This window comes from Cytobacillus oceanisediminis, from assembly GCF_003182355.1.
Classification (GTDB): Bacteria; Bacillota; Bacilli; order Bacillales; family Cytobacillaceae; genus Cytobacillus; species Cytobacillus oceanisediminis_A.
Genome location: NZ_QGTW01000001.1, coordinates 114112 through 171782 on the forward strand (window position 1 = coordinate 114112; position 57671 = coordinate 171782).

The 57671-nt window shown below is 37.2% G+C and carries 55 protein-coding genes and 2 pseudogenes (2 of these 57 only partly in view); 24 read left to right on the top strand and 33 right to left on the bottom strand.

Going from position 1 to position 57671, the window contains the following annotated elements:
• A protein-coding gene (locus tag DFO73_RS00580; RefSeq protein WP_110062854.1) for a hypothetical protein crosses the window boundary here: on the top strand, positions 1-423 show its 3' end. It extends 663 nt beyond the left edge of the window; 423 of the gene's 1086 nt are visible here — the last part of the coding sequence; its start codon lies off the left edge, out of view; it ends in the stop codon at positions 421-423.
• Between the two features lie 38 nt (positions 424-461).
• On the opposite strand, the gene DFO73_RS00585 is transcribed toward DFO73_RS00580, so the two are convergent.
• Positions 462-752 (bottom strand): hypothetical protein, encoded by a 291-nt coding sequence (locus tag DFO73_RS00585; protein WP_110062855.1) that lies wholly within the window; start codon positions 750-752, stop codon positions 462-464.
• Positions 753-905: 153 nt separating this feature from the next.
• Between DFO73_RS00585 and DFO73_RS00590 the strand changes: the two genes are divergently transcribed.
• On the top strand, positions 906-1973 hold the full coding sequence (locus DFO73_RS00590) for an AbrB family transcriptional regulator (protein ID WP_110062856.1): 1068 nt from the start codon (positions 906-908) through the stop codon (positions 1971-1973).
• Positions 1974-2039: 66 nt separating this feature from the next.
• On the opposite strand, the gene DFO73_RS00595 is transcribed toward DFO73_RS00590, so the two are convergent.
• On the bottom strand, positions 2040-2789 hold the full coding sequence (locus tag DFO73_RS00595) for a C39 family peptidase (protein ID WP_110062857.1): 750 nt from the start codon (positions 2787-2789) through the stop codon (positions 2040-2042).
• A 310-nt stretch (positions 2790-3099) separates the two neighbouring features.
• On the opposite strand from DFO73_RS00595, the gene DFO73_RS00600 reads away from it, so the two are divergent.
• Positions 3100-4035 carry a MerR family transcriptional regulator gene (locus DFO73_RS00600; RefSeq protein WP_110062858.1) on the top strand — a complete coding sequence of 312 codons (936 nt, stop codon included), beginning with the start codon at positions 3100-3102 and terminating at the stop codon, positions 4033-4035.
• 406 nt (positions 4036-4441) lie between these two features.
• On the opposite strand, the pseudogene DFO73_RS29915 reads toward DFO73_RS00600, so the two are convergent.
• A pseudogene (locus DFO73_RS29915) lies at positions 4442-4643 on the bottom strand (DUF3231 family protein); the annotation flags it as partial.
• Between the two features lie 101 nt (positions 4644-4744).
• Positions 4745-5569 (bottom strand): adenosylmethionine decarboxylase, encoded by an 825-nt coding sequence (speD, locus tag DFO73_RS00610; RefSeq protein WP_110062859.1) that lies wholly within the window; start codon positions 5567-5569, stop codon positions 4745-4747.
• 242 nt (positions 5570-5811) lie between these two features.
• Here speD and DFO73_RS00615 point away from each other — a divergent pair, with 242 nt between their 5' ends.
• Positions 5812-6954: a CAP domain-containing protein gene (locus tag DFO73_RS00615; protein ID WP_258309127.1), complete on the top strand. Its 1143-nt coding sequence runs from the start codon at positions 5812-5814 to the stop codon at positions 6952-6954.
• 148 nt (positions 6955-7102) lie between these two features.
• Positions 7103-7531 carry a cell wall hydrolase gene (locus DFO73_RS00620; protein WP_110062860.1) on the top strand — a complete coding sequence of 143 codons (429 nt, stop codon included), beginning with the start codon at positions 7103-7105 and terminating at the stop codon, positions 7529-7531.
• Between the two features lie 42 nt (positions 7532-7573).
• Here DFO73_RS00620 and DFO73_RS00625 read toward each other — a convergent pair whose 3' ends face one another.
• From DFO73_RS00625 to DFO73_RS00635, 4 genes are all read right to left on the bottom strand, one after another.
• Positions 7574-8197 (bottom strand): YdcF family protein, encoded by a 624-nt coding sequence (locus DFO73_RS00625; protein WP_258309128.1) that lies wholly within the window; start codon positions 8195-8197, stop codon positions 7574-7576.
• A 118-nt stretch (positions 8198-8315) separates the two neighbouring features.
• Entirely contained in the window at positions 8316-8951 is a 636-nt protein-coding gene (locus tag DFO73_RS00630; protein WP_110062861.1) for an FMN-dependent NADH-azoreductase, read from the bottom strand.
• 271 nt (positions 8952-9222) lie between these two features.
• Positions 9223-9372, bottom strand: coding sequence for a hypothetical protein (locus tag DFO73_RS28345; RefSeq protein ID WP_181395866.1), 150 nt, complete (start codon positions 9370-9372; stop codon positions 9223-9225).
• Between the two features lie 165 nt (positions 9373-9537).
• On the bottom strand, positions 9538-10770 hold the full coding sequence (locus DFO73_RS00635; RefSeq protein WP_110062862.1) for a CNNM domain-containing protein: 1233 nt from the start codon (positions 10768-10770) through the stop codon (positions 9538-9540).
• Between the two features lie 429 nt (positions 10771-11199).
• Here DFO73_RS00635 and DFO73_RS29065 point away from each other — a divergent pair, with 429 nt between their 5' ends.
• Both DFO73_RS29065 and DFO73_RS29070 read left to right on the top strand, forming a co-directional pair.
• Complete coding sequence (locus DFO73_RS29065) at positions 11200-11967, top strand: hypothetical protein (RefSeq protein ID WP_258309129.1); 768 nt, start codon at positions 11200-11202, stop codon at positions 11965-11967.
• The gene (locus DFO73_RS29070; RefSeq protein ID WP_258309130.1) at positions 11964-12449 is read left to right on the top strand and encodes a hypothetical protein; all 486 of its coding nucleotides are present in this window, start codon (positions 11964-11966) and stop codon (positions 12447-12449) included. Before DFO73_RS29065 ends, DFO73_RS29070 begins: the two co-directional genes overlap by 4 nt.
• A 39-nt stretch (positions 12450-12488) precedes the next feature.
• On the opposite strand, the gene DFO73_RS00650 is transcribed toward DFO73_RS29070, so the two are convergent.
• From DFO73_RS00650 to DFO73_RS00670, 4 genes are all read right to left on the bottom strand, one after another.
• Entirely contained in the window at positions 12489-13229 is a 741-nt protein-coding gene (locus DFO73_RS00650; protein ID WP_110062864.1) for an ABC transporter ATP-binding protein, read from the bottom strand.
• Between the two features lies 1 nt (position 13230).
• Positions 13231-14184, bottom strand: a complete 954-nt coding sequence (locus tag DFO73_RS00655; RefSeq protein WP_110062865.1) for an ABC transporter permease — start codon at positions 14182-14184, stop codon at positions 13231-13233.
• Positions 14185-14214: 30 nt separating this feature from the next.
• On the bottom strand, positions 14215-16035 hold the full coding sequence (locus DFO73_RS00665; protein ID WP_258309131.1) for a NosD domain-containing protein: 1821 nt from the start codon (positions 16033-16035) through the stop codon (positions 14215-14217).
• A 128-nt stretch (positions 16036-16163) separates the two neighbouring features.
• Entirely contained in the window at positions 16164-17225 is a 1062-nt protein-coding gene (locus DFO73_RS00670; RefSeq protein ID WP_110062866.1) for a multicopper oxidase domain-containing protein, read from the bottom strand.
• A 293-nt stretch (positions 17226-17518) separates the two neighbouring features.
• Between DFO73_RS00670 and DFO73_RS00675 the strand changes: the two genes are divergently transcribed.
• Positions 17519-18346, top strand: a complete 828-nt coding sequence (locus tag DFO73_RS00675; RefSeq protein WP_110063518.1) for an undecaprenyl-diphosphate phosphatase — start codon at positions 17519-17521, stop codon at positions 18344-18346.
• 31 nt (positions 18347-18377) lie between these two features.
• Here the strand turns inward: DFO73_RS00675 and DFO73_RS28350 are convergent, their stop codons facing one another.
• Complete coding sequence (locus tag DFO73_RS28350; RefSeq protein ID WP_181395867.1) at positions 18378-18545, bottom strand: hypothetical protein; 168 nt, start codon at positions 18543-18545, stop codon at positions 18378-18380.
• 329 nt (positions 18546-18874) lie between these two features.
• On the opposite strand from DFO73_RS28350, the gene DFO73_RS00680 reads away from it, so the two are divergent.
• A complete protein-coding gene (locus DFO73_RS00680; protein ID WP_110062867.1) occupies positions 18875-19873 on the top strand; it encodes an LLM class flavin-dependent oxidoreductase in 999 nt (332 codons plus the stop codon).
• 135 nt (positions 19874-20008) lie between these two features.
• Positions 20009-20260 carry a YueH family protein gene (locus DFO73_RS00685; protein ID WP_110062868.1) on the top strand — a complete coding sequence of 84 codons (252 nt, stop codon included), beginning with the start codon at positions 20009-20011 and terminating at the stop codon, positions 20258-20260.
• Positions 20261-20478: 218 nt separating this feature from the next.
• On the opposite strand, the gene DFO73_RS00690 is transcribed toward DFO73_RS00685, so the two are convergent.
• On the bottom strand, positions 20479-21045 hold the full coding sequence (locus DFO73_RS00690) for a DUF1836 domain-containing protein (protein WP_110062869.1): 567 nt from the start codon (positions 21043-21045) through the stop codon (positions 20479-20481).
• Between the two features lie 142 nt (positions 21046-21187).
• Between DFO73_RS00690 and trhA the strand changes: the two genes are divergently transcribed.
• Positions 21188-21835, top strand: a complete 648-nt coding sequence (gene trhA, locus DFO73_RS00695) for a PAQR family membrane homeostasis protein TrhA (RefSeq protein WP_110062870.1) — start codon at positions 21188-21190, stop codon at positions 21833-21835.
• A 391-nt stretch (positions 21836-22226) separates the two neighbouring features.
• Here the strand turns inward: trhA and DFO73_RS29075 are convergent, their stop codons facing one another.
• Positions 22227-22706 carry a glucosaminidase domain-containing protein gene (locus DFO73_RS29075; protein ID WP_258309220.1) on the bottom strand — a complete coding sequence of 160 codons (480 nt, stop codon included), beginning with the start codon at positions 22704-22706 and terminating at the stop codon, positions 22227-22229.
• Positions 22707-22778: 72 nt separating this feature from the next.
• Positions 22779-23570 (bottom strand): annotated as a pseudogene (locus tag DFO73_RS29080) (N-acetylmuramoyl-L-alanine amidase); the annotation flags it as partial.
• Between the two features lie 429 nt (positions 23571-23999).
• Here DFO73_RS29080 and DFO73_RS00705 point away from each other — a divergent pair.
• The gene (locus tag DFO73_RS00705; RefSeq protein WP_110062872.1) at positions 24000-24617 is read left to right on the top strand and encodes a CotY/CotZ family spore coat protein; all 618 of its coding nucleotides are present in this window, start codon (positions 24000-24002) and stop codon (positions 24615-24617) included.
• 108 nt (positions 24618-24725) lie between these two features.
• On the opposite strand, the gene DFO73_RS00710 is transcribed toward DFO73_RS00705, so the two are convergent.
• The gene (locus DFO73_RS00710; protein WP_110062873.1) at positions 24726-25097 is read right to left on the bottom strand and encodes a hypothetical protein; all 372 of its coding nucleotides are present in this window, start codon (positions 25095-25097) and stop codon (positions 24726-24728) included.
• Between the two features lie 10 nt (positions 25098-25107).
• On the bottom strand, positions 25108-26295 hold the full coding sequence (locus DFO73_RS00715; RefSeq protein ID WP_110062874.1) for a ParM/StbA family protein: 1188 nt from the start codon (positions 26293-26295) through the stop codon (positions 25108-25110).
• A 175-nt stretch (positions 26296-26470) separates the two neighbouring features.
• Between DFO73_RS00715 and DFO73_RS00720 the strand changes: the two genes are divergently transcribed.
• Together DFO73_RS00720 and DFO73_RS00725 are read left to right on the top strand one after the other, a co-directional pair.
• The gene (locus DFO73_RS00720) at positions 26471-27256 is read left to right on the top strand and encodes a CsxC family protein (protein ID WP_110062875.1); all 786 of its coding nucleotides are present in this window, start codon (positions 26471-26473) and stop codon (positions 27254-27256) included.
• A gap of 87 nt (positions 27257-27343) precedes the next feature.
• On the top strand, positions 27344-29536 hold the full coding sequence (locus tag DFO73_RS00725; RefSeq protein WP_142669497.1) for a hypothetical protein: 2193 nt from the start codon (positions 27344-27346) through the stop codon (positions 29534-29536).
• A 76-nt stretch (positions 29537-29612) separates the two neighbouring features.
• Here the strand turns inward: DFO73_RS00725 and DFO73_RS00730 are convergent, their stop codons facing one another.
• The 3 genes from DFO73_RS00730 to DFO73_RS00740 form a co-directional block, all read right to left on the bottom strand.
• Positions 29613-30326: a CsxC family protein gene (locus DFO73_RS00730; protein WP_110062877.1), complete on the bottom strand. Its 714-nt coding sequence runs from the start codon at positions 30324-30326 to the stop codon at positions 29613-29615.
• 167 nt (positions 30327-30493) lie between these two features.
• Positions 30494-30721, bottom strand: coding sequence for a hypothetical protein (locus DFO73_RS29710; RefSeq protein WP_110062878.1), 228 nt, complete (start codon positions 30719-30721; stop codon positions 30494-30496).
• Positions 30722-31097: 376 nt separating this feature from the next.
• On the bottom strand, positions 31098-31880 hold the full coding sequence (locus DFO73_RS00740) for a CsxC family protein (RefSeq protein WP_110062879.1): 783 nt from the start codon (positions 31878-31880) through the stop codon (positions 31098-31100).
• A gap of 262 nt (positions 31881-32142) precedes the next feature.
• On the opposite strand from DFO73_RS00740, the gene DFO73_RS00745 reads away from it, so the two are divergent.
• Positions 32143-32403, top strand: a complete 261-nt coding sequence (locus DFO73_RS00745; protein WP_110062880.1) for a hypothetical protein — start codon at positions 32143-32145, stop codon at positions 32401-32403.
• A 267-nt stretch (positions 32404-32670) separates the two neighbouring features.
• Here the strand turns inward: DFO73_RS00745 and DFO73_RS00750 are convergent, their stop codons facing one another.
• The 4 genes from DFO73_RS00750 to DFO73_RS28360 form a co-directional block, all read right to left on the bottom strand.
• Positions 32671-33495 (bottom strand): UTP--glucose-1-phosphate uridylyltransferase, encoded by an 825-nt coding sequence (locus DFO73_RS00750; RefSeq protein ID WP_110062881.1) that lies wholly within the window; start codon positions 33493-33495, stop codon positions 32671-32673.
• A 78-nt stretch (positions 33496-33573) separates the two neighbouring features.
• A complete protein-coding gene (locus tag DFO73_RS00755; RefSeq protein WP_110062882.1) occupies positions 33574-33762 on the bottom strand; it encodes a hypothetical protein in 189 nt (62 codons plus the stop codon).
• Positions 33763-33929: 167 nt separating this feature from the next.
• The gene (locus DFO73_RS28355; RefSeq protein WP_181395868.1) at positions 33930-34382 is read right to left on the bottom strand and encodes a M67 family metallopeptidase; all 453 of its coding nucleotides are present in this window, start codon (positions 34380-34382) and stop codon (positions 33930-33932) included.
• Positions 34360-37176: a hypothetical protein gene (locus DFO73_RS28360; protein ID WP_181395869.1), complete on the bottom strand. Its 2817-nt coding sequence runs from the start codon at positions 37174-37176 to the stop codon at positions 34360-34362. The genes DFO73_RS28355 and DFO73_RS28360 overlap by 23 nt, the downstream gene beginning before the upstream one ends.
• A gap of 404 nt (positions 37177-37580) precedes the next feature.
• Between DFO73_RS28360 and DFO73_RS00765 the strand changes: the two genes are divergently transcribed.
• From DFO73_RS00765 to DFO73_RS00775, 3 genes are all read left to right on the top strand, one after another.
• A complete protein-coding gene (locus DFO73_RS00765; protein WP_110062884.1) occupies positions 37581-38339 on the top strand; it encodes a hypothetical protein in 759 nt (252 codons plus the stop codon).
• A 166-nt stretch (positions 38340-38505) separates the two neighbouring features.
• Entirely contained in the window at positions 38506-38997 is a 492-nt protein-coding gene (locus tag DFO73_RS00770; protein ID WP_110062885.1) for a hypothetical protein, read from the top strand.
• An 11-nt stretch (positions 38998-39008) separates the two neighbouring features.
• Positions 39009-39980, top strand: coding sequence for a CgeB family protein (locus DFO73_RS00775; RefSeq protein WP_110062886.1), 972 nt, complete (start codon positions 39009-39011; stop codon positions 39978-39980).
• Positions 39981-40049: 69 nt separating this feature from the next.
• On the opposite strand, the gene DFO73_RS00780 is transcribed toward DFO73_RS00775, so the two are convergent.
• Both DFO73_RS00780 and DFO73_RS00785 read right to left on the bottom strand, forming a co-directional pair.
• Positions 40050-40937: a sulfotransferase family protein gene (locus DFO73_RS00780; RefSeq protein ID WP_110062887.1), complete on the bottom strand. Its 888-nt coding sequence runs from the start codon at positions 40935-40937 to the stop codon at positions 40050-40052.
• Complete coding sequence (locus DFO73_RS00785; RefSeq protein ID WP_110062888.1) at positions 40934-42505, bottom strand: methyltransferase domain-containing protein; 1572 nt, start codon at positions 42503-42505, stop codon at positions 40934-40936. The genes DFO73_RS00780 and DFO73_RS00785 overlap by 4 nt, the downstream gene beginning before the upstream one ends.
• Before the next feature lie 1373 nt (positions 42506-43878).
• On the opposite strand from DFO73_RS00785, the gene DFO73_RS00795 reads away from it, so the two are divergent.
• Positions 43879-45087, top strand: coding sequence for a glycosyltransferase family 4 protein (locus DFO73_RS00795; protein WP_258309134.1), 1209 nt, complete (start codon positions 43879-43881; stop codon positions 45085-45087).
• Between the two features lie 311 nt (positions 45088-45398).
• Complete coding sequence (locus tag DFO73_RS00800; RefSeq protein WP_110062891.1) at positions 45399-46514, top strand: glycosyltransferase family 4 protein; 1116 nt, start codon at positions 45399-45401, stop codon at positions 46512-46514.
• 343 nt (positions 46515-46857) lie between these two features.
• Here the strand turns inward: DFO73_RS00800 and DFO73_RS00805 are convergent, their stop codons facing one another.
• From DFO73_RS00805 to wecB, 6 genes are all read right to left on the bottom strand, one after another.
• Positions 46858-47634, bottom strand: coding sequence for a sulfotransferase family protein (locus DFO73_RS00805; protein WP_258309135.1), 777 nt, complete (start codon positions 47632-47634; stop codon positions 46858-46860).
• An 84-nt stretch (positions 47635-47718) separates the two neighbouring features.
• A complete protein-coding gene (locus DFO73_RS00810; RefSeq protein ID WP_110062892.1) occupies positions 47719-48513 on the bottom strand; it encodes an FkbM family methyltransferase in 795 nt (264 codons plus the stop codon).
• A 56-nt stretch (positions 48514-48569) separates the two neighbouring features.
• Entirely contained in the window at positions 48570-49472 is a 903-nt protein-coding gene (locus DFO73_RS00815) for an NAD-dependent epimerase/dehydratase family protein (RefSeq protein ID WP_110062893.1), read from the bottom strand.
• A complete protein-coding gene (locus tag DFO73_RS00820) occupies positions 49469-50296 on the bottom strand; it encodes a dTDP-4-dehydrorhamnose reductase family protein (RefSeq protein WP_110062894.1) in 828 nt (275 codons plus the stop codon). Before DFO73_RS00820 ends, DFO73_RS00815 begins: the two co-directional genes overlap by 4 nt.
• The gene (locus DFO73_RS00825) at positions 50297-51283 is read right to left on the bottom strand and encodes a polysaccharide biosynthesis protein (RefSeq protein WP_110062895.1); all 987 of its coding nucleotides are present in this window, start codon (positions 51281-51283) and stop codon (positions 50297-50299) included.
• Complete coding sequence (gene wecB, locus DFO73_RS00830; RefSeq protein ID WP_110062896.1) at positions 51276-52367, bottom strand: non-hydrolyzing UDP-N-acetylglucosamine 2-epimerase; 1092 nt, start codon at positions 52365-52367, stop codon at positions 51276-51278. The genes DFO73_RS00825 and wecB overlap by 8 nt, the downstream gene beginning before the upstream one ends.
• Positions 52368-52797: 430 nt before the next feature.
• Between wecB and DFO73_RS00835 the strand changes: the two genes are divergently transcribed.
• The 4 genes from DFO73_RS00835 to DFO73_RS00850 form a co-directional block, all read left to right on the top strand.
• Entirely contained in the window at positions 52798-54552 is a 1755-nt protein-coding gene (locus DFO73_RS00835; protein WP_110062897.1) for a glycosyltransferase, read from the top strand.
• Between the two features lie 475 nt (positions 54553-55027).
• Positions 55028-55810, top strand: coding sequence for a sulfotransferase family 2 domain-containing protein (locus tag DFO73_RS00840; RefSeq protein WP_110062898.1), 783 nt, complete (start codon positions 55028-55030; stop codon positions 55808-55810).
• Positions 55811-56244: 434 nt separating this feature from the next.
• Positions 56245-57117, top strand: a complete 873-nt coding sequence (locus tag DFO73_RS00845; protein ID WP_110062899.1) for a glycosyltransferase family 2 protein — start codon at positions 56245-56247, stop codon at positions 57115-57117.
• A 257-nt stretch (positions 57118-57374) separates the two neighbouring features.
• On the top strand, positions 57375-57671 hold the 5' portion of the coding sequence (locus tag DFO73_RS00850; RefSeq protein ID WP_110062900.1) for a hypothetical protein. 144 nt of this gene lie beyond the right edge of the window; 297 of the gene's 441 nt are visible here — the first part of the coding sequence; the start codon lies at positions 57375-57377; the stop codon falls past the right edge of the window.

The window sequence follows — 57671 nt, forward strand, 5'->3', positions numbered from 1 at the left end:
CTGTTCTTAAAAGATGGCAAGGATCTTGTTCTTACAGAACCATTGAATCACGTATATAAAGAGTTTTCAATGAGGAAAGAAGATGAAATTTTAAGAGGTTTATCGCCGGCGGAAGTATTTCAGCTTTATTTATTTGCAGAGGAAGTAGAGGACTATTTTACCCAGTATGCCCTGTTTAATCATGACCCTGATGTTGAAAAAACCTTCAAAACCGTGAACGATTATCTGCAAGCGATCAACGAATCCCCATCTTTAGCGGAAGAACAGACCTTATTATATAAAGTGAAAAATGGACCATTGGAAGAAGTCATAATCGATGACTCATCTGCGTATATTTCGATCTTGAAAGAAGAAGGCCTTGGATTTGGACTAAGCAAAAATAGTGATGGAATATGGAAAGTAAACTGGATGCCAACTCAATAATCAGGAGCTTGTACCTTAATTGGTGCAAGCTTTTTCTATCAGCTAAACAGCCTCCCAAAGAATACTATAATCGCCAATACGGCTGAAAGAAATAAAGTGATGACAATCGAAAAAAGAACATGGAAGCCTGACTGCCAATTTTGAACTTTTTTAAGGACGAATACACTGAGGAAAAAGACGCTTATTGTCAGAACGAGGAGTACTGAAAAAGGACGCTGACCTATTTTATTTAGGTAAATATCATATAAAGGCGAAAATCCGAGCAGTAAAAATAATCCCAAACAAATAAAAGAAAGGATAAATAAAAGATGGCTTAATTTTTCCGGCATAATTAGTCCCCCTTTCTTTTAAACTGACTTTAAAAGAATCCCTTTTGATAATATGTATGAATAAATCTTGCAGTATAAAACTTGTAATTCATTGAATGTTTATATATGGTAAAACTATGTTTAGCTATTACCGAAATAAAAGAAGGTTTTTTAGTGAAGAAAAATTTGATTATCACCTTTTTAACAGCTTTTATTGGAGCATTCATATTTTCCCTGCTGCATATTCCTGTCGCTTTCCTGCTTGGAGCAATGACTGCCGTCATGATCGGCAGCCGCATAAGCAGCATTCCCTTTTATTGGCCTGTAAAGCTGCGTGATGCTGGCATCATAATTGTTGGGTATAGTATTGGCCTTGCTTTCACAAAGGAAGCTGTGGTATTAATCCTGCAAAAGCTTCCTTTTATCCTGCTCATTACAGTTTCCATGCTTCTCTTCAGTGCGTTATCTGCTCTCTTGATCTCTAAATTATCGGGCATCAATTATCCAACTGTTTTGATCGGCAGCATTCCCGGAGGGCTTTCGCAAATGATTTTGCTGGCAGAAGAGATAAAAGGAATTGATATAACGGTTGTAACGTTTATGCAGGTTGCGAGGTTGACGATGATTATTTTTATCGTCCCTTTCATGATATTCGGGCCATGGTTTCATGCATCGCCTGGTACGGTTATGCAGGCAGCTGATCCTTTGTGGACTGATTTATTTCCGAATATTTTGCTGTTTGCCTTTGTTTCTTTTATTGGCATAATATTGAGTAAGCGCCTGCGCCTGCCTACACCATACTTATTAGGACCCATTTTGGGAACAGCGGCTCTTGTTATCTCCGGAATCAATGGGCCGGAACTGCCTCCTGCGTTACTGGACCTTTCACAGCTGCTAATAGGTGTTCATATCGGCCTGATGATGAAGCCTGAAAAACTTCCCCACAAAGCAAGAACCATTTCGCTGGCAGCTTTAAACGGCCTCCTTCTCATAGGGGGTTCCCTTTTGCTGAGTATGCTGATTATGAGGTTTTTCCACTTCTCCCCTGCCACCAGTTTTTTAAGTCTCGCACCGGGCGGAATGGACCAAATGGCGATTATCGCCCATGAAATTCATGCCAATTTAGCAATCGTAACCGGTTACCAGCTTTTTCGATTGTTCTTTATTTTTTTTGCGGTTCCGCCCTTTTTAAAATGGATATTTTATAAGTTTAACAATAAGAAGCAGAAGACTTCTGTTTAAAAACAGGGACTGCCTATATAAATGGCAGTCCCTTTCGCATTAAAAAATTTCAATTTTCCTAGTATACTAGTTTATCACAACTGCCTGTGAACCCATTAGCTCCCAAGCCTTAATAAACGCCTCTTTAGGAACTTTTTTGTTTTTTATACCGTACGGATCATTTACGTAAATATAATTTTCATCATAGCCAGTGATCGCAACACTATGCATCTGAAACGTGACATTAACCGGTCCGTTTGGCGTATTCCAGGTCTCAAATGAAGCCGCTGGCGAAAGGCTCGCGGTTGTAATGATCCATACAGGAGATCCGTCTGCCACCTTCTGAAGAAGCACGTTAAATGGATTGCCAGTCAGATTTTCCGCACGGTCAGGGAAGTACTTCTTGGCGAGTTCAAATATTGGTCCTTGATACACACCTAATCCTGGTCCATCCTCCATGTTTCCGACAAACCCTTGATTGGGATTGCCATACCCTCCGTTATTGTACCGAAGCGGCACCCGGTTAATTTCATTTGCCAAATCATTTTTCGTAACATCAATACCCTCATATTTCATAACCATGGCGAGACTTGTCACTTCACAGCCATTATATAAACGCGGACTATCCATTTGATTGAATAAAGGGACATCAAGAAGAACGGATTGTTTCATTTCTTCTTTTATGGAAGGCAGATGTTTTGCTTCAGCATGAGGAACTGCTGTATAGTGTATCTCATTTTCTCTTGATTTTTCGCCCTTCCCCATCTGAACACTTCCTAAAGTCAGCGACAAACCAATCCCTGCAGCGACAGATACAGCAATAATCCTATTACCCAATTTACCTACTCCTTTTCCCAACAATGCTGCTTGATTTTAGTGCTTTACTAGTTTACTAAAATCCAAGATCCATTGTGCCATACCCAGGGAAATATGACAAATTAACTGACTCTTTTTCAAATTCTTCATTATTTTTGTAAGAAATCGGCTGTTTTGCTTATTTCTGATGAATAACGTCTTCTTTTGAGAGCTTTTGTCATGTGGCAGGAAAAAGGGGGAGCCCGTGCTGAATACGTTTACAAGCTGCTTTTTCGGAAGAACCTTCCGAAACATTCAGAATACCAACTAATCGATGAAAGGGCTGAGTTAAATGGATACACAATACATGAAAGCATACACCATTAAAGAGGTTTCGAAATTGCTGAATGTTCCGCCTGGGACTTTAAGACAATGGGAAAAGGATTTAAATGGCCTTCTTTTGATACCAAGGTCAAAACAGGGTGCCAGGTTTTATACAGAGCATGAAATCGCTTTGCTTGAAAAAGTGAAGCAAATGCGTGATAAAAATTTGAGCAAGGAAATGATTCGCGATTTAATGCAGAAACATATGGACCTAACTTCAGAAGCTGGTTCCGAAACATCCGAAACCTTTTTGGCGCCAGTACAGCAGGAATCCGGAGTACATACTGGTAAGCATTCAGCCATGGACGCAGAGCAGTTCATGGCTTTGATGGAAAACTTTAAAGATAGCTTGATTACCGACGTCAGAAATGAAATCCGCAACGGCATCCGAAAGGAGGTATTAGAAGAAGTGAAAAAAGAGATTTCTAAAGGATCATTGCATACGGTTAAAAGCCTTTCAGACTCTATTTATAAGTCGGGAGAAAAAACAAAGGCCGAAATTGTAGACCTTTCTACCCGGATCCAGCAAGCTTCGGAAGATACTTCCGAAGTGGTCGGAACTCTTTCCAAGAGGGTTGCGAAGAGTTCGAAACGCACTTCCGACCAAATCCATCAATTAACAAACAAGCTGGCTGAATCTTCGGAGGCTTCTTCCGAAGAATTCAAAACCATGATCCATTACATCTCCTCTTCTGCAGAGGTTACCAGCACCGAAATCAGCTCGCTGATCGAAACCTTAAACACAGACAGGGAAATCTACATTGAAACCATCAACAAAGAACGCGAACAATACTGGCATGAAGTCAAACAAAGAGAGGATGTCTTCCAGGATATGATCGTCTCCTTCCGAAACGCTGCTGCAGCACAGGAACAGACGAAAAAATGGTGGGAGTTTTGGAAGTAAGGAAAGCGGTAATGTAAATGAAAAATAACGAGATTAAGGTGTGAGGAATTAGGAACAGAGTATTTGAAATCGGTTTTAGCTAAAAAAGTATCTGTATTTTATTATGAAGTAAGTCACTTCGTTGGGAAGCATAGCGATAAAATAAAATTCATCTTTTTATAGTTTCACAGCACTCCCCTGAGTAAATGGCAAAAAAGGCATTGATGCCGCTTCTCCTTCCATTTCCCTATGGAAGCTCATATGATCACGGAATTGAGGAAAGTGCAGCGATATATGGTCGCCATGGAGCTCCAAAGAAGTCGAAATTGAAAAACAAAGATTGAATGGTGCCCTAGAAAGCTAAGCTCCCCTTCCCTCTTTCATTAAATCTAAAAAACCAGGAGATATTCTCCTGGTTTTAGTGTTTTTAGTTCTGCTTGTCCGCAAGGTCGTCTCTGTTTGGTGATCCGGGCGGCTGCTCCAGCCATTTGTTTTTGATCATGATGTCTGCCCCGTCTTTGGCAAATTGGGCAATTTCGAGCGAAAGTCTTTTCATAGTTCATAATCAGGTCGCTTCTCTTGCTCGCTGATGCTGCAGTGGCATAACTTCCCGTTCCAATTGTACTGAGAAAAAGCTATTATCTGCATCATCAATCGCTACTCAGGTCTTGGAAGCTCACAAACCTTCTATGTCTAACTTTATTGGGCCAGATCAGCAGGAGCTGCTTTCCTAATCTGTAAGAGAGCTTGGTTTAATGTTTTTCCCATAAAATATTTCATCCATCTCGGTTGTAAGACGTTCCGTAATTTCCTCAACTTCTTCCGGGGCAAGTTTATCTTTGGTATAGCCGAACAAATAATTATCCAAATCAAAGTCACGGATTTTACATTTAGTATGGAAGGTATGTGCCTGATAAATATTTACATCGATCATATCGAATTCTTCTTTAGCATCTTCAGGTATATAGTTTTGTATGGAATTAATATCATGGTCAATGTAAAGCTTTTTCCCATCTTTATCTCTTGTAAATCCCCGAACGCGATAATCGATGGTCATTATGTCTGTGTCAAATGAGTGGATTAGATAATTAAGAGCCTTTAGCGGGGAAATTTCTCCGCATGTTGACACATCGATATCTGCCCTGAAAGTGCTGATTCCTTCATCCGGATGGTACTCCGGATATGTATGCACAGTAATATGGCTTTTATCAAGCTGCATGACAACGTTGTCCGGCAGAGGACCAGGTGATTCATCATAGGATTCATCAGGCACCTCGACTACTGGCCCTTCTGATACGAGTACCGTGACACTTGCCCCCTGGGGGACATAGTCCTGCTGCGCTACATTTAATACATGTGCACCTATAATATCCGAAACGTCGCTTAATATTTTCGTCAATCGTTCCGCGCTATATTCTTCATCAATGTATTCAATATATGCTTCACGCTCTTCCCTCGTTTTTGTATAACAAATATCATACATATTAAAGCTTAATGATTTGGTCAAATTATTAAAGCCATGAAGCTCAATTCTTTGTTCCGGTGTTAATTTCAATTGTCTTCCCCCTTTGTTTCTGCTCAGTCTCTTCATTTTTATATTATGTTACCCAATCTTTTCTTTTAAAAACGGAATTTGTCGAATTCGAGGTATTAAATTGGGTTAATTCTCTTTATTATTTGGGTAGTAAAAAAAGGAAAGTACGCATCTTTTGCTTCTGGGGATTTTTAAAACTTATAATGATTGGGTATACCTTTGATAGATAAGATACGCGGTACACCTGAAAGGATGGTGACGAATTGAGGAAATTCTCATTTATTTTAATCCTGTTATTTCTGGGCTTCGCTTTTTCACAGCCTGAGGAGAAAATGGCTGATGATACAAAATCCAATAATGTTATTAATAACATAAAGACAGAGATTCAGACCATTAAGGAAGATCCAGAAGTGTCTGCGGCGTTAAATAAATTTTTTAATGAAGTAAGTATTTGGGCAAATGAGCTTACTCAAGAAATAGAGCAATTTACAGGTGAATCAAGTAAGACTCCGGAGGCAGAAGCCGAAAAACCAGCTTTAAAAACACCCGATGAGCAGATTATTTCCATTCATAATATTGAAATAGGAGATGGCAAAACGGAAGTTGAAAGTCAGCTTGGACCACCCAAACGCTCTTCACTAAATGAATATGGCACTGAATGGCACACATACCATGAAAACTATCAAAATTTTGTCATGGTTGCTTATGATCAAGAAAATAAAGTCGCAGGCCTTTACACCAATCAGGACCTTATATCCTCAACCAAAGAAATTACTTATGGAACTCCTAAAACGGCGGTTATCGAACAGCTTGGAGAGCCTATGGACAAAATGCGGAAAGGTTTTGTTCTTTATCAGCTTGAACAAGAGAGGGACTATGAATTATTTAATATTGATGGAAATTATGTAACGGTTTTCTACGATAAACATAGGGACAACACTGTAACTTCGATACAAATCATCGATGAAACCCTGGAACAGCAGAAAAAATCTTTTTATACAGAGCCAAATAATGCTCTTAAAGAAGGATTTGAATATCAGCTGTTTGATTTAACAAATGCAGACAGGGTCAATCATGGTGTTTCTGTTCTAACCTGGGATGACCATGTAAGGGAAACAGCCCGTAAGCATAGCCTTGATATGGCTGAAAATAATTACTTTGATCATACCAATTTGGAAGGCCTTTCCCCTTTCGACCGTATGCAAGCAGATGAGGTTTCCTTCATGGTTGCTGGAGAAAACCTAGCATCCGGGCAATTTAGCAGTATCTTTGCCCATGAAGGTTTAATGAATTCGATAGGCCACCGCAAAAATATACTACGACCTGATTATGAGTATTTAGGTGTAGGTGTTGCCTTTAATTCACAATCGCAGCCGTATTATACGGAAAACTTCTATACAAATTAAATGTAAAAGCTCCTGCAAGATTATTTGCAGGAGCTTTTTTTGTGAATTTATTTTATAGTTACACCAATAGACCCGTCTCTGAACATTTCCCTTTTTGATGCATAACATATATCAGCCTATAACAAATTTTTGAGACGGTGGTGAGATAATGGCAGTTGTTAGTGCACGGGAAGCAGACATTGATTTATTGGCACGCTTGTTAAGGGCTGAAGCTGAAGGTGAAGGGCAACAGGGTATGCTGATGGTCGGAAATGTAGGGATCAACCGCATTAGATCCAATTGTTCAGATTTCAAAGGCCTGCGGACTATTCCTCAGATGATCCATCAGCCTCATGCATTTGAAGCTGTGCAAAAAGGTTATTTTTATCAGAGGGCAAGAGAAGTTGAGAAGCGGCTTGCACGGCGTTCTGTAAAAGGAGAAAGACTTTGGCCGTCTAAGTTCGCCTTATGGTATTTTCGTCCTCCTGGAGATTGTCCGCCAACCTGGTATGATCAGCCATTGGTCGGCAGGTATAAACTTCATTGTTTTTATGAGCCTACTGGAGCAGAATGTGAAAATATTTATAATACCTTTTAAGAAATTCCCTGCCATTAATGTAATGGCGGGGATTTTTCTTCGCTAGACTTCCATGTCTTTAAGTATTCCTTGCTGTACATAGTATATAATTTTCTTTGCTTCGTCCTCCGCCCTTTTCCGTCCATAAGGATTTAGAAACCAATTATCCGGCCTTGTTGAATGGTCGTTGGCACAAACTAAAGAATACTGTATCCATTTTGGCATATAGGTCAACATTGTCAGGTGCATTCTGCGCATATGAAAAGGGGCCGTCACAATGACCAAACGGGAAATATGCTGCAGGCCAAACGCCCGATCCAGCACCAGCATGGAGGCAAGTACATTTTCCTTTGTATGGAGCGAAATATCCTCTATCAAAATATCTTCTTGGGGTATTCCCAAACGAATCGCTTTATTTTTTAAAAGTTCTGCTTCTGGTAAGTCATTTCCAGGCCATTTAACACCGCCTGATAAAAGCAGTTTATTTGCCCTTCCCTCTTTATATAGCCTAATGGCCTCTGGCAGCCTGTATTCAGACGCTTTGCTGCTTCCGGGGACAAAAATGCATTCTCCTTTCAGCAGGTCATCCTGTATACCGTGGTATAACAGCCTTATTATATCTTTGTCGGTCAAGTTTTTGGGATCGAATTCGGAAATCCTAATGAGGTCTCCCCCTTTCTTATCCATGTTCTTAGCTTTCTTTATTATACTATTCTTTTTGGACAAGAAACCTTAATGGGAATGCCTAATTTAACCGAAAATATTGTATGTAAAAAAAGCAGCGGAGGTCCGCTGCTTTTTTGCATTAAAATGTTTTAGCCATATCCTTTGCACGGGCAATGGCATTTGCTTTGATTTCATCTGCTTTGTCAGGCATTGCATTATGACCTTCTACAAAGATGCCCTCGAATGAAGGTACACCGAAGAAGTTCATCAGTATATTTAGGTAACGGTGTCCCATTTCCATTTCAGCTGCAGGGCCTTCAGAATAGATGCCTCCGCGAGCTTGAATGTGAAGCGCTTTTTTGTCAGTAAGCAATCCAATTGGGCCTTCTGCTGTATATTTAAACGTTTTGCCAGCTACAGCAACAGAATCTAGATATGCTTTCATAACAGGCGGGAATGAGAAGTTCCAAAGAGGAGTGACAAAAACATATTTGTCAGCTGCTACAAATTGTTCGCTTAATTCTGATAAGCGGCCAACTTTAGCTTTTTCATCTTCGGATAGTTCCTCGAATCCTTTGCCGGATTGAAGTTTCCCCCATCCGCTGAAAACATCCACATCGATTTGGGGAATGTTTTCTTTGTATAAATCAAGGTGGACTACTTCATCGTTTGGATTTGCTTCCTTATACGCATCAATGAAAGTCTTACCTACTGCCATACTATATGACATTTTATCATCATGCGGGTGTGCTGTGATATACAATACTTGTGCCATAAATCCCTCACCTTTCCTTACTTAATTGACATTATAGTTTGAATCAAAAATAACGTATGTATTCATCTGCAGTATGAATTGAATTTATTTTTAATTCGAGATTATCTTATTCGAAATAAAAAGGAAGTTCAACTTTTTTGCTTAGGCCTTCTTTTTTACCCAAGGCCAAGAAAAATAATCCTATTTTAAATTTAAATACTTCCATTGGGTAGTATATCTCATGATCAGCATTTAAAAAATTAGCTAAAAAAAGACCCCTTCGGGTCTCTCATCAAGCTTGTTCTTCAGGAGTGTATGGATTCCCTCCGATGTTTTTTCTCATTTCATTTGTAATCTCAAATGGAATGTTCGTGTTCGTTTCCTCATTTTTTTCATAGTTCATTTGTACGCTTCCATCATAATGGTATGGCTTTTGGTCCATTTTAATCACCTCATGAAGTTTCTATGTTAATTATATACTAAAAAAGACCTATTTTATCAGAAAATTTTCATTTCTGTTAAAAAATTCTTTTGCTTATATTTTGCAATTTAACTATTTTTTATAATAAAAAAGCATCATTTCCTAAGCGGAAATAATGCTCAAAGTTTACTGAGGTGTCTTTTTCTTTATTTCTACCAGCTTTAGTCTGTTTTCTTCTATCGATTTAATTTCAAAATGGAGATGATGATATTCAAATGTCTCGCCTTCTTCAGGAAAATGGCCCATTTCTTTTAATAGGAATCCTGCAAGAATATCTTCATCCTCTGGAATTTTGGTTTTAAAGACCTCATTAATCCTGCGGATGGCGAGTTTAGAGTGGACAATGATATGGTTATCCGTTAATTCTTCGATAAGTACTTCACTATCTTCATCCGTCTCATCTTCAAATTCCTGGCCCAGCATTGCTTCGAGGATGTCCTCATGTGTGATTAATCCTTTAGTACCGCCATATTCATCGAGAACGATAGCAAGGTGCTTTCTTTCTTTCATCATCATTTTGAAAACTTTATCAATGCTGTGGAACTCATATACAAATAAAGGTTCAAGATCAGTAAAATCCTTTAAGGCCTTTTCAGGCTGTGTTGACCAGGCCAGCAATAGCTTAGAATGGAAAACACCTACGATGTTATCCATATTTTCTTTGTAAACCGGATACCGTGTAAACCGATTATCCATAACAATGTCCTTGGCCTCTTCAATGGTTGCATTAAAAGGGATACCTTCAATTTCCATCCGGGGAGTTTTTAGTGCGTCACGGACATCCAGGCTGTAAAAATCTATAACCCCTTTTATCCTCTGCGTTTCTTCTTCATGAAAGGTTCCTTCACTAGTCGCAATATCAACCATTGTGATGAGCTCTTCTTTCGATACAGAAACTGATTCTGGTGCATTTTTAGATAATAATTTAATAATAGCCCTTGTAAACTTGGACAGCAGCCAGGTTAGTGGCTTAAAAATCACTAATAATAACTTTATAACCGGAAAAACCAGATAGGCAATCTTATCAGCAAATGTAGCGGCAATCGATTTAGGAAGAACTTCAGCAAAAATAATGAGGGCGACAGTGAGTATACCGGTTGCCACTCCCACATTGAATCCATATTCAATAGCAATGATTGTTACAAGTGTTGGCAGCATAATATTTGCGATATTATTGCCAATCAAAATGGCAGTGATTAATTCATCAGGCTTTGATACAAGCTCTAATAGCTTTTGTGATTTTTTATCATTGTTCTCTGCTTTTGATTTCAATTTCATTTTGTTAACTGCTGTAAGTGCTGTCTCACTTCCAGATAAGAAGAATGACATAAGCATGAAAAACAGGATAGCGATAAACAAAGTACGTTGCCTCCAATAATATTTCGTTTGTATTTTTATTTGTACCCACTTTATATCTACAAAACACCTGATGCGTACAAGCGTTAAAGTATTTATAAATAATTATCCATAATTATAGGGTAGTTGAAGGTATTTTGGAAAAGAAATGCATTAAGTTGGAAATATAATGAAACTTTTAATCCTTTCAGCAAATTTTCTGCCAGCTCCCCAAGCAATTTGGAAAAATGTCCGTTGAGAACTGCCTGAATCCAGTGAATGAAAAGTTGTAAATTCCCGCTTCCCTTTTCCTTGTCATTATGCACCCTATGTATTACGGCCTTAACAGAATTTTATGTTTCTTTTTCCATTAACTATTCCCGAGTAAAACGCTATCCAATGCCAATAATAATGTGTGCTATGGCAAAGAAATCATAGAAAGAAGGAAAAAACATGAGAAAGCTATTGTTTCTTATCTGCTGTTTCATGCTCCTTGTCCCTTCACCTGTGTGGGGAGTGACATCAGATCATCAGCTCAAAGCTGCTTTTATACGCAATGGGCATTTATGGGTAAAAATCGGAAATAAAGAAGATAAAATTTCTTCTCAGCCTGCGAAATATTATAATTCCCCGAAATGGTCACAGGATGGGCAATGGCTTCTTTATGAAAAAGAAGCTAAGGAACCCATTAGTCCAAATTTGGATACCCAAACAGAGATCTGGGTTTACAATCTAAAGTCGCAGAAGCATAAGCGGATCTTTCGTGATGGCAGAAACCCCAAGTGGTCACCTGCTGAAAATAAGGTAGCTTTTACGAGTGGGGGAGTGCTTAATGTTTCTGATTTGAATCAATTTTACAATGTGGCTTTGGGTGTTGATGATTTTAATTGGTATCCTGACGGGAATAGTTTTATAGCCTCATCAGGTGCAGTGCCCAGGCCTGATGGATGGACTAGCCCTGTGCTTTATAAGATTCCTTTGCCTGATGATTTGGAAAATATTAATCTGACCGAGAATGCCAAAATGCTTTTTACAATTCCAAAGGAAATCGGAAACGGAAATGCTACAATAATGTCCATCAACGCTACCACCTTTACATTCTCGCAAAGTGGTAAGTGGATCTCTTCATTGTTAACCCCACCGCATCCTTATCAATGGATAGCGATATGGTTTGCGTTATTTCAGCTGATGGAAAAAACTTTGAGGTTCTCGATGAAATGATTCTGCATTTGGATGTGCCGAAGTGGGCCCCTTCCGAGAATTTATTGGGCTATATTGCAGGTGGCGGCAGGATTGTTATGGGCTTCAAAAACAAAAAATTAAAGGTAACCGAACTGCCTGCATACAAAACGATTAACCTTACTCCACCTAAATTTGCAGAAATGGGCTTTACCTGGGTGAACGATCAAACATTAATTTCCTCAAGAGTTGACGAAAGCGAATGGTCCAATGACCCGCAAAAGCGTCCCGAACCAAACCTTTGTTTAATCCACTTAAACAAACAACAGCAAACAAGGATAACATATCCGAAAACATCTTTTGGGGACTATAATCCTCTCTATGTTAAGTCAGCAAACAAGATCTCCTGGATTAGAAAAAAACTGGCTCAAACCAAGGGTGACCTTTGGATTGCTGACATCAACGGCAAAAATCCCAAATTGTGGGCCAGAGATGTTGAAGGGTATTCGTTTTTTGTGGAGTAGAGCATTTGTTTCATTGTTAATTATAAAACAAAAAGCGATTCACCCTGATACGAATCGCTTTTCCCCGTTATATTCTCCCTCGCGTTTCTTTTGCTGCTCGCTTTCGTGAATTGATAAAAATACTTCCTCTAGGGAGCTACATCTGTATTCTTTGTACACCTTATCAAGAGTGCAGTATGATTTTACTTTTCCATTAAATAAGATAAGGACTTTGTCTGCGATTTCGATGGCGTCCCGCATGATGTGGCTGCTGACTATTACCGTTTTGTTTCTTTCTTTTAGTTCTTTGATGATTTGTTTTAGCTGTATTACCCAATAGGGATCCAGACCGTTTGTTGGTTCGTCGAGTATATAGATGTCTGTATCTGCCAGCAGGCATTGGGCAAGATTGAGGCGCTGCGACATTCCTTTTGAGAATCCCCCAACTCTTTGATTCCGTTCATCCCATAACCCTACTTTTTCTAAAACAAATTTTATGGATTCGTGGCCTTTTTTTAAAAATTGGCCATAATATTGCAGAATTTCTATTGGCGTGAGTTCTGGAGGAAAATTCATTTGGTCTGGCATATAGGCAAAAGCTTTTTTTTGTCCGGAATGGACAACCACTTTTCCTGTAGAGGGTGTTTCTGCCCCAGTCAGGAGTTTGATCATTGTACTTTTCCCTGCTCCGTTACCTCCACATAAAACAACACACTCACCTTCTTCAATTTGAAGATCCACTTGGGTTAAGGCCGTTTTCTTTTTATAAGACTTGGATAGTTCCATTAATTCAAGGATCACTTTAGACACCCCTTCTCTTTAAAAGCTGGGTGGATAAACCAATGGTTATGAATATAATGATCATGATAGACAATAATAGAGATAGAGTTAAGATGCCATTTGTGCCCCATTGCTCAATCATCAAATATTCCGGACCAAATACGTATTCGGAATTTAGTTTTGATATGGACCATACCCGGATAGACTCAATTGGATTAAGCAAAATGAGGAAAAACAGGCTCCTTTGTTTAATAGCATACGGAATCCAATCGATAACAGAAAATATGATGAATTCATAAACAAACACAACGGTGCTCCAAAAAATCAATGCCAATGATAACCCTTGCATCCTTGTTTTAGAAACAGCCCCTACCAGCAGGGATGCTGCAGAGAAAACAAGGATCAGAAGCATATTAACCAGCATAAAGACTTGATAAATTCCAGCTGCGAATGTGTTGCCTGCCAAGGAAAAAATGAACCCAAACAGTCCATAGGATAGGCCCATGACAATGAACATGGAAAGAACTAGAGATAAAAACTTACTGGCCATGTAATATCCTGATGGTAATTGATAGGTTTTGTATAAAGAAAATCTCCCGTTTTCTTTATCGGCGATGATTGAGTTAGCACCAAGAATCATGCAGATAATCGGAAGCAGCCACAGAGAAAGATTGATCAGCATGGCAATCGACCGATTGTAGGCTGATTGACTGATGTTCCCCGCTCCCTCCTCTTCCTGCTTGATTTCCTGGAGGCCATAGTATTCAGGATTAACCCCCATTGTATCAATGTTTGTATTAACACCTTCTAGGCCAAATCTAACTTCAACCGGGTCAGATTTTACAGATTGAAGTCCATAAAAGTAAAGCAGGCCTGATAAGAAGATAAATAGAATCATAAAATTCAAAAGCCATCTGCTTCTCATCAGCAGCCGAAGTTCATGCTTTGTCATGGAATACAGTAATGATGGATTCATATTAATTCCTCCTCAATGAGGTGCACAGGTCTAGTGGCTATGGCTCATTCCCGGTTTTTTAAAACTTTTAATCTCCGTATTCAGCAACTCTGCCTTTGTATATGCGTCTCCGCCATACTCTCTCTGAAATGCTGCTGCATCATCCTTTGACTTGAAAGCTGCTATTCCATAGCTCATTGGACTGTCAATGTTCTGGTTTTGGATGAATGAGCTGGTATCAAACGATATCCATTCCTTCGACTGGTAATCATGAACAAATGCCGCTTCGTACTCAGGATTTTCTGTCTGCAAATATTCTGTCATACAGCCAATATCATCAAATAAAACGGGCTTGCCGTTTTTCAAAATAAGTTGTGCTGCAGATTCCATTTCTTCAATTCCCATGTGGCAGACATCACAGCTATCCTTGTTTAGTTTTATATCCACTGGCCCTGCCGCTGCAAACGAACAGGCAGTTAACAGCAATCCTAAACCGATTATGACGAAAAAATGTTTAAGCTTCATGGCGCTCCCCCCTAATTTCATTAAGATAAATAAACTTGCAAACAGGATGATCATAAAGAATAGAATTAGGTCCATTTCATGGCTGCTGGAGGAGACCTGTGTTTCAGATGTGTTTTCCTCCCATTTTACCTGAGCCGGTTTTGCCAGAGGAGCTTCATCTACAATCAGAGAGTCTGAAGGGATGGGTGTGATTTGTTCTACCGTGTTCCAAAGCTCCACTGCTGGACTCTGGAAAAACACCTGCAATAAAGGTTCCTTGCTGGCCATTTGATAAAAAACGTCACCGCTTTTGTAAGCAAAGTCAACCTTGCTGTCGCTATTCATATTTAACGAACTATGGTCGTCGTAATAGTTTCCATATTCTTCTTTATTAAAATAATTGCTGTTATCTTTATCAGAAATAATTTGCCTTGTATTTCGATAAAAATTATTTAAATAGATTGTATTGTCAGTAGAATTAATCCCGATTTCAAGTCCAGTATCATTTTCCAAAAAGGTATTAAATTCGAGTCTGTTTCTTTTGGCATTTTCAAGCACTATGCCCCTGAAATTCCCTTTTACAATATTGGAGGATATTTTGGAGTCAAATGTGTCATAGATAAACATGCCTGCTCCATCAATCTTTGTATTTAAATAAAAATAGTTTTCCATAATGGAGATTTCATAGCTTTGCATGATCATTAGGCCGTTAATGCTTTCGGTCACCTGATTATGCGCTATCAGAATATTTCTTGAGTCCATTGTATGCACACCATACCGCGATTTTAACATTTGGTTCCCTGAGATTTCACAGAAATCTGAATATGAAACGTAGACGCCATCCTGGGTATCATAAAAATAATTTCCCTTCACTGCTGTATTTGGTGCTTTAACTAAATAAATGCCATAGCCCTTATGGCGTTTGACACTATCAAAGCTGGAGATGATATTGTTCTCAAACCGGTGGCCATACGAATCTCTGGCATAGATGCCGTGAAAAACTTTATTAAGGGCATTATGATGAAGATATGAACGGTCACCCTTCACATAGATTCCTGCATTTTGCGAACCGCTCCCCTCTATTTCAAGGCTTTCGACAATGACATCGTCAGCTTCTATTGTCAGCACATTCCCGGATTCAAGACCGAAGAGTTTTACGCCTTTTTCACCAATAATATGAACCCTCTTCTCTACAGAAAAATTCCCATTATAGCGGCCGGGTTTGATTTTAATAATGGATATCTCCCTGTCGCTGGACAAGGCTTCTCTAAGCTCTTCAGAGCTGGACACCGTCACTTCCTCGCCGAAAGCTTTGCCTGTAAGGATCAAACTAAAAAGTATTAGAAGTAACCCTATTTTTTTATACATTCAGCATTCACCTGCCCGGATAGTTCGTATTCTGGCCTCCATTGCTGCCAATGGAAGGCCAGAAAGGGGATTCACATTTCTATTTTTTTCTTGTATAATTATTTTCAAGTTGAGTTTTTTATTTATATTTAGTGGCTCATTGTAGCCTTGCCGTCGTCTTCTCCGGTCTCTGTTACCTTTAAGATTGCGACGGCTCCTTTTTGTGCATGGTTAAACTGATGAGTAACGATTGGATAGCTGCCAACACGGGTAACAGTAAATTCGACTACCGCACCGCCGCTCGCTGGAAGCATAACAGTCTGCAGTCCTCTATATCGGTTAAATGGATTGCCATCGATATAGACATCATCAAATACTGTGCCCACCACATGGAATGAACTCACTTCGTTTGGTCCTACGTTATTGATATATAACCTTACCTTATCTCCTACTTTTGCAAGAAGCGGCTTGTCTTTTAAAGTGAAAGTGTCGCCATTTGTGTTAGGATCTCCTTCTTTTAAAGCTTTCGTAGAGAAGACGACATGGCTTGGAACACCATTTGTAAAATCGTCCAGATCGTTATATTTGTACCATTCATTTTGAATAATCGAGTATTCCCTATCAATCTCTTTATCAGTTGGGTATCCGTCTTTCGGTTTAACAATGATGGTGCCGTGCATTCCATTTGCTATGTGTGAAAGTACAGGCGCAGTCCCGCAATGATACATAAACACCCCCGGTTTGTTAGCCGGATAACTGAAGGTTCCCGTTTCATCTGACTGTACATTGGCGAAATCCTTTGAAGGAGCGGCGTGAACGGCGTGGAAATCCATGCTGTGAGGAATCGCCGGATCCATATTCTTCAATGTGAAGTTAATTGTATCCCCTTCGTTTACTACTACTACAGGACCAGGTGCTTCCCCGTTAAAAGTCCAAGCTTTATACATTTTCCCTTTGTCTATTTCTATATCTGTTATCTGGGATGTCATTTCAACGTTCACTTCATTTTGTTCAACTCTCTCTATTTTTAGAGGAATCGGTTCCTGGTTTAAATCTTTGTGGGGTGCGATTGCCTCGACTTTATTTGTTTCAGCTGCCAGAACCTTTGTCTTGGCCTGTTCAGCTTTATCCGGCACTGCCTCTTGATTGCACCCTGCTAATAAACCTATGCCAATTGCTGAAGTAAGCAGATATTTTACTCCTTTTTTCATCTTTATTTCCTCCTCTTAATCTATTGGTTTATCTGTTTTTATCATATGGCAAATAAAGACTTTTTTTGGTGATATTTCTCACAAGACTTCACAAATCTGTGAAGAGTTTGTGAATAAGTGATCGTACTTTAGTTAAACTCCGCAAAAGATAACAGTTCATTTACAACTTGATTACTTTGTAAAATTTGTACCTATTATCTACTAAACCGTTTATAATCAATAAATGAAGTTTTTGTCTTTTATAATAAATGGCTTCTATCAACTTAGGATTAAAGGAGAAATCAGAAGTGGAAATGGATTTACTTACAATTATTAAAGCAATCATATTAGGGTTTGTAGAGGGAATGACAGAATTTGCGCCTGTGTCTTCTACTGGACATATGATCATTGTGGATGATATGTGGCTTCATTCAAAAGAGTTTTTATCCAAATATGAAGCCAACACTTTTAAGGTGGTCATTCAGCTTGGCTCAATCTTAGCTGTTGTCATTATTTTTAAAGACCGATTTATCGAAATGCTGGGACTCGTCGGCCGCAGCAGGAATTCTGAGGGGCAGAGCCGTCTGAAACTCTCCCAAGTGATCGTTGGATTAATTCCTGCCGGTATTCTGGGTGTTTTATTCGAGGATTATATTGATGAACATTTGTTTTCTACAGAGACTGTATTAATAGGATTGGTTATTGGTGCCCTGCTGATGATTGTTGCAGACATTTTTGGTGGAAAAAACCCGAAAACCATTTCGGTAGATCAAATCACCTATAGACAGGCATTTTCGATTGGATTGATTCAATGCTTCTCCCTTTGGCCTGGCTTTTCACGTTCAGGCTCAACTATATCGGGAGGTGTTTTGCTTGGCCTCACCCACCGGGCAGCAGCCGATTTCACCTTTATCATGGCTGTGCCGATCATGGCGGGAGCGAGTATGCTTTCCTTGTTAAAAAACCTGGAATACTTTTCACTTGACGCATTGCCGTTCTTTATTGCAGGTTTTCTAAGCGCTTTTGTTTTTGCCTTAATATCGATCCGCTTCTTTTTAAAAATGATCAATAAGGTAAAACTTATTCCATTTGCCATTTACCGAATTGTTTTGGCAGGTTTGATTTATTTTGTATTTCTTTAAAAAACAGCCGGGCACTTAGCTGCCTGGCTGTTTATTTTAAATTCTCTACTGTTTGGGAAGAAGTCATTAACCAATTATTTTCGTCATTCGCTTCAATAAACTCATTAATTTCATACGTTTGATAGTCATTTTCCATAATGAATGGGTCCTGGTTCACGGCTGATTCAACATGCTCAAATGCTTTGCAATGAAAGACCATAAAGCCCCCTCATTATTTACAAAAGGGCCACATTGCCGTAAAGGGCCTTCCTCACTCTGTTTTTTTTAGGTATTCGATGTGCTTATCCAGTAAACTCCTGTTTAATCCTCCATTTCTTTCATCTTTTAGTACAACTAAATATTTCTTCAAAGAATCACCTCGATACAGAATGTATGTTCTATCTAATTATATAGATATCGGAGTTTTTGTCAGCCAATTTAGTAGCAGGACTTATTATTTTGAAGCTCGAAATATTCTTGCTAAAATATAGAGTGTTTATTAGGTAATACTTTAAAAAATGATTTTATTAATGAAAGAAGCTGACTTAGATGAAAAGTTTAAATGACATCCGCTACTCTGTGCTTGACCTTTCCCCTATTATAGAAGGCGGTTCTGCCGCTAAATCTTTACAAAATACACTGGATCTTGCCCAGCATGCTGAAAAATGGGGCTACCATCGGTATTGGCTGGCGGAGCATCATAATATGCCTGGTATAGCCAGCTCGGCTACCTCCGTGGTAATCGGGTATGTTGCAGCCGGAACCTCTGCGATTCGTGTGGGTTCAGGAGGGATCATGCTGCCTAATCATGCGCCGCTTGTCATCGCTGAGCAATTCGGGACACTTGAATCGCTTTTTCCAGGGCGTATCGATCTGGGGCTTGGCCGGGCACCGGGAACTGATCAGCTGACTGCCCAGGCATTAAGGAGAGAACGCCGGGACGGTCAGGAGTTTCCAGAACAGCTTAAGGAATTAAGAAGCTATTTCAATCCTGAAGAAGACCTGCGTGTGCGTGCCATACCTGGCGAGGGTTTAAATATCCCGATCTGGCTCCTTGGTTCCAGCGGCTACAGCGCGCAGCTTGCCGGCCAGCTTGGCTTGCCTTTCGCATTTGCGAGCCATTTTTCTCCTGACAATACGCTCCCTGCCCTTCATTTATACCGAAAGAGCTTCCGTCCCTCCGATGTTTTGGATAAGCCTTATGCAATGGTGGGAGTGAACGTCGTAGCGGCAGATACCGATGAAAAAGCTGAGTGGCTGGCCACTTCCATTCAGCAGCAGTTTTTAAATATGATCCGCAACAAGCCCGGCAGGCTAAAGCCGCCGGTTGATAATATGAATGAATTGTGCAGCACCTATGAAAAAGCGATTCTTGAACAGCAGCTTGGCACTTCCATCATAGGCGGGCCAGCTGCAGTAAAAGAAAAACTGCAATCATTTTTGGATGATACTCAGGCAGATGAATTTATGGTCAACGCCCCAATATATGACCATAATGAACGGCTTCATTCTTTTGAGATTACTTCAAATATCATGGCTGGCAAATAATAAAATATTAAAAGGAGAACCCTATCCGCGGGTTCTCCTTTTCGATATAGGCTCTTTACTTTATAGCCTGTTTGTATCAATTTAAGTTCCAACTTGTTATAATAAATAAAACACAAATATTGGGAGGTTATCAATATGAATTCTATGCCTGAAACAATCAAGATTTCTGATCAGATTACTGCTGAGGTATTCATCCAAAAAACACTGGATAATCGCTTTATTGTAGCTATCCCAGAGATCAACTGGTCTGCTCAATTTAATCAAATCGATAACAACCAAATTCAATTTGAACATTTGCAAAGCTCTCTTAATTTTCATCTGTTTGATGGGAATACGGATGAATTGGCTAATGAGATTATTAAGATCATTAAAGCTAATCAAACATAAAACTGGAAAACTCCTCGGAATCTCCTTATTTAGAATGCCGCTTTTTGACTAACGGGTGATTCTCCCTTTAAAATAAATTCTTCATAACCCTGAGTATTAGTCTTGGAATCCACAAAATTATTTGAAAGAATACAGAGAAAATGACTGAATCCCGTATTTCATTATAAATAGCCCTGGTTAGGCTTTCTTCTTTTCTGATTTTCATACTGGACTCCTGCCTAATCGTCTTTCTTTCCTTCTGCTAATTCATCGACAAGGTGCTCCGCCGCTTTTCTGTATAAATTACTCATATGCACGAGTGAAGACACCATAAGCACTTTTTCAAGATCATTTGATGCTGTTTCTTCCAGGGCTTCTGCCTCCGCTTTTACCCTGCCGGATTGATTTTGCAGATCTTCTTTAAAGGTTTCAAGGTTTTGTGCAGTTAAATCAAGATAAAGCTGATAAAAGCGGTCAAGGTCAAAACCTCCTTCCACCGTCCGTTCATTGATACCCTTGATTGTTTCTTTTATGTCGCTTATGGATAAAGCACCCTTTAACTGATAAATAAGAGCAATAAGAATTAAGTGCTCCTTTGAGTACTTTTTGTTTTTTACAGGAAAAAATAGCTTCCCCTTCGCATAATTATTAATCATCGTTTTTGTCAGCACTTTTTCCTCTTCATTCCGTTTTGAACTGCCAAATTTGTTTTCAAATAGCTGAATAACCTGATCCATATATAAATCAATTTTTGGTATATCTTCTAATTGAATTTGATTTTCCATTATCATTTTTTTCAATTCCATGCTTATCCCTCATCCTTACGATTAATTAAGTAAATTTTACTTAAAAAAGGACAAGTTGTAAATGTTGACTACTTAATACTTTATCTATATTATTATAAGTAGTTATAAAAACTACATACTGGAATATTAGGAGGGGGAGTATATGACAACATACATCCGAGAGCCAATCAATGGGCTTACCCATCTAGCTGGAGCCATTTTATCCTTTGTCGGTCTGCTTGCGATGGTCATCAAGGCTTCATTGACAACATCTTCACCGCTTGCCATTGCAGCTGTTGCGATTTTTGGAATCAGCTTAATACTGCTTTATTCAGCATCAGCCACTTATCATATGGTGATGGCAAAGGATAAAGTTATTGCCTTTTTAAGAAAGCTTGACCACTCCATGATTTTTGTATTAATTGCCGGCTCTTATACACCCTTTTGCCTTATTACTCTTAATGGTGTCACTGGCTGGGTCTTGTTTTCGATTGTTAGCGCGATAGCAGTTGCCGGCATCCTTTTCAAAATGGTCTGGTTCAACTGCCCGCGGTGGCTATCGACGGCCCTCTATATCGCAATGGGGTGGATTATCGTATTTGCCTTTTCGCCACTATCCGAGACCCTAAGCATGGCGGGTGTTTCCTTACTTCTCCTTGGGGGCATATTTTATACAATCGGAGGAGTTATTTACGCTGTAAAACCGAGATTCCTAGAGTTTAATCATTTGGGCTTTCATGAGATTTTTCATATTTTTATAATGATGGGCAGCATGGCACATTTTCTTTGTGTATTTATGTATGTTTTATAAATTTATCTTTAATAAAAATGACTCCAGCCATGCACTGGAGTCATTTTTATTCTTCAAAAAGAATGGTTCCTAATATTTTTGCTAAAAAAACTGTCTTATCTTAAATTAAGGCTGTGTTAAAGCTTATTTTTGATTTTAGCACCCTGTTGATTGGAGTGGAAGGTGCGAGATCCTCGGAAATGCTGACATATTTCCTTCGTGCGGTGTTTATTCGAGGAAGCTTATTCAATGTCCTGCGGGAGAAGCGTGTCAGCGGGAGACCCCGCAGGTGCGAATGCACCGAGGAGCGTCGGACCGCCCGCGGTTCGCTAAGTGCCTGCAGCGGAAATCAACAGGCAAATTTAACAGAGCTTAAATTTAAGTATCTCCAGTTTTTTTATTAGGAGAGGAATTACCTGTCTATCTCCTTTAAAACATCTCCCAGGTCTTGTATTGAGTCACTTAGCATTGATTTGTAAATATTAAGAATGGATTCACCATAGTTTTTACCGGGAACAGCCCATCTTCCGTTTAGCTCTGTCCATGCTGGAGCAACACCTCTCTCAACAAGATGAAAACGAGGGTCCACAAGCGGATACCCGGGAGGCAATGGCTTAGAAGAAGCATAAGCGAAAAGATGCTGGATATGAGAAAGAACTCCATCTTTTGGAGAATTAAAACTTGCACCTGATGCTCCGTCACCTGTAGCACCTATCCCAGCAAAATTATTTTGTCCTGCCTTTACATCACCAGTGAATAGGAGAAAATTTGTTTCAAGCATAGCTTGAGCAAAAGCTATATCCCCTCTAATTCCGTAGTGTTCACCAAAAGAAGTATAGTAAAACCCCAGATTAATAGCATTTGGATTTACCTTTTTAGCATACTTATTCATTTGTTCTGGTGATAGAAGGGTTTTACCGACAATTGGATAATCTTTTGACTCTACAGGTAAAGAGGCTGTATTCTCTTTAAGTATAAAAGCACCTATAATGCCTGCACTTTTAACTTCAGCTAAGCGTTTTTCCGCATTTTCTTTTTCATTAAAAGCACCTGCCTGAACTCTAAACCATACTGCACCCGCTATTGAAGCTGTGACAACAATCGACTCTATCCCCTTGGCCTTTAGGAAAATTACCCGTTCATCTGCATTTTCTTTCGATTTAAACGAACCAGATATTACTTTATAAATAGCAGATGGCATTACTTCTTTAGGTTTTAATTTAAATGCTTTCGCTATCCCATTTACATGTCCCTGAGCTACTTTTTGCCTCCATAAAGGATCCTTCATAAATGCTGCATCATCTGGATTATCTATAAAGCCATTCTCGCTTAACAGTGCCGGCATAGCCGTTTCACGGAGAACATGGAAATTAGCCTTTTTTTGTCCTCTATTTATAAGATTGTTCAGCTTAGTGACTTCTGTATGGATAATATCCTGATACTTACCTGTCAGGGAAGTATCACTAAGGCTGCTGTGAATATAATCTTCATATCCACGAGCCTGACCGTTAAAAGCGTTACAATGAATGGAAAGATAAAAGTCGGCTCCCCAACTGTTTGCCTCATCTGTCCTTTGGCTTAAGCTTTTTGTTATATCGGAGGTTCTGCTCATTCTTACATCAATATTCTCATAACCTTGCTCTAATATATTTCTTATTAATTTCGCTATATCTAGATTAATGTCCTTTTCCTTCAATCCATTTCCTTGAGCACCGGGGTCTGTTCCGCCATGCCCTGGATCCAAATAAAGTTTCAATGTTTATTCACATCCTTTTTTGATTTTTACTTACCTGATTTTCTTACAGAGTAAGGATAAATTAGGCCAATTTTATATACATATTTATGGGGACGGGGTTTCAACAAAGTAAGCAGATCTTTTAATTTAACTCTCAATTCAAGTTTGATATATTTTATGTCTATTTGGAAAAATAGCTTGTACTATTTCATTATGAAAATAGCACAATCTATCTAATTGATACTTTTTTGCCATTACAGATGCCTGCATAGGTATCAAAAAAAATTATAAACCTTTTTTAAGTAGTGTCTATTATAGGCTGGTCAAATATAAGGTTCAATTCTGTTTTAATACTAAATTTTTTACTTTCTTTAGGCTGTATTCTCACTCCAAAAAGCGGTCGGAACCGTATGCTAATGAAGGAAAAATACTTTAGGGAGTGAGAAAAACATGGGTATGTACGGCAAGAATAAATGTAAAGGTTATGAAAAGCACCAGGACCATTGCGAAGATCCAGTCTATGGCTGCGAATGTTCCTGGAAACCTGAGAAAGATAAATATGAGGAAAGCAAATATCACGGCAATTTTCATGAGAATTGCGTAGGTGAGGTACTTGAGGCTATCCATAAAGCACAGAAAAGGGTGAAAGCAGAGAATGACTGCAAGACTTCATGTAAGGATTCTATAGATGAGATTTTGGGCGGGTCGAAAAAACCAAAGAAGAACATAATTCCGTTTATCCTTTATTGTGGAGACTGTGAGCCGTTTAAGGCTACAGGTGTTACAACCTTTACCCACCATTCTAAGGAGAAAAAATTTGCCTGTATAACTTCATTTATTTTTATGATAAAAGAATTTGATGGCAAATGTGCAGTTCTTGAATTGCTAACTTTCAAGCAATGCAAATCATCAAAGGATCCATTTAAAAACACATCAAAAGATTTTTGTTCTCCTTGTGCCCAAGTTGATTATGAAAATGTAGAAGATTTGATCCGTACTGGTATTTGCATTAATGTGGATCATTCATGCTTCTGTGCAGTAACATGTCTGCCTGCAGTCCGTCTATAAAAGAATCTTGCAGCTATTTTGCAGAAAATCCATTCATAAAATCTGTTTGAATAAAAAAATGAGAAATAAAGTAAAAAGGTGTACCTCAGTTGAGTACACCTTTTTACTTTATCCGCCAAATGCTTCAAGAACATCTACTACTTCATTAATGTCTAAATCTGCTTTTTCTGTATTATTTTTAAATGTAAACTCATGATTCCTGGTACGATTGGATGGAATGGACCCTCCCTCTATCAGCCTTCTCAGTTCGGCTATCTCCGCTAAAATCTTTTCATTGTTGCTGTTTGATGTTTTAGGATGCAGGTAATTATGAAGAGCTGAAAGGACAAGATGCATCAATGTCTGATTTGTTGCATGGTATTCGATTTGCTCCTTAACTTTGGGTGATACGGGCGTATTGTTGCCGGTTTTTACATCAATGAAGGTTTCAGAAAACGTTAAAGCGGTTTTATTGAGATAATCCGTATATGTTTTGAACATAGTTTCATCCCTAACCTTTAACGGAAACGATATGGTTATTTCCTTTTTCTTTTTTAATTTGATTCATTTTTGCCAGAATCATTAATCCTAGAACATTCAGTTTTTCCATATCTTCGGGAAACATTAAGTCAATTGGACGTCCTCTCTCGGCCCATTTGACTGAAGCCTCCAGAATTTGCTTTTGGGCCAATTTGGCTGCACCGCCTACGGCAATATACCGTACAGCCCCTTTAATCTCTCTCGAACTGCTGCGGATCCGGTCAAAATGTTCCAGATATTTTATAGCCATTGATTTTAGCTGCGGGATAATATACTTGCTTATATCCTTCTTAACACCTGCAAATGGCTCAACATACCATTCCGACTGCCCCGCAGCCAGCTTTTCCTCTAGCTCTGCCCGGGAATCAAAACGATACAGCTCATTTTTGCTTACCTTTTGAATGATATGGTCAAGAAATTGATTAATTCCAAATGGTGCACCTTCTACTGAGGCGACAGGTTTATTATCCTTAATCCCGACAAAGTCCACTGAGTCTCCGCCCAGATCGCCGATAATAATTCCTTTTTTTGACTCTTTAACCAGGTCTTCATTTTTTACTCCAAGAGTTTCCTGATCGCGCGTTAATCCGAGGTATGCACAGGCTCCCTCCGCCCCGATAATAACATCATGGATATGGAGCTTTACCTCCAGCTCTTTTGGTTCAGGCAATCCGGGCACCTTATGAAAGATAACTGTATGGGTACCAATTAATCGTTCTTTCAGCCTGGATTTTCGCTCCTTATATTGCGTAGTCGGCAAAGATACAGCTAATTGATCAATAGAATAATCGATTTCCAGTCCATCCGTTTTTTGAAGGGCAGCATGATAGGCTGTCAACCCAAAGAGCAATAAATAGGTACGGTCTTCATCTACCTTTTGATTATTAAAAGATGTTAAACTAACATCCTTTTGCTTGGCGGCTCCTTTGCCAACGTAAAAAATTTCTCTTCTATCTTTAACAGCCTGGCTTTTCACTTCAACAATAAGGTTCTCTTCAAATATAACATCCTCATCGTCGTACGGTTTCTCATAAAACTCTGTATCAAAAAGAGCAATCGCGTTTGGAAGCTGGTACTCGGATACCATACCATTATCAGAAGCCAAGGCTTTATACCAGCTGTTACCTATATCAATGGCAAGAAAATTTTGTGTTCCCATATTCCCTCACTCCTCCTTTTGAATCTTATGCAGGACTGGAGTCCAATCGTGCCCGTACATTATTTAAAATTTTATTTAGAGGTAAAACCAGGTCTTTATTATAGAAGGGCGAATGCCCATACATAGTCGTTTATCACGCATACAATGCTATATCTTGACTTCAGGAGGCCCTAAAATGTCAGAAACACATAAAGATAACCATGTGAATGAATGCAAAGCTGTTACCCATCACTGTGAATGTGAAAGCCACCATGAGAACCATCCTCATGTGAGCATAGGAAAGATTATTACAAAGGTTCCTGTTGTACTGGCTGAGCTAACTCTGCAGATTAATATAGATGCTTTAATCACCTTTCCGGAACCTGTCCTCGAAATTAAAGATATTAAGAAAACAGTTAAATTAACGCAATGCCGGCTCCTATTGCCTTCAAACAAGTTGTTCATCAAAGGCTTTGTCCGCAAGAATATTCAGTACGCAAGTCCCTCTCCGGACATTGAAATGCACACTAAAAACACCGTGGCATCTGACTTGCATTCGTATACGGTTGACGTACCCTTTCAATGTGTTTCGGAAATTAAAAAATTTTTGGCTCTGCCAGTCATGCCGGATATGAACAAAAGGATGGAATTTGACTTTCTTGTGTCAAAACCGATGTCTTGCGGGCATCCCGAAAAAGATGAACTGCAGTCAAAAGACCTTTCTCAATTCCATCAGGAAAGCTTACAGCACTATAACGAACTCCCCTACTGTGAGTTAATATCCAGCAGGATCATTGAATGGGATGAAGCCATCGACCGTTCCCCTCTCCCTAACTGCTCACCATTAGGAGAAGGGTTTTTCACAAAGGTAGAAGAAAAAATGGTTCTGGATTTAACCCTTAAAGTCCTGCAAAAACAGCAAATCCGAGTTTCTTCTGCAACAAATGATGATGATGATGATTGCTTTCATCAATGTGATTAAATATTAAAAGATAATGAATTTGAATAGTAAGGAGGGATAGGAGAGGATGCTTATTGAAAGCAGCACCTTCCTGGGACTATGAACAATATGCGTAATACTTATAATAGAATTTATTATAGCCATCTAGTTGATGAAGAGCCGTCATCGCAAAAGCAGGAGTTCTTTTTTCCAGAGAAAGAGCAAGCAGCAAATAGTAAAGGGGAAAGTTTGCTGGATACACATCATATCGGGAAGCCGGAAAAGGTTGAAAAGCCTTATATTTCTTCTAAAACGATGTCAGTCCCCTTTCTTTTGACTCCGCCAAAAGTTGAAGACAGACAAATTGCCCGTTCAAATGAACAGCCTGTAAGGAAAATCGAAGAGAATCCTATCAGTGATCAGCCTAAACTAGAGAAAGTAAAGGGTCAATATGACAAAGGCATGAAAGGAAATATACCTCAAAAAATAAAGACAATGTTGACGCCCTTTGCTCCTATGCTCAGCTGGACCCCTTCTTTACCAAGCACATTTTCAAACAGCATCTATAATAAAACAAGCAAAACAGCTGGCCAAGCAAATTTTGGATTGGATGATTCTGCTGTATTGGCGGAGGAAGAAGCTTTTCAATCGCTCAAAGGTAATACGATATTGGAAAAAGTGCGTAAAGCATCTGATTTTGAAGAGCAAAGTGAACCACTGAGTGAAAGTCCCGATATTCCAAAACATAATGAACATCGGGACCTATTTGAAGTATTCTCAACTATACTTGATGCCCCAATCGAAACAAAATCTGACAAATTGGATAAATCAGATGAATCAGATGAATCTTCTTCCTATAGTGTGCCCTTTAAGCATCATAGGGAAAATAAAAAAATCAGTATTCCTCTACCTGCAGATGATATTGAATTGTTATCGGAGGGAGAGATTTTATCAGGGATAGAAAGCCAAGAGGAGGGGGTGAGGCTGGATGAATCTTCTTCTGGTATTAATCACTATCCAATAATAAATAAATATCTATCTTTGGAGAATGAATTTTTAAGTATGCTTGAAGAATCCTCTTCATCTGAATCAGACATCATTTCCTCAAAACAGGATGAAGGATTTTCTTTACTTACAGAACCTTCTTATAGTGGGATTGAATCCTCTTCACTACCGGAAAAAGAAGATTTTATCAGGAATGAATTGTTTTATGAGGAATCTTCTTCATCAATGAATGAACATGTGTTCTTCAGAAAAGATCAACCGATCATTGACGAAAAAGGCCTAGGCGAATCCTCCTCTTTTGAAGGCGAATTTTCGATCGTTTTGGAAAAAGCCTATTGCCTGTTCAAAGAACTTGTTAGCAAGAAGGATATGACCTCATTGATAGAAGGCACTCCTCTAAAAAAAAATGAGTTTTTATCAACATTAAAAGAGCCTTGCTCGGGAGCTGCCGGGGCTCCAAACAATGAGTCAGCTGCTGATCAAGAAAACGCAAGATACCAAAGGGTTTCCTCCTTGTTAGATAAATTTTATGAAATGCTGGAGAACGCGTACTCGAGTGGTAATCCTGAACCATGCTTAGAAAAACATGCTGAAAGCAGTGAAACGGATAGCTGGAAGAACTCACATTTTAATGAAAAGATATCCTCAGAATTAGAATTATCAGACAAACCTGAAGCTTCAAATGAAAACTTTGAAGAATCTTGCATTGGTATACAAGAAGAATCAGCAAATATGTGCAGGGCTGCAAAAAAGTTGATCGAAGAGGAATATAAAAGTCTTCCTTGTCACCATTTTTGCTCTGAGCCTTTTAAAAAAGGTCCGATTATTAAGGTCCCTGTTTTAGTGGCGAAATCTGATGTGGAAATTGATCTTTTTGACCGCTTGCCAGTGCATGTTCCGGCCAAATCGTTGAAACAATTGGAATGGTCTGTTAAAGGATTGCAATGTCGTACACTCCTCCCCTCTAATGCTGTTTTTATTAAGGGAGAACTTATGACGGATATCGCTCTTACAAATAATGGAGCAATGCAGGTGTTAAAGGTACCAGTATTTTTTGAGAAAACGATTGATCTTGAATGGCTTTGTCCTCCCATAATGCCTGAACCAAATGGGAAACGGGAATACACGTTCCAAACAGAAAGTCAGCTTGATTTTCATAACGAATTTTTTCAGCATTTTACGGAAGAAATCTTCTGCAAGCTGCAAAGCATGCATATTATGTGGCATGATGAAATTGGAACGGACGAAAGTCTGGAAATTCAGGGCAGTGTTATTCTAAGTATTGATTTTTTGCAGGAACAGTATGTGAGAATATGAAGAGAGGGTATCTTTTGAAGGTACCCTCTCTTCATTTACTTTTTACCCTTCCTTACCCTTCTTCGCGCCAAAGCCGTTAAGGAGTGAGACCATTAACTAATTGGCGCTGAGTCAATCTTACCACAAGATTAACTTCTGCTTTTTCAGTAACTTTATCAAATCTTCCGTATTTATCGAAATCGCTTAATAGGTCCATTTGTGTTACTGTTGCGTTCAGTAATTTACACTTAATTGCTTGATTAAAAAATTCAAATGTAAAAGAACCAAAGCTGCAGCGGTCTGAACCAAACCCGTCTTTTGCAAGCTCTCTTATCTCGTTAACCTGGTTGCTTTTTGTACTAAATTGCCAATCAATAGGCGGAAGGTTGTTTACTAAAGAATAACACTTGAAAGGAACATTGACACTGTAGTCTTTAACAACGCCTTCACAGCCCTCTACATATTGAATGTTTTTGTGGATATAACCTTCAACAAATAGTTTAACTGCAGTTGGAGCAACACCAGGAAAGCCTGCTGGGATAACAGGTACTGCCTTACATTGAGTTAAAAAAACATTTTTTCTGATGTGTTTAATATCAGTTGCAGAATCAGGGAGATAAATATCAGCCTCTGTTAATGCCTGGATTGGAACATCGCCCAAAATAATCGTTTGCTCAGTATCTCCCTGGTTTGTTGCAGCCCCCACTTCACAAAAATGAGTATGAGACTTTGCTGTGTCACATGCCGGCGCTGGAGGACACTTGTCATGGCCTTTTCCGCAGCCATTACCATAAGAATGGTTCTTCTTCATACAATTCACTCCTTAAATATTTTTTAGTCAAAATCATACAAGCTTCAACAGTAGACTTCTATATTGCTTGTTTCTTTGACATACTATTATATATGTAAGTATTGCCGTAAGGGCGTGGACAAGTATCTTATGGCATTTATATCATTTTAAAATTTTTTCAATAATGCTTATAGGTAAATATTAAATTGGAAGCCCTCATGTTTAAATGAGGGCTTAACTACTAAAGATGGGAAACAATTGCTTTCAAATTGACCTTCTAGCACAAATGTTTTTAAGGTGCCAGGCAAAATAAGATGCTCCCCTTTATTAAGTTCAAATGTTTCATTGCCCACTTGCAGAAATCTTTTTCCTATGATTATGCTAACTAAATTGAAAAAGTTGTTTTTCCTATTCAACTTTTTCAGTGATTCCCCATTTATAAATGTTAAAATTCAGTCCGCTCCTAATCGTAAATTCTTAAGTTTTTCAGAGTTTATTTGTATTTCCAGCACGTGTTTTCCCGCATATAAAGCATGGATCGTTCCACTCGGAACATATATAAATTCACCTTTATTTATAGTTATCCTTTTTTACAAGGAACCTCAATTTCCATTAGCTATTGCCGTGATAAGTTCCTCTCTTGTTTCGGCTAATCCACATAGTCCCCCCTTATCCTTCTATACTCTGAAATAACTTTTTTAATGGGCGGATATTACAAATTAATATTTTTACCCATTGAAGAATGGAACAGATGAAAAGGGGAGTGCCAACAAAAAGCCCCTCCCCCTTTATTTATCGTATGCGGTACATTCCTTGAATTTTTTCTACAAACCTTTCTCGTGAAGTTTTTTCTACACTTTTTTGGGCTGGCCATAGTGGGCAAGGACCCTTTTTCGGTGGGGGGGATAATTTAGGATTAAATTGCTGCGTTTGAAGTAATTTAAATATTAAGGTGATTTCCATCTTTTCAGTTATTTTTTCAAACTGGCCAAACCGGTTAAACTCCTTAAATAGGTCCAATTCATTAACTTCAGAGAATAACAGTTTACACTCAATCGGTTCATTATAAAATTCAAACGTTCTTGAACCTCCCAGAGTGCTGTCAGCACCGTGACCAGTATGATCAAGAAACCTTCTCTCGTGCACTGATGACTTATTACTTAAAAATTCAAAAGCTTTATTAAAAACCTGGACTTGCTGATTACAGCTAAAAGGAATATCTGTACTATAATCCATTACATATCCAGTGCATTCTTCAACATATTGAATGTTTTTATGAACAACACCAGTAATAAATAATTTTACATAACCAGGATTCTGAATAGAAGGGATTGCTTTGCACTGCTTCAACGAAACATTTTTCCGAATCCATTTAATTTCCCTTGCGGGTGTTGGTAGCTTAATATCAGCTTCAACATCTGCCTGCAGCTCTACCTCTGCTAAAACAACTGGTACATCATAAACCGGTACTTTTTGAATATCTGCAACTGGAGAAAATGACCGGGTAAAACAGTCAATAGTCCTCGCTTTGGAAATGTCGCAGGATCCGTTGAGACATCCTGTATTTTTTTTCATACATTTCACTCCTAGAATTTTTTAATCAAAAGCAGTAAGAAGTGCTTTGACTTACTATTTGTATATGTAGAAAAGACAAGTATGGCATGGACAGATGTAATGGGAATTTAGATTTTTTTGGACCTTCTGCCAAAGAGATGACTAATCTTAAATTGGATGAAAAAATTTATCGAGTTTTTCAAGTGCTCTTAATTTTTTTTGTTCCGAAATCAGTTCAAATGAGTATTATAAAATAACTTTTACGATTGGAGGTAATTTTAATATGTCCAGCACAAACCTTCGAAAAGAAAAGCTTATTTATTGTTCTGTAGTTACTGAACTTCAAGCAGCTCAGGTGACAAAAATATGTCAGGATTACGGAATTCAGTCGGTAATAAAATTAAAGCCATTTGTGGAAATTTCACAGCTGAAGAAAGCATTAAAAGAAAAAATGAAGGATAAATTGTATGATCCCTGCCCTTGCGGAAAAGGGAAAAAATTTAAGTTTTGCTGCTACAAGGAGGAATTGGATATTAACCTTTAAAGCATAAAAATTTCTCTGTTTATAGCAAAAAAGGTATTCTTCTTTGTTGTTCATTTTTTAATGAAAAGAGAAAAAAGAAATAGCAGACCACTTTTGTGAAGCAGGTCTGCTATTTCTTTTTAATTGCTGGAGCTTATTTATAAAAAAGTGCTTAATAAGCTTACATGATTATTCAATTTATCATGTATAACATTAATTAATTCCTATCTAATTCTGTCACTTGAAAAAGAGTTAATAGAATAAAAAGTGTGACTCTATTAAACTATTTTATGTTTTTAATTTGGAAGAATTATAAAAGTTATTTACTATTTTAATATAATCCTTTTCTGAACCAATGTCATATCGATCTCCTTTTATTTCCACACCGTAACACTTACTAACTTCTAACATATTTTTTATAGCATCTGTCAGCTGAATTTCCATCCCGGTACCGGCAATCTGTTTTTCTAAAAACGAAAAAATAGCCGGTTCCAATATATATCTTCCAATTACTGCCAGGTTAGAAGGTGCTGAATACAATGGCTTTTCAACTATATCTGTCATTTCATATAATCCTTCTTTAATTTCTTTACCTTTAATTACACCGTAATTTTTCAATTGATCTTCTTCCATCTTTTTCAATGCAACGACACTTTGTTGATAGGTTTCATAAGTATTTATAAGTTGTTTTAACCCTGGCTGTTGGTTATTAATAAAAATGTCATCAGGAAGTATTACTGCCACCGGCTCATTGTTGGTAAATTGCTTTCCAAGATTTACAGCCCCACCAAGTCCGTTTGCATATGGCTGCCTGATATATTGGATATGGATTTTTGGGATTTTTACCTCTTCCATTAAATGTAATTTATTTTCTTTTTCAAGAAAAGCTTCAAGCTCTAGAGACTGATCAAAATAGTCAACAATAAGATTTTTATTACGGGATACTATCATTAGAACTTCCTCAATTCCCGAGGCAGCAGCTTCTTCAACAATGTAGTGAATTGCTGGTTTTCCGCCGATTGGAAACAATTCCTTTGGTATAACTTTTGTAATCGGGAGACTTCGTGTACCATATCCGGCGGCAGGGATTATGGCCTTTCTTACTTTTTTCATTGTTTTTTATCCCCCTATCTATGTTGCTTTAAATCCATATGGAAGGAAAGAGGCAGTGATGAAGAGCTATTAGTTTTTTTAATTTCTTGGTTTTTTTGGTGTTTTACCGCAACCGCAGCCGCCGTTTCCGAATTTTCGCACTTTAAAGGAATTCCCTTTCTGTATAGTGTTATTTCCACTTAGCTTATTCCCCATATAAATTTTGGTTTGAGGCTGTTGTTGAGGAACAGATCCTTTAACCATTTGAAGGCTCTGTTTTTTATTCAAAATAAATCCCTCCTAGTTGTAAAAAGCACTACATTAAATTATATGAGATATAACGTTAGAACGTGTTCAGGCAAACACCCAAATAAGCTGTTAAGGTTCTACCAGATACCCTCCTTATTTACAGTTATAAAAAAAGAATAACGGCGCTCCCCTGGGCCGCCGTTAGATCAATCATCTATTATAATTATTTTCATGGGTGCAATTGTTTTGCCATCCATTTTAAAACAAGCCATATCCGCCTTTCCCTTATAAAATGAAACAATAATATAAGCTAAGCTTCTATAGGGGTTGTTTTTAATATCATAGGATGATGGTATAGGAGGTGTACTAGGATGGGAATGAAAAATCGCTGATAAATGTTCCCCTTTCTCCTCCATTTTATAAAATGCACGTTTAATTGCATCGACGGACATAAAGAATCGATTGCGATTAAGTGATTCATTTTTTATTGGCCAAATACTGCTTCCTACAGATCCAACTTCTGATAGTAAACCGCAAGCTTCATTTGGCAAAGCCTTTTCACAATAAGCAATTATCCGCTCATAGATATCTCTTTTGATTTTATAATCCTTGGGAGGTGCTTCGTTTTTTAAGCTATCATTGATTCCATTGGCTCCCATAGCTGGGGCCATTGCTTGCGGGCTGAGTTGTTTTGCTGCGTAATGTGAAAAAGTCCATAGTAGTAGAGGTGGCAGTTGAATTCTGTGTCTTCTGAGCCTGCTGGGAAACCCCTTGCTGCTGGGACACCATTCGCTGAAACCAGTCAGCTTGCTGCTGGGTCTGCTGCATAGGCTGTGGAGCAGTTTGGACTGACTCCTCTTCCGAAGATGGACTTGGCTGTGTTGATGGCTGATTTTCGGGCTGTACATATGTTTGATAAGGTGAAAGCGGCTGTTTAATATATTGTTTAATAAAATTCTCTTTTTCTTCCAAACTTGATTCCAATCCAGCAATTTGAGTTTTCATTTGTTTCATTTGTTTTTCCCATATTTCCCGATCTTTCTCATATTTGGTGAGTTTATCTTGATACAAGTTCATTTCTGCTTTAAATTGTTCCATTTGCTTCTGAAGTTCACGTTCACTTTCTTTCTTGGTTTTATAAATTTCTATTTCCTTTTTTTGCAGTTCTGCAGCTAAATCAGTGTTTTTCTGTTCCAGCTCTTCCATTTTAACTATGGTAGCTTTAGTTTGGGCTAACTCTGTTTTTAATTCATCAATTTGTTTCGACCATGAACCCTTTTCAGTATCAAAAACCTCGGATTTTTCTTTATAAACGTTTACCTGGTCCTGAACTTGTTCAAGAACATTTAGGTAAGACTCTTTTTCCTGCTGATAATGGTCCGTAAGCATATTAAATTCTTCAATTTTAGATTCCAAATCTTCTTTCAGCTTAAGCTTTTCTGATTCAAACTGCTCAAGGCGAGATAAAGAGTTTTGAGCTTTCAGTAACTCAGTTCTCATTACTTCAATTTGATTTTCAAGTTCATTCTTTCTGGATTCTGACTTCTCATAATCTTCCTTAAGTTGTATTATCTCATGCATAAGGGCGCTCTTCTCCTTCTTCATTTGATTAAGTTCTATCGTTTTTGCTTCCAATTGGTGTTGTAACGAAGAAGTCATCCGAACTAGTTGTTTTGTTTCTAGAAAAACTTCATTGAGATTGGAGGTTATTTTATCCATTCGTTTTTCATCGGATTGACGCTGAGTTGATAGAGTCGAAATTTTTTCATGAAAGTTTGCGTTTTCCTCTTCAACTTTTGCCAATTTATTTAGAAGGGCTGTTTTTTCTTCTAATATGCTATTATTTTTTTCAAACATTTTACTGTTCTCGATTTTCAAATTTTCCACACTATCTAAATAATCATTCTTTAACCTTTCCAATTCTATTAACTGTGATTTAGCTTTCGAAACTTCAGTTCGAAGATGACTTTCCGAATCGAGTGCAGCTTTTTTCTCGGATTCCAATTGGCTAATCTTTTGTAGATAAGATACGTTTTTTTGTTGTAATTGTTCCTGTTTTTCCTGTAAATGTTTAATGTCCTTGCCCATTTTTTCTTTTTCCCTTGCAGCTTCTTTTAACGCTTCGCGTTTCTCTTTAAGAATTTCTTCCACTTTATCTATTTTCTTATTCAAAAGGCTAATTTCTTTATTTGAATCGGATAAGTGAGTTTGTGTGATCTCGACTTCACTTATTAGCGCCAATTCCTTTTCACGATGCGCTTCACATTGTTCTTCCTTTTTAGAAACCTCTAATTGGAGCTGGTCAGCCTTTATCTTTAAAGCTTCCATTTCTTTAAGTTCTTTATTTTGTTTTTGTTGTAGCTTTTCCAATTGGTCATCCTTAGAAGCCAAAGAATGATCTAGGTTCTTTATTTGTAATTTTAAGTCTTTATTTTCCTGAATAATCTGTTCTTTTGTTTCAACTGCTTTTTTTAGTTCTGAAATTCTTGCCTGAAGGTCCTGATTCATTTCCTGTTCCTTTATTAATAATTGCTTATTCCTTTTGTTTTCTTCTTCTAAAAATGATATCTCCTTATCTAACTGTTCCGTTTTAGAAGCAGAAATTTTGTTTTCTTCTATATGAGCTGCTATTTGTTTTTTATGGTATTCAACTTCTTTTTTTAACTTTTCTGCCAATACGGCGAATTCTTCTTTCTCATTTTTTATTTTTTTAAGCTTTTCAACGTGGCTATTTTGTAAACTCTGCTTTTCCAGTTTTTGTTTTTGTTGCAGCTTTTCCAATTGGTCAACCTTAGAAAGTAGAGAATGATCTAGGTTCTTTATTTGTAATTTTAAGTCTTTATTTTCCTGAATAATCTGTTCTTTTGTTTCAACTGCTTTTTTTAGTTCTGAAATTCTTGCCTGAAGCTCCTGATTCATTTCCTGTTCCTTTATTAATAATTGCTTATTCCTTTTGTTTTCTTCTTCTAAAAATGATATCTTCTTATCTAACTGTTCCGTTTTAGAAGCAGAAATTTTGTTTTCTTCTAAATGAGCTGCTATTTGTTTTTTATGGTATTCAACTTCTTTTTTTAACTTTTCTGCCAAAACGGCGAATTCTTCTTTCTCATTTTTTATTTTTTTAAGCTTTTCAACGTGGCCATTTTGTAAACTCAGCTTTTCCAGTTGAGCAATTTGATTTTGAAATTCCTTATTTTTTATAACTAGGGTATTATAGTCGTTAATTAGCTCGTTTTTTTGAGCGTTATACATAGAATTAGCATTTAAAACCTCCTTATATTCTCTTTTCAGATGATCATATTCTTGTTTTAGCATGCTTATCTGCTCATGATACTTTTTCTCCCTTGTCTCCCTATCTGCCCGATAAAGAGAAAGTTCCGACTCTAGGTGTATCACTTTTTGCTGGAGTTGAATTTGGGTCAGGTTATTATGTTGACTCCTTCTTAACATCATTTTTTCCCCCTTAGGCAGGTGCCCAGTTTATCTCCTTTCAGCTTATGCTTCTTGGTGAAAAAAGTGTAACTGGCTGCACAAAAAAACATAAATAATATTAAAGAAGACATTCAAAATAAAAAATTAATTAAGAAATCAAAATGAGGGAATTGAATCATTCTGATTAACATTAATTGTAAATTGTATATTTAGGCTTATACCACTGTAATTTTTAGGGCACACCGATCCAGAAATGGAATATATTATGTATGGGTCAACTGTTTGGAAAGCATTCACTTCCCCATATTTCATAAAATATCTATAAAGGCAAATTACGCAAAAGCCTATACACACCACCGGGATAATCACATAGAATACAGTAGGCTCAACCCAAACAATAATTAAAATGAGGAGATGATTGATTCATGGATTTCAAATCAATTAGCGGAGGCCAGGAAACGCTATGTATAAAAGTAAATAAAGTTTACGACTGGGTAACCCGCCAGGCGGATGTACCACTCATAGCCTTAAATGCAGTGGATCTAGGAGAAAGCCTTTTCTTTGATTGTCCTGGCGGTGTTACACCTACTCCTGGAGGTTCCGATGACCCTTGTGCTTTTCTCGGTGGTAACGTTACTGTGGAATGTTTCCCTACTGATGAACTGGGAACGCCAATTGACCCGTTAGCGCCTGGAGCCATTCTATGTCAAGAAATACCACAGCCGGAAGGACGGGCGACTGGACAGTTCCAATTGCCTGATGGATCGACAGTAACCCTGCAGAAAGTAAAAGTTTTGAAAAAAGGATTTGTCGTTGTACGTGTATCGAATCCACAAGGAGAAACCTGTACATCAAACCCAATCCCGTGGGCCGTGTCCGAGAAATTCTTCCTATGCGCACCTCCGGGAACTTTCCTGCAGTGTGAAATAACTGACTTTGAGTGTGATGCGAATTTGATTTGCCGACCTGCACCAACACCAGGAGCCGGGTTCGTATTCCAACAACTCGATATTTCTATCAATCTCTGCCAAAACGTTCAAATGGAAGCATTGGTAAAATTAGAAATCACAGCAGACTTCTGCCAACCGCGTCCTGATATGCCATTCGTCTGCCCGCCGCTTGCATTCCCGCCGCAATGTCCAACTGTCTTTCCAGGGCCAGGTCCATCACCTACCCCTGCGTAAGACAAATGAATTGACTCTTGAATAGAGAGGAGTTGCAGCTCCTCTTTTTTTTTGTGAGTATCATTGATTTCTATAAAAAATTATTAGATCACTCATTGGTATCATGTCACCCAATTTATTGAATAGAATGTAAAGAATAACTTCGGCAAACTCAGGGGGGATCTTGTTGTTCTGGAAAAAAAAGGAGCAAGAATATACCGAGGGGCTTGCATGGTTTGGCTATGCTGTAATGCTTCCGGATATGGATGAGGATGAGGTGGAAATAACAGTTATTGGTAACTTAACTATAAAAAACACAGGTACTTCAACGTTAAACAATCCAATAATCTGTATTCGAATTAAACCTCCTCAGGATGTTCGTCTAGGTGGAAAAATCGGTTCGGTATCCCACACTGCCCTTATGATTGATGGAACGCATGCTGAAGCCTGGCATTACATTCATGATGATTGGAAGGATAGAACATTGGAATCCGGCGAACACTGGCTGAAACCAAATCAATGCAATAAATTAGAGCCAGACGGCATTCTGACATTTTCAAATGAACTTCGAGTATCAACAGAGAAAAAGGAGAAATTTGTCATTGTTGAAGGTTTTTTTTATTGTGATGAAATACAAAAGGGAATTCCAGCATTAAATAATATTACCATCAACTTTTAGGTGACTCCATTATGAAGATTTTATTTATTAATTCAAGCTATAAAGGTATTTATGATCATTTCGAAGAATGGGTGCTTAATGAGTTAAAAAAAAGTCATGAAGTGCAACTATTTCATATCAATGATGGCTTGCCAGCTTTGAAGGCTCTAACGAATCGATTCAGGCCGGAGGCAGCTCTCACACTGGTAGGTTTTAAGCTTCCAGTCATAATGGTTCAATGGTTAAAAAAACAAGAAGTAAAGACAGCTGTATGGTTCACAGAGGATCCTTACTATATGGATAAAACCGCTAAGCTTTCACATTTATATGACTTTGTTTTTACAATTGATTCGGCAGCACTCGAATTTTATAAAAATAATGGACACAAGCATGCCTATCAATTGCCGCTTGCTGCAAATACAGAAGTGTTTAAACCAAGAGAAGTTGGAACCAAATATAAAAGTGATATCTGTATTGTCGGCTTCCCATATCCCGATCGTGTAAAATTTGTCCAGCTTTTATTACAAAAAACACCGTACAAGATTCAGGTTGTGGGTAGATGGAAGCAATCGTTATATCGCTTTCAAAACAACCCCAATTTAAAATTCCTCGAAGGGTGGGTAAAGCCTTCCATTGTTTCCAATTATTATAACGGTGCTAAAATAGTTTTGAATACGCACCGGCCATTTAACTTAAAAAACAATCAAAACCGACTCGGTATCGTAGGAAAAAGCATTAATAACCGGACATTCGATGTAGCCGCATGTGCTTCATTCCAATTAATTGAATTTAAAGACGATCTTAAAGACCACTTTATTGAAAATGAAGAAATTGTAGCATTTAATCAATTTGACGACCTTGTTGAAAAAGTTGGATATTACATTGAGTCTGAAAACGAACGAAAACAGATTGCAAGCAAAGCAAAGGAACGAGTATTAAAAGAACATACTTTTCAACACCGTATAGAAAAAATGATTCAGGTAATCGAGAAACCGACTGATTAAAATCAATTAGCCAAAAGTGTGAACCATTCCCCCTTACAAAAATGTGTAAGGGGCTCTTTTTGGGGAAATTTATAAAAATGAAGAAATTTGCTCTTTATAATGTAGGGATATTTCTTGTCCAGGAAACAAATTATTTAATTTTTTTTCATTTTCCATAATAAAGTTCATGATCGATTCAAGTTCTCTTTTACTTAAGCGGGTATGCCATAAATTATTTCTGCCTGGCTGTATGTTGGTAATCAAATGGTAGGGTATTATTCCGGGAAGTTTCAGAAAATCCAAGCATTCAGTCAGAACTTTTTCTGGATTATGGATGAGCTCCTCTTCCTTAATGATAAAAATTTGACCGGGAGGCACTGTTTTAGAAAAATCGGACACTGCCTTATTATTTTCATACCAATATTCAGCCAAATATTTTGCGTCTCCCCCAGGAAAACATCTTGACCTATCTATGTTTTTCGGAAGGGTACGGTGAAATAAATTAAAGCATCGGATAGTTTCTTCATTGCTTTTATAAGGCCAATAATGAACTAAATTATGATGTTTAAGCAATTTTTTTAAACTGGCTGTTACACTTGGTAAGTCACGGTAGATCCAAATAAATCTTGCATTGGGAAATAGTGTTTGGACAAATGGCAATTTATTGCAGAGATGTGGGTTTTTATTTAAAAAGACTGAATGGGGTATATGTTTCTTCCCTTTGTTTTTAATCATTTCCCTGTGAAAGGCTCGGACTAATTTTTGCTTCTGTCCTGGCTTTACATCAGATTCATTTAATTGAGGACAGATCCTATCAAGTGTTTTAGGAGAAGCCATTGGCACCTTTCCGGCTCTCGACCAAACATGCTTAAGCTCAAATGGGCAATGAATAATATTTGGGTGACTGCCAAGCAAATCCGCTAGCAAGGTTGTTCCACTTCTCATGCAACCAACTAAGAAGATCGGATTATTAATCATAAACTCCACTCCCCTGTTTGGCGGTATATTTTATAACGATAATTAAATTCGTTAATTCTCCGGTTTGCACTTGGGTTTGGCGTACTCTTAATATACTCTGCCTGATTAACCCCCCAACTGTGATAATGAATGATGACAGGATCACTAACAGACCGTGGCACTCGAGCATTGGCAGGCAGGTGCCAATTGAGAATCGAGGGCAGTTTTTTAAAAGGAACAGGATGGGAAGCAAAAGCCAGAGAAAGAGCAGCCTGCTCACAGAAAAAGTAACGGTCACCTAAAAGGTGTTTTTTCTTTGACAGATCAATCGTGTAGTGTTTCCATACTGGATAAAAAGACTGTAAAAGATCCTTAGGAAAAATAAGCACACCGGCGTTACAGTACCAAATTGTCGGTTTACCTGACATTGTTGTCCGATACTTCTGCGGCGGCATTTTTAGTTTATAGTGAGTAAATAAACGGCTAAATTGATTTTGATTGATTGTAGGACCGGCAGCGATATCTGCCTGAAATTCCTTTCCCGTAATGAACGGATAAGGGTCACGTACAAAAAGGGTATCACAATCCAAAAGCATGACCGTATCATAGTATGCAACCTCTTCGAGTTCAAAAAGCCGCAATTTATTAGAAGGTGGATGTAAATTGCTAAATCTTTTGACAATACGTACAAAAACCCCCCACCTTTCCAGCTCGTTCACATATTCTGGGTCTGCATCATCAACCAAACATACAAATATGTTAACGCCAGCAGTATTTTCTCCAAACCAGCGTATCGATTGAACCAGCCTTAAAGCCTGATTCCGATATTTAGGGGTATTCTCCGCCACACAACCCACTAATAAACGACCTGCACCGGGAACAAGGTTTCTCAATTCGGATTTTAAATAGGTTTCCTTCCTTTCCAGATGAAATTTTGTTAATATTTGCTGGTGTTGGTTTAAAAATATTTCTTTTACCTCTTTATCAAACTTTCCAACATCATTTTGACGAATCAATCCAAAAATTTCTCCTTCAGTTTTCGCCAGAATAAATTGATGTTGAAGACAGGTTCTCAACAAAGTACCCAGTGTTTGTTTGTGACAATAAATACCCATTGTTTCAGGTTTTTTCTCATCTTCATCAAGTATATTCGGATTTTCGTAAATTTGGGTTTTTAGTATGATAAAGCCGCCTGGACGAAGTATTTTTTTCAGTTTTCCCCAAATGATTTCCATTTCATAGACTGGTATATGTTCAATGATGGAATCCATCACAACAATATCAAAAGACTTATTTTCATCGATCTCTTTTACATTAAGGTGTTTGAAGTTAACTCTGGGGTCTTTGACACGCTCATTTGAAATTTTGAAGGCATTTTCATTGAAATCAATTCCATAATACTGATTTATGCCTTCAGCCAGTAACAAAGGGACTAGTGAGCCATTGCCATAGCCAATTTCAACTACATCTTTCTCTTTTAGACTTCCTGCCATGGATTTTAGAAAATTAAGCAAATGTTCATTCCCATTACCTGACTGGTCTCCACTTAACAAATAATCATTCGTGTACTTTTTCATAAGATGACCCAATAATTCTCACCTCGCCTTTCATTTTGCAATCCAAGCCCTTTCCTTACAGCTTATGTTTGAGCACTTTTTTGTGTATAGGTCTTTACCTCATAAATGATGTTTTTATAATAATCAATAACATTGGTGCATCTTTTTCAATACCATGTTTTATTACTTGAATCAGCTGTCCCTTTCACAATTAGTTGCTGATTCATAAAATAATGTATTAAAGATGTGTTAGACTAAAAATTCTTTTGGCAATTTTATTTCAAGACATCTAACTAAAAGGGTTAGCGGTAAATGACAATCGTAAATAGTTGAATTAAAAAGATAAGACATTACTACCCATAATTTCATAAATCTGTTTAACATGAAGAAAATAAAATAATGTCCAAAGGTAAAATAATCAATGCACTAGCCTATCATTAAAAAAGTAGGTTACTGAAATCCAAAGGGGAAGGTATTGATGAAAGCGGCAAACATAAAACATAATAGCAGAGTTCAGCACTGGCAGAGAATACGACAGCAAGAAAAGAGGAAAAAACAACTCCAGACTAACTCCTATCCTAGAAGACAGACTCGCCAGGTTCGGATAAAACAGCATCACACAAGATCGATTCAGCAAGCCCGGACAAATGAGCATCACACAAGACCGATTCAGCATGTCCGGGCAAAACTGCACCCCATAAGGCAGAATCAGCGAGCAGGACAAAGTCTAATAACTAAAAGAATTGTTCAACAAACCCAAGGTAGTATACGGAAAAAATTTCTAACACCAAGTGACCTTTTAAGATTGGTCCCCAGAAAAGACATGGCAATGTGGAATTATATAATCAGGAGGCTTCCTCCCGATTATATAATTCCTGATCCTGATTTTACTAAAATTTTCAGTCACTTTAATACCCTAAATAGATAAGATGGTACGAATGTATAGTGATCTACCTCGCTAAAGTACTGTGTTAAATTTAATTATTAGTTTTATATAAATATATGGTTGAATATTTTTATCATGCCATTCGGTCCCTTTTGCAAAGACCGAGGTTTTATTTATTGAAACAGCTGATTGGCAAATTCCTAAGGATGTAGGCAGAGACATACCGTTTTACTATTTTCCTGACTAAAAGACGAACAACCCGACTGGTTGTTCGTCTTTTGTTTTTTCCTTATATATAGTGGTATGTTTGTCCATTGCAGAATGTGCTTGCCTTACATATAATGCAATAAAATTATGCAGAGAAAAGTAGAAAACGTTAAAAATTTTAATCGGCTCCAGAAAATATCTTGGGATGGCTGGAGTTGCGCTGTATAGCTCAATTAAACCAAGGTATGAGAATCAGAGAAATAATATAAATCTTTTTTTTACAAGAAATCATAAAGAAATTCGGTGATTAATAGTGAAAATACTGTTAGCTACTTTTTGGGCTATACCTGGACGAGGAGGAGTATGGCCTTTAATGAACTCTATCAAAGAAAAATTAGAATCTTTGGGACATGAAGTGGATATTTTAGGGAAATTACATGGTGGATTAGGGTATCAAATTATTAATAAAAATTGGGTTGTTAAAAATAAGCAGCTTCTTCCCATACTAAATAATCCGTTAAATAAAAATAATGTTCCTCAATTTAATGCACATCAAAGGAATCGATACTGTATGGAGCTTGCTGCAACTTATTTTGGTCTGGAGCAATATGACATTATTCATACACACGATGTGATATCCACAAGGTGTTTAAGCCGGGTAAAACCAAAAAAGACCCCGTTAATCACGAGTATTCACGGAGCATTAGCAAGAGAGAGCACTCACTCCTATAAAACTCCAAATCCAAATGCTGTGATTCAACAAATTAAGAAAACTCAACATGGGAGATATTACTGGACATTAGAAAAACTAGGCCTTAATTCTGCAGATCTAATTCATACTTCCTCTTATTGGATGAGAAATCTCTTAATCAAGGATTATAGTGTTTCTGATAATGGAATAGTATCTTTTCAATATGGAATAGATATAGAGAAATTTTTAGCAAAAATGAATAATAAAACTGGAATTAATAAGCCATTAGACAGGAAAGTGATTCTTTATACTGGGAGACTTGTACAAATAAAAGGGATAAACTTTCTGATACATGCCCTTTCGCAGCTAAAACGGGTTCGGAATGATTGGGTTTGCTGGATTGTTGGTGAAGGAAGAATGAAAAATGAACTGCAGCAACTTTCTGCTCAATTAGGTCTAAATAGATATGTAAAATTTTTAGGAGCGCGGGATGACGTCCCGGCTCTTTTGAAACTGGCAGATATATTTGTGCTTCCAAGTTTACAAGATAATATGCCATTATCCATAATAGAAGCTCAACTTGCTGGCAAAGCTATAGTCACAAGCAATGCTGGTGGCATACCAGAGATGGTGAATCACGGAGTAACTGGATTGATTGCTCCCGCTGGCCGAAGTATACCATTGTATAAACATATTAAAACTCTAATAGAGAATGATTCATTTAGAAATGGAATTTCCTCAAACACAAAAGAATGGGCTATGCAGCACTGGTCTATAGATTTAATGATTGACCGGATATTAACCATTTATAAGCAGATGTTATTTAAATAGCTCATTTAGTTATTAAAAAATAGGACATTGTCCATTTCAAACTTCCTTGCTGTCTCATAAACTAATATAGCATATAAAATAGATGTGAAAACGTAAAATTTTACAGTCAACTGTTTGGAGTCACCCTATTATCGGGGAACAGCACTGCATGGGAATTTTCACTAATTCGACATGGAAGCTCAAATAGGCGGCAAAGATTTTGTGGTGACAGATGCAGGCTGGGTGACGGAAATTGTTAACGGTTCTAGTAATAACGAGCAGAAACAGCCATTCCTGAAGGCTACAATATTTTAGTTAAAGAGGGATGTACAATGAAAATATTAATCACCTCCATAACCTATCCAGGTATGATTGGAGTTTCGACTTATATTAAACAATTGATTAAAGGTTTAAAAGATAAGGGACATCATGTTGATCTTTTTTCCCATAACCCTTTTTTACAAAAGCGTGGTATGAAAAATAAAAATACGAATACAATTACCCAAATTGCCAATTATCAAGCTGCTGCCGCCCGTTTGCCATTAGGAAATTATGACCTGATCCATTCACAAGGTATTATTCCAACTTTGGCTATTTCAAGGATAAAGCCAAAACATATTCCTTTAGTTATTTCCCTCCATGGGGCATTAGCGTTTAATCAGCTTTTCAATGGAGTAAATAAGAGAAATACACCTTTGTGGAAACAGAGCCTGAGAGTTGAATCCAGCGCTGTTTCAGCCAGTGACATTTGTATCGTTGGGTCTCAGTGGTTGAAAAATATATTATTAAACGAATACAAAGTCCCCCAAAGTCAACAGTTTGCCATTGTTCCTTACGGGATGAATATCGAGGAATTTTCACAAAAAATGCAAATGCCAGCTTCAATACCTAAACCAGCCAATAAATATGTCCTCTCCTGCACTGCCCGTCTAGTTCCCTTAAAAGGACATCGATACCTTTTGAACTCTCTTGTAAAATTAAAGCTTCACCGTAAAGACTGGGTTTGTTGGATGATTGGAGAAGGACCGCTTCGTAAACAGCTGGAACAACAGGCTGCCAGATTAGGGTTGAGAGGATTTGTTAAATTTCTTGGAAATCAAACAAATGTTGCATCGTTATTAAAATCTACTGACTTATTTGTCTTTCCAAGTGTATATGAAAATTTCCCTTATGCTGTTATGGAAGCGCAAAGCGCAGGTATTCCGCTTGTGGTGACTAATGTGGGAGGAATACCGGAAATGGTTACACATGGACAAACCGGTCTGGTTTCCCCCTTGAAAAACAGCGATTCTTTATTTCAAAACATTAAAATTTTACTGGAAAATGCTCAGCTCCGGGAGTCATTAGCAATTAACGCAAAAAACTGGGCAATGGTAAATTTGTCTATAGATACTATGATAAATAATACAGTTGCTGTCTACAACAAAGCTATAGAAATGAAAAAATAAAGTGCAAAACGACTCTTTGTTTGCCGCTTTTGCACTTCCGCTTTTAACATGACCATGCCGACACAATTCTTTATATTGGAACACATTTTTCATTATTCGTCTTTTTAGATTATCAGAAGGACTTTTAAATCCAGAAATTTTGCCCGTCAAAACTCCAAGTCCTGAAAAATTGTATAAGCAACAGCTGAAGCACTTTGTCTAAACTAGAAAGTGAAAGTCGAGTCACTCTATGTAAAAAACACCATTCAGTTCGATGGTGTTTTCATTCTTTTTATCAAAACGATTTTTGGTTTCTTAGATACTCCAGTCGACAATATACTCGATTGTTAGTGTTGAACATTGTTTATATTATTAAAGAATCTTCTTCAAAGCCATAAACCGAAAAATCTTTGGAAAATACTTCCCTCACCAGTTCCTTCGTTTGTTTATTATAAAAGCTCTTATAAGTTGGGAATCCATCTGCACATTTTTTCACATTTAAAACCTCCTCAGCGAAATTTCCTTTTTTGACCATTTTTCCTGAAAAATGATGTGAAGACCTTGAAATTTGAGAAAGAGGAGCTGTTAACAAACCATACTTATTTTCGATTTCTTGAATATGGTTATTAAAGTTTTCGAGCTTAATATAATTCTTGATAAACCGTTCTTCACCCTCTATATATTGCGGCGCAAGGTGTCGATCCATTCTATTTATAGAGTCTCCTAAATTCTTAAGATATAATAAATACTGTTTAAATGATAAACCTTTATCCACATCAGAATTGAATTTAGAAATAAGCCATTGGAAGCTAATTGTATCTAAATAGGAACTAACTGCTCTTCTGTATGGATTACGAACAAGTTTAAAAGTATCTTTTGTTCCTTTTAAAAGATTTGTCTTTAATTCTTGGGTATAATAAGGTTCTTTTCGATATTCATTTACTCTATAACCATGAACGAGCTGCGCTGATTTCTGATTTATTTTTCCTAGTAGTCCAATTTGAAAAAAAAACCATTTATTTAGTGTTGTGCAGCCACTTTTTGGCGTCCAAAAAAGGATGATTGGAAGATCTTTGTTGTAAAGAGGGAAATAAGGGGTATTTAACAATTTATCTAATATGGGTTTATTGTCTCCAAGCAAATTTAACACCTCAATCTTGGCAAATTAACACCTATTGTTTGAAAAGCTAGTCAAATATACGATACGATCATTATTATAATTATGTCACCATTGCTCATCAGTAAATAAAAACATTCCATGCTGATTTAATTTTAATACTGAATCCTTAGTTACGAGGTTGCCGCGATAATCATAAATATATTTGTAAAAATCCAGGTGTTTCAATAAATTTCTTGTTAACATTTCCTTGTTGAGTGATTTTAAATCTATTCTAGAATTATTATTGGTTTTGGATCTTAATTGTATTGCTTCTTGCAAAAAAGGAGGATGAAGAGACAAAAGCAATGTTGGTCTGTTTTTTTGCAAATATTTAGTAATCGAAGGAATGATGAAGTATTCCCCTCCCTCAATATCCATTTTAATGAAATTAATATCTTTCATATTATAATTTTTTGTCAGTTCTTCTATGGAAGTCGCCCTGACAGTACAGTAATCCTTTTCTGACCTTGTAGGAATAACACTTGACGAAGAATCTCCCAGTTCACTTCTCTTAAACAATTTTATCAATCCTGGCTTTTCCTCCATCGCAGCCTTTATACACGTTATTTTTGAGACGAAGCCGGGATTTATTTTAATATTATTAATCAATTCCTTATATGCTACAGGATCGGGTTCCAAAGCGTATACATGCTTGGCAATTTGGGCTCCGTACAAAACAGTAGGGCCGATCCAAGCACCAATATCAAGATAAGAGTGTTTATTACTAAGAAACCTCTGAAAAATCCTAAAGGTTTCAGTTTCCCAATTGGGAAATTTATTCCAGAACCCTTGATAAAATGGAGTGGCATTGACTTTAAAATTAGCACCTCTCACCCGAATAATCATGATATTTCTCTCCATTCATTCCGACCCCCTTTTTGTCTAACATTATTTTTTAAAGTTCCTATCGAAGATATTTATTCTTTTATCCTACGATAATAATCAAGGATATCTTTTAATGATGATTCCAAAGAGAAAGCCGGTTTCCATCCTAATTTCATGAGTTCTGCTGACTGTGTATCAACCGGCCGCTCGATACTCTGATTAGAAATTGATCTTACCTCAAATTCAACAGTTGATATTGATTTCAAAAAATTTAAGATTTCCCCTAGTGAACGTGATTTTCCAGAAGAGATATTATAAGTCTTTCCAGGCTCTCCATTCATTAGAAGAGTTTCATAGGCACTCACCGCATCTCTTACATCGATAAAATCACGCCGGGCATTAAGATTATTCACCTCAAGAACTTTTTCTGCCTTGTTTTTTTCCATTGCTGCTATGTTTTGTGAAAATATTGAACAAACACCGTTTGAAAAGCCAGGTCCTATTAAATTTGATGGTTTGGCAACCACAATAGACATTTTATACAAAACGCCCCATGATTGGGCAATAAGTGTTTGAATGGTTTTGCTCAAACTGTAGGGGTGAGTAAGTTCAGATAGATTTGCTGGGTTAAATTGAAGGGCTGAACCGGCAATGATGATTTTGCAGGATGGCTGTTCCTGACGCAAGGCGTCAATTAAATAGGCGGTGGAAATAGCGTTTGTTTCTAGAGCAGAAACAGGATCCATCCATGATTGCCCAACATGATTTTGTCCAGCTAAGTGAAGAACATATTGGGGATTTACTTTTTTTACCAGTCCGTTAACTTCTTCTTTATTTGTTAGATCGCAATATTCTATCTTAAGCTCATTTTGAATAAAATGGTTTTTTCTTATAACTGCGGTCACATCAAACCCTGCATTTAAGAAATGGCTGCATGCATGCTGACCTGTAAATCCACTTGCCCCTGTTATCAACAGTTTAGGCTTTTTATTCATCTGTTCCTCATCCAATCTCTTAAATCCACTAGCATCTGCTCATAAGAAGGAATCGGATAAAGAAAATCTGTTCTTGTGTTTTTTATGGTTCGATCAAGTCTGAATGTATCATCCGGAATGATTTCCACATCAGTCTTTTCAAAGGTTTGCTGTATTAATTTTAATAGTGAATACTTTGAAATTTTCTCCTCTGACCCTAAATGATATAACCCAGTAACATTAGACATAATCATCGCTTCAGTTGCTTTTGCTAATTCAAGTGTTGTAACACCATTCCATAAGACTTTTTTATATCCTTTTATTTCACCCGCTTGCTTCATGAACCATAAAAATAAGCCAATCCCATCCTCTTTCAATTCCGGACCTATTATCGATGTGCGGATGGTCAAATGATTGTCGCTTATTATTTCCCCAAGTCTTTTAGACTGGGCATAAACGGATGTACCATCTGGGATATCATTTTCTGTATAATCGCCTTTTTTTCCAGAAAAAACACAGTCTGTACTAATGTGAATTAATTTCCCTTTTTGTCTCTCAATTAATTTAGCTAATTGATGGGGCAATAAACTGTTTACTTGGAAGGCCAATAAGGGGTTATCACTTGCATAATGATTTAAAATACCGACACTGTTAATGATGATATCAGGTTTAATTTTTTCAACTATTTCTTCGACTTTTGTAAAATCGCTTACATCCAAATATATCCCATTTTTATCATTAGGATCCCTTGATGTATAGAGAACTTCATACTGTGGTTTTTGTCTGAAATAAGCTGCCATGACATGCCCGGCCATCCCTTTTCCTCCAAGGATTAATAGCTTCATTTAAATAAACCTGCCTTTCATAAGCATTTCCTTAATCTCCTCTTTACTCATTAATCCATTACTTGAGTTATAATTTTCTAGATTCACGGGTTTATAGTTAGCATAATGTTCCTTTAATCCTTTGATGTGGATAGCTGGCAAGATTACAAAATATTCATCATCATATGCGACTGTCATTGTGCTTTCGTACCCAGAAAGCAATAATTCGTGAATTTTTTCTCCAGGTCGGATACCCAATATTTCAATCTCAACATTCTTTATATTTGATGCCTCAATCAGTACCTGAGCTAAGTCTAAGATCTTGCATGTAGGCATTTTCATTACAAAGATTTCTCCACCGAAGCTTTCGAAGGTTGCCTTAAATACTAGTTTAATTGCATCCTGGACAGTTAAGAAAAACCGAGTCATGTTTAAATCGGTTATTCCGACCTTTTGCTTCTCCTGAATCGCCCTTTTAAATACGTGTATGACACTTCCATTAGTTCCTAATACATTGCCTCCTCGGATACAAACAAACCTTGTTTTTGTCTTTAATGTGTTAGCATGAATAATCAGCCTCTCCCCCATTGCTTTTGATAATCCATAGAAATTGGAAGGGTCTGAGGCTTTGTCTGTAGAAATATAAATAACTTTATGAACTTTGCAGGCTATTGCTGCATCTATCACATTCTGCGTCCCAATAACATTCGTTTTCAATGCTTCAATTGGCTGGTCCTCACATACCGGAACATGCTTTAAAGCGGCAAGATGAAAAATATAGTCTACATCCTGGCATGCTTCGGTTATCGACTCTTTTTCTTTAATATCTCCGATAATAAATTGCAATTTTGAATGATGGTCAAATTCTTGTTTCATAGCAAATTGATTTGACTCATTTCTTGAAAAAATACGTATTTCTTTCGGGTTGTGTGTTAATAACTGCCTGACCAATTCATGTCCCCATGAACCTGTACCACCTGTCACTAAAATTATTTGATTTTCAAACAAATTGTGTCCCTCCTAGGAGAATTTTAAGCACTTTATCCGAAACGTTTTTATGATCATATCCTTCAGGAAAAGTCCATGTTTTTGGTTGTTTTACCATAACATGAACACAATTGACTATTTGGCTGGAATCTATTCCTGATAACATATTGCTTCCACACTCAATTGTTTCAGGTCTTTCCGTAGTTTTACGAATCGTCACGGTCGGTACGTGAAATAAACAACACTCCTCCTGGACCGTTCCACTATCAGTCAACACACACATAGCATTTTTTTCAAGCTTGACGAAATCGAAAAAACCAAATGGTTCATGAAACTCGACTAAAGAATGAACCTCCACGGCTGAGCTTCTTTCCAGCTGGGATTTTGTCCGGGGATGAATGCTGCAAATTACTCTTTTTTGATAGGCTTTAGCAACCATATTAATTCCCTTCATAATTTCCAAAAGACGATTCTTGTGGTCAACATTTTCAGCACGGTGGGTTGTGACTAAAAAGTAGTCGTCTTTTTTCAAGCTCAGTTTTTCTAGAATATTACTTTCTTCAATTTGCTCCTTAAAATTCTCCAATACCTCGTAAATTGGATTGCCTGATATAATAATCCGGTTTCTCGGTATCCCTTCCTTGACCAAATTTTCCCGGCTTTGTGGAGTATATGGCAGATTAATACTTGAAATTGCATCAATCACACGCCGGTTTTTTTCTTCAGGTACCTCAAGATCAAAACAACGATTCCCAGCTTCCATATGAAATACAGGAATCCCCATTCTTTCAGCTAAAATGGCGCTTAATCCACTGTTTGTATCCCCTAGCACCAAAACTTTATCAGGTTTTTCCTTTATAAAAATGGTCTCTAGTTTTTCATACATGGTTGACAATTGCATTCCAAGTGATTGATGAAGTTCAGATAATATATAATCTGGTTTTCTAATTCCTAATTGCTGAAAAAATACGTCACTTAATGAAGAGGTAAAATTTTGTCCCGTATGAACTAATACATGCGTATCCGCAAAAACATCCAATTTTTCAATAATCAAGCTTAATCGTATAATTTCAGGCCGTGTCCCCAAAATGGTCATGATCTTCACTGTTCTCACCCCTATCTTAGAAATAAGCCTAACATTCCTATTTTTTAGCTCATCCTTGCTTTTACTTATACATTATGTGTTTAAACAAGCAGCTTTTTCTTCATGGACCCTTAAATTAGGTAACCTTTTCACCTCTTATCCTCAATCTTGTGGTTAATAGGACTGTCCTCTTTATAAACTATGTAATTAGGTATTATGTGGACTAGGTTATTTGCCTCAAACAAAAAAAATCAGCAATTATCATATGATAACTGCTGAATAGCCTAATAAAATTATTTTTATTAGTATTTTTTCAAGGCTTTATACTAAATTCTTCACTTTTTTACAAAAAACATCATAGTTTAACTTGAACAAGTTCTTTGGCTAAATAATACTGCTTCAAAAGTGGCCACTGGAAATAGTTCTTTAATTTAACCTAAGGAGGTGTCACATGCTAAACCAGCCTTTTACATTCAATGGAAATGAATATATTGGTGTTCAGCATTTATTTGAAAATGCCGCAGATAACTTTACGTATGAATGTATAGTTCACCCCCAAAATTTCAATCAAAAGAAAGGGACTGCAAATAACTATCTTATTTCTCCTTCAAATCGTACTAAAATAAACACTGGCTGTGCTGGTATCTCGATAAAAGATTCTCAAATACGAATTATCGAACAGGGTAATAACGGTTTGAACACTGTGCTTGCTGTCCAATTTGATCCTTCAAATTGGATTCGGCTTGTCCTTGTATACTCTGATAAAATACCGACTCTCTATATAAATGGAAAAATGATTGCTAAAGGATATAAAAGTAAATTTACTCATATATATCCTTCTGGGGTCTTTGGTGGAAATGAAAACGGAGAATGTTTTGAGGGGCACATAAAATCGATTAAAATCTGGAAGGAAAGTTTCTCAGCAGATTCTGTCCGCAAGCTAAATGAAGGTTCGTTTATCAAAGAAAACAACCTTATTTGGAGCTACGATTATTTGAACAGAAGTATGTACAAAAATGGGAAACGGGTCAACACTAAAATAAGTGTAATCCTTCCAACTTACAATAAGTTTCAAGAAATTATTTTGACATTGCATTCGTTAGAATGCCAGATTTTTAAGAAGGATGAGTTTGAAGTTATTGTTGTGGATGACGGTTCTAATGACAAAACGCCTACGATAGTTAAAGACTACTTTTTTTCCTTTCCTTTAAAGTATATTAGAGCTAATCAAAATATTGGCCGGCCAAAAGTTCGAAACCTTGGGATCAAAAATGCCAGCGGTACCATTATTACATTTTTGGATTCGGAAATATTAGTTAATCCCGACTTTCTTTATAATCATTATGCTGCACATATGAAAAAAGAAAAAATAGTTGTTAGCGGAAGCATGGTGCTTAGAGGAATCTTCACATCCTTCCAACCAGGATTCAATAGGGATCAAATTACTCGCTTAAATGGGCTAATTCGCAGATATCCAAAAAACTCCTTGAATATATGGAATAGGCATCAAAAAAATACACCCTTTCAGCTCCTATCAAAAAACGAGATTTATAGTCAATGTTTCCAAAAATTAAGTTTCGAAAAGCCCCATGTTCAAGCTTATAAAATATCGCTTTTTAATAATTTCGGAAATGAATTAACCGGATACCACTTTCCATGGTTATTGTTTTGCACAGGTAATGTTTCTGTTAAAGCGAAAGCATTTATCGATGCAGGATTGTTCGAAGAATACCCCGGATATGGTTGGGATGATATTGAAATGGGTTATCGGCTATACAAAAGGGGATACAGTTTTCTCAACCACACAGGTTTAATCGCTTACCATCAAGAGCATCCTGTTGCAAAATCAAACCCAAATGATGCCGTGAAGAATTTCACACGTGTTTTTAATAAATATCCTGAAATGCAATTTCGTGTTTTTGCCATTCACTATTTAGGCATATCACTATTAAATGTTCATTTAATTTACAACTCCTTTTTACAATTTTCCAAGAGATTCCCATCCCAATATAAACTTGTTAAAGATGCCTTTTATTATATGCTTGTTAAAATCTCATCAAAGCTATGGAATGATCAAACCTTAACAAATCTTCTCGAGGGTTTTCCCGGTGATAAAAAACAAGTAAAAATGCAACTTGAACAACTGAGAAAAATCCCAGAGGTTGAGCCCTTTGCAGCGAATTTTAAAAATATGATTCTTTTATAGCCTTTTATTTGTGATAGATTTTTTTAAGAATTCAATTTTTTTGTAACAGATTCAGTTTTGGGAGGGGAAAATTAAAAGCCACATACAAATTAGAGGCATAAATCGTACATCGAATAGCGCCTCTTTTGTATGGTCTATGCATAGCTGTCCAAACTCAATCCTCGAAAGTCATTTGCTCTTGCATATTGAATATCTGCCCCAATAAATAGGGTTTTTTCGGTATTTGTTGAATACGTTAGGCCATTTTGCTTCTACTTCAGGGAATGACTGATGGCCTTCAACATTACCAAGCATACAGGAGGCGCTTTTTTTGTTCAAAGTCCAAATTCTTTCAATACAGGAATAGCACCTCTATAAAATAATAAAAATCCTAAAATAAAGCCATTTATAAAAAAAGAATTCTTTGCGATGGGTTAGTGTACAAACAAAGTAAGCCTTTTTAAATAAAATGATAAAAAAACGGAGGTGAAAAACAATGTCACTATCTAAGAGAAACCGTGAAACTCTTATTACAAATTTAATAACCTATATACCACCCTTGTATGAAGACAAATTTCCGTTAATATTTTTTTGGAGCCCAAAAAGTGGATGCACCTCACTTATTAAGTGGTTTTTCTTTCAAATAGGGTTACTTGAAAAAGCAATTAATTATAATCCCTCGGTTCACATTTATAGGATGCAAGTTCATGAAGCACAGAAAAATTACAACCTAAAAATAAAAGAACAACTTTTAAATAATAATAAAGATGTTTATAAACTGGTTCGTAATCCTTATAACAGAGCAGTCAGTTCTTTTTTTATTACAATTATGAGTAAAACTATAATGGACCTGGTTTCTCCAGGAAATTTTAATAACGGCTTATCTTTTAAACAATTCCTATATATAGTAAAGAAAAAAGGAGTAGGAAGAGGTTTAATAAACCCTCACATTGCGCAGCAATACAATGAAGGGGAAGAATTATTTATTCGAAACTATGTGCACTTAGAACATTTCGCAGCTAGTGTTAGAGATATTGAAAAAAAATATAACCTATTAGAGTCTCCTATTCAAAATATTATTAAGTCTCCTCATCATATGGCGCCAAAAATGATTGGCAAGGGGAACAAAGTATTCTCAGATGTTAAGTTATCTTTTAAAACTTCAAGCGGACCCTTACCTGAATATAAGTATTTTTATGATGAGGAAACGAGGGATTTAGTAAGAGAGTTATTTAAAAAGGATTTTGAAACGTATGGTTATAGCCAAAAAATAACCTAAAATAAACGGGGTAGAAAGATTAAATATGATTAATAATTCATTTTAACCTATCACTCGTTTAATTAAATGGTAGATTTAGTAAAAGAACGAAATAGAACACAGACTTAAAAAGGCTCAGTGATAAACTAAGCCTTTTTTTTACTTCTAATACTTACAACCATTCATTTGTGATTTAATATCTTCTTTACTCAACCCTTTCCTTTTTTTATTGTCTTTTTCAGTTGCATTAAAAGTGGCATTTTTCCCTTTTATTTAGGTGGATAATTACCTATACCAATATAGAAATATATTCATAGTTTATAAGGAAGTACATTACCTCGACATTTGTAAATATTTGTACTCCGACGCCTGACAGGATGGGCGGTGGATGTTCATAGGAAAGGAGTATATATTCATAAAAATAAATTTAACATTAAAAAAGGATGTGAAATAATTTGCCTAATACTCAACCTTTAGTAAGTGTCATTATCCCATTCTACAATTGCCGCTTTGTTGACCAAGCAATTCATAGTGCCTTAACACAAACCTATTCAAATATTGAAGTAATCGTTATTAATGACGGCTCAACTAAAAATCAACATTTGGCTACCAAGTTTCTTCCCCGTATTAAATATTTCAAACAGTCCAACAAAGGCGTGGCTGCTGCATTAAATACCGGGATTAAACATGCTGCAGGAGAATATATCGCATGGCTTAGTTCTGATGACATGATGAATAATCAAAAAATCGAGAACCAGCTTAAATTTATGCAAGAGAAGGGATCGGAGATATCCTTTACCAACTTTAATCTATTTGATGAAAACAACAAAATTGTATCACATAATGTTGGCCAAAATTATCAAGATGAAATTGACGTCATAGATGCCTTCCTTCGTAAAAATCCCATTAATGGCTGCACGATCATGATGTCAAAAAAAGTGGTCGAAATCACTGGTTTTTTTAACGAAAACCTGAAATATGCGCAGGATTATGAATACTGGATAAGAGTATCATTAAAGCATCCAATCCATTATTATGATAAAACGTTAACAAATTATCGGATCCACCCATCTATGGGATCGATTCTATATCATGATGACCAAATGAAAGAATTCCACCAAATCAAAGAGCGTTATACTGCACAGCTGAATTCCTTAATAAAGAGCAAAAGAGAAAACAAACTTTCGAAAACTTCTAGTAAATTACGACACAAAAAAAATAATCCGCGCTTGAAAAATGCACGGAAGTATAATCCCAGCATTTCCAATAGTGTCCATGCGAGTTCCAGTTATCGTCGCACCCTCAAGGATTACTACAGAGGTAATTAATAACAATCAAATTTATGAATATGACATTAACAGAGTAGCTGCAGGCGCTTTTCCTGACTACTTCTTCGTAAAACCTGAAGGTCTCCTTCAGGTTTTGTCCATTTAGGATGAACAGTAGTAAATTATTTTAGGGAAGCTGTTTAGCGTACCGTATAGACCAATTATCATCCTGGATAAAAGTGGATTTTCAAACCTTGTCCAAGCATTTTCCAGTTTTCATCGTAAAATATATTAACACAACATAAGGAGGTGATTTCATGGCCATTCAATTTCTAGATTTGAGAGTTTCACAGCATAGTAATAACGATGGGTTTACAACTCCAATCCCTACAGCACCCGATTCATTGACATTTGGTATCATTGGAGTTCAAACAGCTGGAGTATCACCAGAAAATGCAGGCGATATTCGTGTCCTTCTAAATGGATATGTTAAAGTTGAAGGTATTACAGCTACTACTGAGACCCTAACTTTAAGAATTTTTAGGGATGGAATACAAATCTTTGAAACTTCAGTTGGACCACTTGCAGCAGAAACTGGAGAAGTTTGGGGATTC

Coding starts and splice junctions, on each gene's coding strand:
- DFO73_RS00585 (WP_110062855.1), bottom strand. CDS start 752: ATGCCGGAAAAATTAAGCCATCTTTTATTTATCCTTTCTTTTATTTGT.
- DFO73_RS00600 (WP_110062858.1), top strand. CDS start 3,100: ATGGATACACAATACATGAAAGCATACACCATTAAAGAGGTTTCGAAA.
- DFO73_RS00620 (WP_110062860.1), top strand. CDS start 7,103: ATGGCAGTTGTTAGTGCACGGGAAGCAGACATTGATTTATTGGCACGC.
- DFO73_RS00625 (WP_258309128.1), bottom strand. CDS start 8,197: ATGGATAAGAAAGGGGGAGACCTCATTAGGATTTCCGAATTCGATCCC.
- DFO73_RS00630 (WP_110062861.1), bottom strand. CDS start 8,951: ATGGCACAAGTATTGTATATCACAGCACACCCGCATGATGATAAAATG.
- DFO73_RS28345 (WP_181395866.1), bottom strand. CDS start 9,372: ATGGACCAAAAGCCATACCATTATGATGGAAGCGTACAAATGAACTAT.
- DFO73_RS29065 (WP_258309129.1), top strand. CDS start 11,200: ATGAGAAAGCTATTGTTTCTTATCTGCTGTTTCATGCTCCTTGTCCCT.
- DFO73_RS29070 (WP_258309130.1), top strand. CDS start 11,964: ATGATTCTGCATTTGGATGTGCCGAAGTGGGCCCCTTCCGAGAATTTA.
- DFO73_RS00655 (WP_110062865.1), bottom strand. CDS start 14,184: ATGAATCCATCATTACTGTATTCCATGACAAAGCATGAACTTCGGCTG.
- DFO73_RS00665 (WP_258309131.1), bottom strand. CDS start 16,035: ATGTATAAAAAAATAGGGTTACTTCTAATACTTTTTAGTTTGATCCTT.
- DFO73_RS00670 (WP_110062866.1), bottom strand. CDS start 17,225: ATGAAAAAAGGAGTAAAATATCTGCTTACTTCAGCAATTGGCATAGGT.
- DFO73_RS00675 (WP_110063518.1), top strand. CDS start 17,519: ATGGATTTACTTACAATTATTAAAGCAATCATATTAGGGTTTGTAGAG.
- DFO73_RS28350 (WP_181395867.1), bottom strand. CDS start 18,545: ATGGTCTTTCATTGCAAAGCATTTGAGCATGTTGAATCAGCCGTGAAC.
- DFO73_RS00680 (WP_110062867.1), top strand. CDS start 18,875: ATGAAAAGTTTAAATGACATCCGCTACTCTGTGCTTGACCTTTCCCCT.
- DFO73_RS00685 (WP_110062868.1), top strand. CDS start 20,009: ATGAATTCTATGCCTGAAACAATCAAGATTTCTGATCAGATTACTGCT.
- DFO73_RS00690 (WP_110062869.1), bottom strand. CDS start 21,045: ATGGAATTGAAAAAAATGATAATGGAAAATCAAATTCAATTAGAAGAT.
- trhA (WP_110062870.1), top strand. CDS start 21,188: ATGACAACATACATCCGAGAGCCAATCAATGGGCTTACCCATCTAGCT.
- DFO73_RS29075 (WP_258309220.1), bottom strand. CDS start 22,706: ATGAATAAGTATGCTAAAAAGGTAAATCCAAATGCTATTAATCTGGGG.
- DFO73_RS00705 (WP_110062872.1), top strand. CDS start 24,000: ATGGGTATGTACGGCAAGAATAAATGTAAAGGTTATGAAAAGCACCAG.
- DFO73_RS00710 (WP_110062873.1), bottom strand. CDS start 25,097: ATGTTCAAAACATATACGGATTATCTCAATAAAACCGCTTTAACGTTT.
- DFO73_RS00715 (WP_110062874.1), bottom strand. CDS start 26,295: ATGGGAACACAAAATTTTCTTGCCATTGATATAGGTAACAGCTGGTAT.
- DFO73_RS00720 (WP_110062875.1), top strand. CDS start 26,471: ATGTCAGAAACACATAAAGATAACCATGTGAATGAATGCAAAGCTGTT.
- DFO73_RS00725 (WP_142669497.1), top strand. CDS start 27,344: ATGCGTAATACTTATAATAGAATTTATTATAGCCATCTAGTTGATGAA.
- DFO73_RS00730 (WP_110062877.1), bottom strand. CDS start 30,326: ATGAAGAAGAACCATTCTTATGGTAATGGCTGCGGAAAAGGCCATGAC.
- DFO73_RS00740 (WP_110062879.1), bottom strand. CDS start 31,880: ATGAAAAAAAATACAGGATGTCTCAACGGATCCTGCGACATTTCCAAA.
- DFO73_RS00745 (WP_110062880.1), top strand. CDS start 32,143: ATGTCCAGCACAAACCTTCGAAAAGAAAAGCTTATTTATTGTTCTGTA.
- DFO73_RS00750 (WP_110062881.1), bottom strand. CDS start 33,495: ATGAAAAAAGTAAGAAAGGCCATAATCCCTGCCGCCGGATATGGTACA.
- DFO73_RS28355 (WP_181395868.1), bottom strand. CDS start 34,382: ATGGGAGCCAATGGAATCAATGATAGCTTAAAAAACGAAGCACCTCCC.
- DFO73_RS28360 (WP_181395869.1), bottom strand. CDS start 37,176: ATGATGTTAAGAAGGAGTCAACATAATAACCTGACCCAAATTCAACTC.
- DFO73_RS00765 (WP_110062884.1), top strand. CDS start 37,581: ATGGATTTCAAATCAATTAGCGGAGGCCAGGAAACGCTATGTATAAAA.
- DFO73_RS00775 (WP_110062886.1), top strand. CDS start 39,009: ATGAAGATTTTATTTATTAATTCAAGCTATAAAGGTATTTATGATCAT.
- DFO73_RS00780 (WP_110062887.1), bottom strand. CDS start 40,937: ATGATTAATAATCCGATCTTCTTAGTTGGTTGCATGAGAAGTGGAACA.
- DFO73_RS00800 (WP_110062891.1), top strand. CDS start 45,399: ATGAAAATATTAATCACCTCCATAACCTATCCAGGTATGATTGGAGTT.
- DFO73_RS00810 (WP_110062892.1), bottom strand. CDS start 48,513: ATGGAGAGAAATATCATGATTATTCGGGTGAGAGGTGCTAATTTTAAA.
- DFO73_RS00815 (WP_110062893.1), bottom strand. CDS start 49,472: ATGAATAAAAAGCCTAAACTGTTGATAACAGGGGCAAGTGGATTTACA.
- DFO73_RS00820 (WP_110062894.1), bottom strand. CDS start 50,296: ATGAAGCTATTAATCCTTGGAGGAAAAGGGATGGCCGGGCATGTCATG.
- DFO73_RS00835 (WP_110062897.1), top strand. CDS start 52,798: ATGCTAAACCAGCCTTTTACATTCAATGGAAATGAATATATTGGTGTT.
- DFO73_RS00840 (WP_110062898.1), top strand. CDS start 55,028: ATGTCACTATCTAAGAGAAACCGTGAAACTCTTATTACAAATTTAATA.